This window comes from Bacillus sp. FSL K6-0138 (assembly GCF_037982765.1).
GTDB classification, from domain to species: Bacteria; Bacillota; Bacilli; order Bacillales; family Bacillaceae; genus Bacillus; species Bacillus glycinifermentans.
Genome location: NZ_CP150286.1, coordinates 3,344,053 through 3,401,723, shown reverse-complemented (window position 1 = coordinate 3,401,723; position 57,671 = coordinate 3,344,053). Strand labels below are relative to the sequence as shown.

Annotated in this window: 56 protein-coding genes (2 of these 56 only partly in view); 33 read left to right on the top strand and 23 right to left on the bottom strand. The window is 47.7% G+C overall.

Features of this window, described 5'->3' with window-relative positions; genetic code table 11:
* Positions 1–599 carry the 3' portion of a M42 family metallopeptidase gene (locus tag MHB78_RS18030; protein ID WP_046128897.1) on the top strand. It extends 442 nt beyond the left edge of the window, so the window shows 599 of its 1,041 coding nt (coding positions 443–1,041); its start codon lies beyond the left edge, outside the window; its stop codon occupies positions 597–599.
* Positions 600–692: 93 nt separating this feature from the next.
* Here MHB78_RS18030 and MHB78_RS18025 read toward each other — a convergent pair whose 3' ends face one another.
* From MHB78_RS18025 to yhfH, 3 genes are all read right to left on the bottom strand, one after another.
* A complete protein-coding gene (locus tag MHB78_RS18025) occupies positions 693–854 on the bottom strand; it encodes a hypothetical protein (RefSeq protein ID WP_164918139.1) in 162 nt (53 codons plus the stop codon).
* 166 nt (positions 855–1,020) lie between these two features.
* Positions 1,021–2,310: a cation:dicarboxylase symporter family transporter gene (locus tag MHB78_RS18020; protein ID WP_046128896.1), complete on the bottom strand. Its 1,290-nt coding sequence runs from the start codon at positions 2,308–2,310 to the stop codon at positions 1,021–1,023.
* 320 nt (positions 2,311–2,630) lie between these two features.
* Positions 2,631–2,765, bottom strand: a complete 135-nt coding sequence (gene yhfH / locus MHB78_RS18015) for a protein YhfH (protein ID WP_065894221.1) — start codon at positions 2,763–2,765, stop codon at positions 2,631–2,633.
* Positions 2,766–2,921: 156 nt separating this feature from the next.
* Here yhfH and MHB78_RS18010 point away from each other — a divergent pair, with 156 nt between their 5' ends.
* The 3 genes from MHB78_RS18010 to MHB78_RS18000 all read left to right on the top strand — a co-directional run bounded on the left by MHB78_RS18010 (position 2,922) and on the right by MHB78_RS18000 (position 6,370).
* Positions 2,922–3,656 carry an MBL fold metallo-hydrolase gene (locus MHB78_RS18010; protein WP_046128895.1) on the top strand — a complete coding sequence of 245 codons (735 nt, stop codon included), beginning with the start codon at positions 2,922–2,924 and terminating at the stop codon, positions 3,654–3,656.
* A 14-nt stretch (positions 3,657–3,670) separates the two neighbouring features.
* Positions 3,671–4,660: a lipoate--protein ligase LplJ gene (gene lplJ / locus MHB78_RS18005; protein ID WP_046128894.1), complete on the top strand. Its 990-nt coding sequence runs from the start codon at positions 3,671–3,673 to the stop codon at positions 4,658–4,660.
* A 168-nt stretch (positions 4,661–4,828) separates the two neighbouring features.
* Positions 4,829–6,370 carry a fatty acid--CoA ligase family protein gene (locus MHB78_RS18000; RefSeq protein WP_046128893.1) on the top strand — a complete coding sequence of 514 codons (1,542 nt, stop codon included), beginning with the start codon at positions 4,829–4,831 and terminating at the stop codon, positions 6,368–6,370.
* An 11-nt stretch (positions 6,371–6,381) separates the two neighbouring features.
* Here the strand turns inward: MHB78_RS18000 and MHB78_RS17995 are convergent, their stop codons facing one another.
* Positions 6,382–6,717, bottom strand: coding sequence for a hypothetical protein (locus MHB78_RS17995; protein ID WP_231947435.1), 336 nt, complete (start codon positions 6,715–6,717; stop codon positions 6,382–6,384).
* A 183-nt stretch (positions 6,718–6,900) separates the two neighbouring features.
* Here MHB78_RS17995 and MHB78_RS17990 point away from each other — a divergent pair, with 183 nt between their 5' ends.
* From MHB78_RS17990 to MHB78_RS17975, 4 genes are all read left to right on the top strand, one after another.
* Positions 6,901–7,452, top strand: a complete 552-nt coding sequence (locus MHB78_RS17990; protein WP_046128892.1) for an XRE family transcriptional regulator — start codon at positions 6,901–6,903, stop codon at positions 7,450–7,452.
* A gap of 11 nt (positions 7,453–7,463) precedes the next feature.
* Positions 7,464–8,180 carry an AzlC family ABC transporter permease gene (locus MHB78_RS17985; protein WP_046128891.1) on the top strand — a complete coding sequence of 239 codons (717 nt, stop codon included), beginning with the start codon at positions 7,464–7,466 and terminating at the stop codon, positions 8,178–8,180.
* Complete coding sequence (locus MHB78_RS17980) at positions 8,173–8,484, top strand: AzlD domain-containing protein (RefSeq protein ID WP_046128890.1); 312 nt, start codon at positions 8,173–8,175, stop codon at positions 8,482–8,484. The genes MHB78_RS17985 and MHB78_RS17980 overlap by 8 nt, the downstream gene beginning before the upstream one ends.
* 72 nt (positions 8,485–8,556) lie before the next feature.
* Positions 8,557–9,813 (top strand): M48 family metallopeptidase, encoded by a 1,257-nt coding sequence (locus MHB78_RS17975; RefSeq protein ID WP_046128889.1) that lies wholly within the window; start codon positions 8,557–8,559, stop codon positions 9,811–9,813.
* A gap of 59 nt (positions 9,814–9,872) precedes the next feature.
* Here MHB78_RS17975 and MHB78_RS17970 read toward each other — a convergent pair whose 3' ends face one another.
* Positions 9,873–11,009, bottom strand: a complete 1,137-nt coding sequence (locus MHB78_RS17970; protein WP_046128901.1) for a S8 family peptidase — start codon at positions 11,007–11,009, stop codon at positions 9,873–9,875.
* A gap of 672 nt (positions 11,010–11,681) precedes the next feature.
* On the opposite strand from MHB78_RS17970, the gene MHB78_RS17965 reads away from it, so the two are divergent.
* The 3 genes from MHB78_RS17965 (at position 11,682) to MHB78_RS17955 (ending at position 14,797) form a co-directional block, all read left to right on the top strand.
* The gene (locus MHB78_RS17965; RefSeq protein WP_046128888.1) at positions 11,682–12,644 is read left to right on the top strand and encodes an ABC transporter substrate-binding protein; all 963 of its coding nucleotides are present in this window, start codon (positions 11,682–11,684) and stop codon (positions 12,642–12,644) included.
* A gap of 135 nt (positions 12,645–12,779) precedes the next feature.
* Positions 12,780–13,778, top strand: coding sequence for an iron ABC transporter permease (locus MHB78_RS17960; RefSeq protein WP_046128887.1), 999 nt, complete (start codon positions 12,780–12,782; stop codon positions 13,776–13,778).
* The gene (locus MHB78_RS17955) at positions 13,775–14,797 is read left to right on the top strand and encodes an iron chelate uptake ABC transporter family permease subunit (RefSeq protein ID WP_046128886.1); all 1,023 of its coding nucleotides are present in this window, start codon (positions 13,775–13,777) and stop codon (positions 14,795–14,797) included. Before MHB78_RS17960 ends, MHB78_RS17955 begins: the two co-directional genes overlap by 4 nt.
* Before the next feature lie 36 nt (positions 14,798–14,833).
* Here MHB78_RS17955 and MHB78_RS17950 read toward each other — a convergent pair whose 3' ends face one another.
* From MHB78_RS17950 to MHB78_RS17940, 3 genes are all read right to left on the bottom strand, one after another.
* Positions 14,834–15,406, bottom strand: a complete 573-nt coding sequence (locus MHB78_RS17950; RefSeq protein WP_046128885.1) for a histidine phosphatase family protein — start codon at positions 15,404–15,406, stop codon at positions 14,834–14,836.
* A gap of 283 nt (positions 15,407–15,689) precedes the next feature.
* Complete coding sequence (locus MHB78_RS17945) at positions 15,690–16,982, bottom strand: globin-coupled sensor protein (protein WP_046128884.1); 1,293 nt, start codon at positions 16,980–16,982, stop codon at positions 15,690–15,692.
* 104 nt (positions 16,983–17,086) lie between these two features.
* Positions 17,087–18,616 carry an FAD-dependent oxidoreductase gene (locus tag MHB78_RS17940; protein ID WP_046128883.1) on the bottom strand — a complete coding sequence of 510 codons (1,530 nt, stop codon included), beginning with the start codon at positions 18,614–18,616 and terminating at the stop codon, positions 17,087–17,089.
* 135 nt (positions 18,617–18,751) lie between these two features.
* Between MHB78_RS17940 and MHB78_RS17935 the strand changes: the two genes are divergently transcribed.
* Entirely contained in the window at positions 18,752–19,609 is an 858-nt protein-coding gene (locus tag MHB78_RS17935) for an SDR family oxidoreductase (RefSeq protein WP_046128882.1), read from the top strand.
* 81 nt (positions 19,610–19,690) lie between these two features.
* Positions 19,691–21,246, top strand: a protein-coding gene (locus MHB78_RS17930; protein WP_231947364.1) for an IS3 family transposase whose coding sequence is annotated in 2 segments (ribosomal slippage) — positions 19,691–20,348 and positions 20,348–21,246 — 1,557 coding nt in all. Because the reading frame shifts where the segments join, the coding sequence is not laid out codon by codon here.
* A 102-nt stretch (positions 21,247–21,348) separates the two neighbouring features.
* Here the strand turns inward: MHB78_RS17930 and MHB78_RS17925 are convergent.
* Positions 21,349–21,582: an IDEAL domain-containing protein gene (locus MHB78_RS17925; protein ID WP_046131314.1), complete on the bottom strand. Its 234-nt coding sequence runs from the start codon at positions 21,580–21,582 to the stop codon at positions 21,349–21,351.
* Positions 21,583–21,852: 270 nt separating this feature from the next.
* Between MHB78_RS17925 and MHB78_RS17920 the strand changes: the two genes are divergently transcribed.
* The gene (locus MHB78_RS17920) at positions 21,853–22,434 is read left to right on the top strand and encodes a competence protein ComK (protein ID WP_046131313.1); all 582 of its coding nucleotides are present in this window, start codon (positions 21,853–21,855) and stop codon (positions 22,432–22,434) included.
* Here the strand turns inward: MHB78_RS17920 and MHB78_RS17915 are convergent.
* Positions 22,428–22,793: a hypothetical protein gene (locus MHB78_RS17915; protein ID WP_046131312.1), complete on the bottom strand. Its 366-nt coding sequence runs from the start codon at positions 22,791–22,793 to the stop codon at positions 22,428–22,430. The two genes, MHB78_RS17920 and MHB78_RS17915, sit on opposite strands and share 7 nt — an antisense overlap.
* 231 nt (positions 22,794–23,024) lie before the next feature.
* Here MHB78_RS17915 and MHB78_RS17910 point away from each other — a divergent pair, with 231 nt between their 5' ends.
* Together MHB78_RS17910 and lepB are read left to right on the top strand one after the other, a co-directional pair.
* Positions 23,025–23,636, top strand: coding sequence for a TVP38/TMEM64 family protein (locus tag MHB78_RS17910; protein WP_046131310.1), 612 nt, complete (start codon positions 23,025–23,027; stop codon positions 23,634–23,636).
* Between the two features lie 12 nt (positions 23,637–23,648).
* Positions 23,649–24,164 (top strand): signal peptidase I, encoded by a 516-nt coding sequence (gene lepB / locus MHB78_RS17905; RefSeq protein ID WP_046131309.1) that lies wholly within the window; start codon positions 23,649–23,651, stop codon positions 24,162–24,164.
* A 58-nt stretch (positions 24,165–24,222) separates the two neighbouring features.
* Here lepB and MHB78_RS17900 read toward each other — a convergent pair whose 3' ends face one another.
* On the bottom strand, positions 24,223–26,106 hold the full coding sequence (locus tag MHB78_RS17900; RefSeq protein WP_065894726.1) for a S8 family peptidase: 1,884 nt from the start codon (positions 26,104–26,106) through the stop codon (positions 24,223–24,225).
* Positions 26,107–26,473: 367 nt separating this feature from the next.
* Here MHB78_RS17900 and MHB78_RS17895 point away from each other — a divergent pair, with 367 nt between their 5' ends.
* From MHB78_RS17895 to MHB78_RS17865, 7 genes are all read left to right on the top strand, one after another.
* Positions 26,474–26,605 (top strand): hypothetical protein, encoded by a 132-nt coding sequence (locus MHB78_RS17895; RefSeq protein ID WP_269082044.1) that lies wholly within the window; start codon positions 26,474–26,476, stop codon positions 26,603–26,605.
* Positions 26,606–26,881: 276 nt separating this feature from the next.
* Positions 26,882–27,943, top strand: a complete 1,062-nt coding sequence (locus MHB78_RS17890) for a tetratricopeptide repeat protein (RefSeq protein ID WP_046131307.1) — start codon at positions 26,882–26,884, stop codon at positions 27,941–27,943.
* 165 nt (positions 27,944–28,108) lie between these two features.
* Positions 28,109–29,152 (top strand): LacI family DNA-binding transcriptional regulator, encoded by a 1,044-nt coding sequence (locus MHB78_RS17885; RefSeq protein WP_046131306.1) that lies wholly within the window; start codon positions 28,109–28,111, stop codon positions 29,150–29,152.
* Positions 29,153–29,257: 105 nt separating this feature from the next.
* On the top strand, positions 29,258–30,514 hold the full coding sequence (locus MHB78_RS17880; protein ID WP_046131305.1) for an ABC transporter substrate-binding protein: 1,257 nt from the start codon (positions 29,258–29,260) through the stop codon (positions 30,512–30,514).
* A 15-nt stretch (positions 30,515–30,529) separates the two neighbouring features.
* Positions 30,530–31,456, top strand: coding sequence for a sugar ABC transporter permease (locus MHB78_RS17875; protein WP_046131304.1), 927 nt, complete (start codon positions 30,530–30,532; stop codon positions 31,454–31,456).
* Positions 31,457–32,287, top strand: coding sequence for a carbohydrate ABC transporter permease (locus MHB78_RS17870; protein ID WP_046131303.1), 831 nt, complete (start codon positions 31,457–31,459; stop codon positions 32,285–32,287). It abuts the gene before it with no gap.
* A 30-nt stretch (positions 32,288–32,317) separates the two neighbouring features.
* Positions 32,318–33,616 carry an alpha-glucosidase/alpha-galactosidase gene (locus MHB78_RS17865; RefSeq protein ID WP_046131302.1) on the top strand — a complete coding sequence of 433 codons (1,299 nt, stop codon included), beginning with the start codon at positions 32,318–32,320 and terminating at the stop codon, positions 33,614–33,616.
* 25 nt (positions 33,617–33,641) lie between these two features.
* Here the strand turns inward: MHB78_RS17865 and MHB78_RS17860 are convergent, their stop codons facing one another.
* The gene (locus tag MHB78_RS17860) at positions 33,642–34,796 is read right to left on the bottom strand and encodes an AbrB family transcriptional regulator (protein ID WP_046131301.1); all 1,155 of its coding nucleotides are present in this window, start codon (positions 34,794–34,796) and stop codon (positions 33,642–33,644) included.
* Between the two features lie 224 nt (positions 34,797–35,020).
* On the opposite strand from MHB78_RS17860, the gene MHB78_RS17855 reads away from it, so the two are divergent.
* From MHB78_RS17855 to cotJC, 3 genes are read left to right on the top strand one after another with little or no spacing between them, the layout of a single operon-like run.
* Positions 35,021–35,263, top strand: a complete 243-nt coding sequence (locus MHB78_RS17855; protein ID WP_046131300.1) for a spore coat associated protein CotJA — start codon at positions 35,021–35,023, stop codon at positions 35,261–35,263.
* The gene (locus MHB78_RS17850) at positions 35,260–35,523 is read left to right on the top strand and encodes a spore coat protein CotJB (protein WP_340033077.1); all 264 of its coding nucleotides are present in this window, start codon (positions 35,260–35,262) and stop codon (positions 35,521–35,523) included. Before MHB78_RS17855 ends, MHB78_RS17850 begins: the two co-directional genes overlap by 4 nt.
* 21 nt (positions 35,524–35,544) lie before the next feature.
* Positions 35,545–36,114 carry a spore coat protein CotJC gene (gene cotJC, locus MHB78_RS17845; RefSeq protein WP_046131298.1) on the top strand — a complete coding sequence of 190 codons (570 nt, stop codon included), beginning with the start codon at positions 35,545–35,547 and terminating at the stop codon, positions 36,112–36,114.
* A gap of 70 nt (positions 36,115–36,184) precedes the next feature.
* Here cotJC and MHB78_RS17840 read toward each other — a convergent pair whose 3' ends face one another.
* The 3 genes from MHB78_RS17840 to MHB78_RS17830 form a co-directional block, all read right to left on the bottom strand.
* Entirely contained in the window at positions 36,185–37,801 is a 1,617-nt protein-coding gene (locus MHB78_RS17840) for an AMP-binding protein (protein WP_046131297.1), read from the bottom strand.
* The gene (locus tag MHB78_RS17835) at positions 37,789–38,148 is read right to left on the bottom strand and encodes a hypothetical protein (RefSeq protein ID WP_231592706.1); all 360 of its coding nucleotides are present in this window, start codon (positions 38,146–38,148) and stop codon (positions 37,789–37,791) included. The genes MHB78_RS17840 and MHB78_RS17835 overlap by 13 nt, the downstream gene beginning before the upstream one ends.
* Before the next feature lie 127 nt (positions 38,149–38,275).
* On the bottom strand, positions 38,276–38,644 hold the full coding sequence (locus MHB78_RS17830; protein ID WP_231592704.1) for a hypothetical protein: 369 nt from the start codon (positions 38,642–38,644) through the stop codon (positions 38,276–38,278).
* A 257-nt stretch (positions 38,645–38,901) separates the two neighbouring features.
* Between MHB78_RS17830 and MHB78_RS17825 the strand changes: the two genes are divergently transcribed.
* Entirely contained in the window at positions 38,902–39,813 is a 912-nt protein-coding gene (locus tag MHB78_RS17825; RefSeq protein WP_046131296.1) for a VanW family protein, read from the top strand.
* Between the two features lie 12 nt (positions 39,814–39,825).
* On the opposite strand, the gene MHB78_RS17820 is transcribed toward MHB78_RS17825, so the two are convergent.
* From MHB78_RS17820 to MHB78_RS17810, 3 genes are all read right to left on the bottom strand, one after another.
* Positions 39,826–41,196, bottom strand: coding sequence for a HAMP domain-containing sensor histidine kinase (locus MHB78_RS17820; protein WP_046131295.1), 1,371 nt, complete (start codon positions 41,194–41,196; stop codon positions 39,826–39,828).
* On the bottom strand, positions 41,177–41,869 hold the full coding sequence (locus MHB78_RS17815; RefSeq protein WP_082094113.1) for a response regulator transcription factor: 693 nt from the start codon (positions 41,867–41,869) through the stop codon (positions 41,177–41,179). The genes MHB78_RS17820 and MHB78_RS17815 overlap by 20 nt, the downstream gene beginning before the upstream one ends.
* Positions 41,870–41,953: 84 nt before the next feature.
* A complete protein-coding gene (locus MHB78_RS17810) occupies positions 41,954–42,406 on the bottom strand; it encodes a ferritin-like domain-containing protein (RefSeq protein ID WP_046131323.1) in 453 nt (150 codons plus the stop codon).
* A gap of 182 nt (positions 42,407–42,588) precedes the next feature.
* Between MHB78_RS17810 and modA the strand changes: the two genes are divergently transcribed.
* The 6 genes from modA to sbcC all read left to right on the top strand — a co-directional run bounded on the left by modA (position 42,589) and on the right by sbcC (position 55,974).
* Positions 42,589–43,380, top strand: coding sequence for a molybdate ABC transporter substrate-binding protein (modA, locus tag MHB78_RS17805; protein ID WP_046131294.1), 792 nt, complete (start codon positions 42,589–42,591; stop codon positions 43,378–43,380).
* 8 nt (positions 43,381–43,388) lie between these two features.
* Positions 43,389–44,045, top strand: a complete 657-nt coding sequence (gene modB, locus MHB78_RS17800) for a molybdate ABC transporter permease subunit (protein ID WP_046131293.1) — start codon at positions 43,389–43,391, stop codon at positions 44,043–44,045.
* 108 nt (positions 44,046–44,153) lie between these two features.
* Positions 44,154–47,654 carry a helicase-exonuclease AddAB subunit AddB gene (gene addB, locus MHB78_RS17795; protein WP_046131292.1) on the top strand — a complete coding sequence of 1,167 codons (3,501 nt, stop codon included), beginning with the start codon at positions 44,154–44,156 and terminating at the stop codon, positions 47,652–47,654.
* Positions 47,641–51,333 carry a helicase-exonuclease AddAB subunit AddA gene (gene addA / locus MHB78_RS17790; protein ID WP_046131291.1) on the top strand — a complete coding sequence of 1,231 codons (3,693 nt, stop codon included), beginning with the start codon at positions 47,641–47,643 and terminating at the stop codon, positions 51,331–51,333. The genes addB and addA overlap by 14 nt, the downstream gene beginning before the upstream one ends.
* Positions 51,334–51,400: 67 nt before the next feature.
* Entirely contained in the window at positions 51,401–52,585 is a 1,185-nt protein-coding gene (gene sbcD, locus MHB78_RS17785) for an exonuclease subunit SbcD (protein ID WP_046131290.1), read from the top strand.
* On the top strand, positions 52,582–55,974 hold the full coding sequence (gene sbcC, locus MHB78_RS17780) for an exonuclease subunit SbcC (protein ID WP_046131289.1): 3,393 nt from the start codon (positions 52,582–52,584) through the stop codon (positions 55,972–55,974). Before sbcD ends, sbcC begins: the two co-directional genes overlap by 4 nt.
* Before the next feature lie 58 nt (positions 55,975–56,032).
* Here sbcC and MHB78_RS17775 read toward each other — a convergent pair whose 3' ends face one another.
* The 5 genes in view from MHB78_RS17775 to MHB78_RS17755 are tightly spaced (at most 54 nt apart) and all read right to left on the bottom strand, a layout consistent with a single transcriptional unit that may run on beyond the window.
* On the bottom strand, positions 56,033–56,251 hold the full coding sequence (locus tag MHB78_RS17775; RefSeq protein ID WP_046131288.1) for a spore germination protein: 219 nt from the start codon (positions 56,249–56,251) through the stop codon (positions 56,033–56,035).
* A gap of 54 nt (positions 56,252–56,305) precedes the next feature.
* A complete protein-coding gene (locus MHB78_RS17770; protein ID WP_046131287.1) occupies positions 56,306–56,689 on the bottom strand; it encodes a spore germination protein GerPE in 384 nt (127 codons plus the stop codon).
* Complete coding sequence (locus tag MHB78_RS17765) at positions 56,689–56,865, bottom strand: spore gernimation protein GerPD (RefSeq protein ID WP_046131286.1); 177 nt, start codon at positions 56,863–56,865, stop codon at positions 56,689–56,691. The genes MHB78_RS17770 and MHB78_RS17765 overlap by 1 nt, the downstream gene beginning before the upstream one ends.
* Positions 56,862–57,476, bottom strand: a complete 615-nt coding sequence (gerPC, locus tag MHB78_RS17760; protein ID WP_046131285.1) for a spore germination protein GerPC — start codon at positions 57,474–57,476, stop codon at positions 56,862–56,864. The genes MHB78_RS17765 and gerPC overlap by 4 nt, the downstream gene beginning before the upstream one ends.
* Positions 57,473–57,671, bottom strand: the 3' portion of a protein-coding gene (locus MHB78_RS17755) for a spore germination protein GerPB (protein ID WP_046131284.1). 41 nt of this gene lie beyond the right edge of the window; 199 of the gene's 240 nt are visible here — the last part of the coding sequence; its start codon lies beyond the right edge, outside the window; its stop codon occupies positions 57,473–57,475. The genes gerPC and MHB78_RS17755 overlap by 4 nt, the downstream gene beginning before the upstream one ends.

Below are 57,671 nucleotides of genomic sequence, written 5' to 3'. Positions count from 1 at the left end.
TTCATCATGCAGAGGATACGAGGGCGCTCGGGATCAATGTCGGTGATTTCATTTCCTTTGATCCGCGGGTCGAAATTACGCCGAGCGGATTTATCAAATCGCGCCACCTTGATGATAAAGCAAGCGTAGCCCTTTTGCTCCAGCTGATCAAACAGATCAAAAGGGAAGAAATCAGACTTCCGTACACGACTCATTTTTTGATTTCCAATAATGAGGAAATCGGATACGGAGGCAATTCGAATATTCCGTCCGAAACCGTCGAATATTTGGCTGTTGACATGGGAGCGATTGGCGATGGGCAATCGTCTGATGAATATACGGTATCGATCTGTGTGAAAGATTCGAGCGGCCCTTATCATTACGGCCTCAGAAAACGGCTTGTCGAGCTTTGCGAAAAGCACGGCATCCGCTACAAGCTCGATATTTACCCGTATTACGGGTCTGACGCCTCGGCGGCCATAAAAGCGGGGCATGATATCGTCCACGGCTTGATCGGTCCGGGAATAGACGCTTCACACGCATTTGAAAGAACGCACCAATCATCATTGGAGCATACGGCCGAGCTTCTGTACCGATATGTCCGGTCTGATATGGCGTGACGCCGTGGCTCCGTATGAAAAAAACCCGAAAGGAACTGGAGTCCTTTCGGGCCAAGAAATGTGGAAGCTTTCATTTTTGAATGAATGTTCTATTTACCAATAATCATAATGTTTCTTGCAATCGTAGTAGTAATCATACTTTTTATGATCATAGTAATAATCATGCTTCTTATAGCAAGGATAGTAGTAGTAGTAATAGTAGTAGTATTTTTTGCAGTCATGATCTTTTTTGTGGTAATCATGGTAATAACACATAGAACTTCCCTCCTGTTTCTATCTTAATGTAGCTACGATATATCGTATGGCAGGCAGAGGGAGGTTGCTTGGACAGGTTGATTGATCAAACGGTATATTTTTATAAAAAACGCACGTTTTCCGCTAACGGACAACGTGCGTTTTTCTTTTATTTGCTGTTCGGCTGTCAGCCGGACATTTTCATATCGATCGGTTCGCGATTGTTCAATACGGCATCGCCTTTTTGCGCATCGTATTCGCCTTCCCATTTTGACATGACGACAGCCGCAAGGGCGTTTCCTGTCAGGTTGACGACTGTGCGGGCCATGTCCATAATCCGGTCGACCCCGGCGATGAAGGCTAGTCCTTCAGCAGGCACGCCGATCGTGCCCAATGTCGCAAGCAGCACGACAAACGATGTACCAGGAACCGCAGCCATTCCTTTTGAAGTTACCATCAGCACGAGCACCAGCGTAATCTGCTGGCCAATTGACAGATCGATTCCGGAGGCCTGAGCTAGAAACAGAGCGGCAATCGCCTGATACAGAACAGACCCGTCGAGGTTAAAGGTATAGCCGATCGGGATGACGAATGAGACAATGCCCTTTGGACAACCGATCTTTTCCATCTTCTCCATGACACGGGGAAGAACAGTTTCTGAGCTTGATGTACTATAAGCTAGCAATAATTCATCTTTCATATAGGCTAAAAATTTAAATATATTGATGCCGGCCATTTTTCCGACGATGCCGAAAACGATGATCAGGAAAACGGCAAGGGCGGCATAAACCAAAATGACAAGTTTTCCTAATGACACCAGTGAACCAAAACCAAATTTGGAAACGGTTACCCCGATCAAGGCAAAAACGCCGAACGGAGCGAATTTCATGACAAGGTTGACGACATGGAACATCGCCTGTGAAGTGGCTTCGAAAAACGCAAGCACAGGTTTCCCTTTTTCGCCAATCGCTGAAATTCCAAGTGCGAAAAATACGGTAAAGCAGATTATCGCAAGTAAATCGCCTTCAGCTAGAGATTGGAAAAAGTTTGTTGGCACAATATGAAGAAACGTTTCTGCGACCGTTTTGGTGCTGGCCTCTTTTTCGGTTTCGACATACTGGCTGATATCGGTTTTTTCGCCGCTGCTATAATGAACGCCGTGTCCGGGTTGGAAAACGTTCGCCAGAACAAGGCCGAGCAGAATCGCGAAAGTTGTAATAATCTCAAAATAGAGAATAGTCCGAAATCCAAGTCGGCCGACTTTTTTGCCGCTCCCCGCTCCTGCGACTCCGACAACTAGACTTGACACGACGATTGGAATCACAATCATTTTAATTAATCTTAGAAATAAATCCCCCACCGGCTTAAGATAGGTTTCTATGGCAGGATTGCCAAACCAGATGGCGCCGACTGCGACACCTAAAATGAGCCCGAGGAAAATTTGAGCTGCTAATCCGAATTTAAATTTCTTCTTCATAGATGCCCTCCCAACGTAAGTTTTTTCATTATATAAAAATATTAAATAATGACACGATTACATCCAGTATATCCGAAAAAAAAGGATCTCGTCTATAAAAAAAATTTGGTTTTCTTCTGTCTGAATTTTCAGATATAGTATATTGATCATGCTGACAGGGAGTTGGAAGTGCCGGGAACGGGGTTTTTATACCTATTTCGTCTAGATCATTATAATCAAAATTATCCTATGTGGCAAAAATGACTCTCTTTTTGCCTAACTTTTGTGACAAAAAAACGCTCCGGAGTTCAAATCTCCTCCGGAGCGTTTTTTTAAAAAATTTAAAGATCTTTCAGCTTTAGGCAATTGCAGCACGTATTTCCGTAGCATTCATGCTGTTCTTCGATTTCGCGGCCGCATTCCGTACATTTTTTGGCAGGCAGGTTCCTGAAAAATTCCGTGATTTTTCCGAGCATCGCGCATCCCCCATTCCTTTAATTGTTAACATTGTATTATAACAGATACGAAAAGGTCAATGTCTGTTTTATGACAAAAATATAAAACATGCAATTTTTAAGAAAAATGGGTATATTGTATAGGGGGACGATAGCCACACACATGAGGTGAAAACGATGAAGATTACTGTAATAGGCTGTTATGGCGGATTTCCGGCTGCGAATGAAGCGACGTCCGGATACCTGTTTCAATCCGGGGATTATTCGGTGCTTGTCGACTGCGGCAGCGCAGTTTTATCAAAACTCCAGCAGTTTTTGCCGGTTGAGAAGCTGAATGCCGTTGTTTTATCCCATTATCACCATGACCATATTGCGGATGTCGGCCCTTTGCAATTTGCCAAGCTTGTCGGTTCATATCTCGGAAAAGGGGCAGACGCGCTTCCGATTTATGGACATCCGTTTGATGAAGAACAATTTTCGAAGCTTACATATAAAACGCATACCGCGGGGTTCGCGTATGACCCGAAAGCGCCGCTTAAGCTCGGCCCGTTTACGTTCACTTTTTTAAAGACCATTCATCCGGTCGACTGTTTTGCGATGCGCATCACAGACGGCGAACATACAGCCGTTTATACGGCAGATTCAAGCTTTCAGGAATCGTTCATCCCTTTTTCAGAAGGCGCCGATTTGCTGATGAGCGAGTGCAATTTTTATGCAGGCCAAGACGGAGCGAAGGCAGGGCATATGAACAGCCATGAAGCGGGCAGAATCGCCGAAGAGTCCGGAGCAGGAAGGCTTCTTTTGACACACCTGCCGCACTTCGGGGATCATCAGCAATTGATAGAGGAAGCGAAAACCGTTTATAGCGGCCCGGTTGACCTGGCGGAGACGGGTTATGTGTGGGGAGACTAAAAGGAGGAACGAACATGCTGTTTATCGATAATCAAAACATTACAGATCCGAGGATCAACCTGGCGATCGAGGAGTACTGCTTGAAGCACCTTGATCCTGAACAGACGTATTTGCTGTTTTACATCAACCAGCCGTCGATCATCATCGGCAAAAACCAAAATACGATTGAAGAAATCAATACGAAATATGTCGATGAAAACGGAATCATTGTCGTCCGCCGGCTTTCCGGAGGCGGAGCCGTCTACCACGATCTCGGAAACTTGAATTTCAGCTTTATTACAAAAGATGACGGCAACAGTTTTCATAACTTTAAAAAGTTTACTGAACCCGTCGTTGCCGCGTTAAAGCGCCTCGGGATCGACGCCGAGCTGAGCGGGCGGAATGATCTGATGGCGAACGGCCGGAAAATTTCGGGGAACGCCCAGTTTTCGACAAGAGGGCGGATGTTCAGCCACGGCACGCTGCTGTTTGATTCTGAAATCGACCATGTCGTATCGGCATTGAAAGTAAAAAAAGATAAAATCGAATCAAAAGGGATTAAGTCCATTAGAAGCCGTGTGGCGAACATCAGCGAATTTCTCGATCAAAAAATGACGACCGGGGAATTCCGCAGCCTGCTTCTCAAATATATTTTCGATACCGAAGGAGACATTCCAGAATACAAGCTGACTGATGACGATTGGAAAATCATCAATCAAATCTCTAAAGAACGCTATCAAAACTGGGATTGGAATTACGGAAAGTCTCCGAAATTCAACCTCCAGCACTCAAAACGGTTTCCTGCCGGGTCAATCGATATTCGCCTTGAGGTTCATAAAGGCATCATTCAGGAATGCAAAATTTTCGGCGACTTTTTCGGCGTCGGCGATGTCAGCGACATCGAAGATAAGCTGTCAGGCGTCCAATATGAAAGAAAAGCGATTGAAGAGGCGCTCGAGGGCGTTGATATTCGGCATTATTTCGGAAACATTGAAAAAGAAGAGTTTTTTGATCTCGTTTACTAATAAAAGGGAGCCCCCATATTGGGCGGCTCTTTTTGATTGCTTATGAGAGGAATGGAAGATATTTTCCATCAGACCTTGAGTGTTTTCGATTCATTTACTATAATGGGGATAGATTTTTTATTATTCAAAAATGAATGGTTATTCATTCATTTTTCAAGGGGTGGGAGAATGAATTTAGTTTCCAAATTGGAGGAAACAGCAAAAGCAAAGCCTGATAGAATCGCTTATATTTTTGGGGAGCAGACGGAAACTTACGGGGGATTGCAGCAAAAAATCGATTGTTTTGCCGGAGGACTGCGCGAACTAGGGGTTGAAAAAGGAGATCATGTTGCATTGCTGCTCGGCAATACGCCGCATTTTGTCATTTCGTTTTTCGGAACGTTAAAAGCGGGAGCGGTCGCGATTCCGATTAATCCGGCCTACACGCCGACAGAAATCGGCTATATGCTGACGAATGGCGATGCCAAAGTCATTGTGGCCGACGGCCGGCTCCTGCCTTTATACGAAAAGATGCATGAATCACTTCCGAAGGTCGGGCATGTTGTATTCTGCGAAACGGGAGGGCCGCTCTACGAGCCGGAAGATCCGCATGTGAAAGTCAAATTGAAATCGTTTGCAATGGTGATGAAGCCGGCTGCTGCTCAGAGCTTTCCTGAGCTTAAAGAAGATGATACAGCAGCGATTCTTTATACGTCAGGAACGACGGGACAGCCGAAGGGCGCGATGCTGACACATCAAAATCTTTTTTCGAATGCGAATGATACGGCCGGCTATTTGACGATGAATGAAGCCGATCTTGTCGTCGCGGCCCTGCCGATGTTCCATGTGTTTTGCCTAACGGTCTGCATGAATGCTCCGCTGATGAACGGCGCCGCCATTTTAATCATCCCGAAATTCAGTCCTGCAAAGGTTTTTGAACTTGTGAAAAAGCATAAGGCGACGATTTTTGCCGGGGTACCGACGATGTACAATTACCTATACCAGCATGAGGCTGCCGATGAACAGGGGTTTGCTTCGATCCGTCTTTGTATATCAGGAGGCGCCGCGATGCCCGTTGCGCTGCTGAAAAAATTTGAGGAAAGATTCAATGTACTCGTGTTGGAAGGCTATGGCTTATCCGAAGCTTCTCCAGTCACGTGTTTTAACCCGTTCAGCACCGGCCGCAAACCGGGTTCCATCGGCACCGACATTCTCAATGTCAAAAACAAAGTCGTCAATGAGCTTGGAGAAGAACTGCCGGCCGGCCAGGTGGGGGAACTGATCGTAAAAGGGCCGAACGTTATGAAGGGGTACTATAAAATGCCCGAAGAAACCGCCCATACGATAAGAGACGGATGGCTCTATACAGGAGATCTTGCAAAGCGCGATGAAGACGGGTATTTTTATATCGTCGACAGAAAGAAAGACATGATCATTGTCGGCGGCTACAATGTTTATCCGCGGGAAGTCGAGGAAATTCTCTACAGGCATCCTGAGGTCGCCGAGGCGGTGGTGATCGGCGTTCCCGACCCGAATGCGGGAGAAGCTGTGCAATGCTATGTCGTTCCAAAGACGAAAACGCTGACAGAAGAGGACATCTCGTCGCATTGCAAACAGCACCTCGCCAAATATAAGCGCCCTTCATCGATCATTTTCCTTGAGGAGATCCCGAAAAACTCGACCGGAAAAATTTTGCGCAGGGCTTTGAAAGACATTTTGGCAAACACATGAAAGGGACGTGCTCACGTCCCTTTCTTTACATTTTCTAAAAACTCAGCTTTTTGTTTTTGATTCAGATGATAGTATGTTTTTTCCTCATTTTTTAAAATAACGGCTCCGTCCTTTTTCAGCCAGACGGTGAACGCCATGCGATCGGTGGGGCTCATTTTGATGCTCCCGCGATAATCGGGGGAAGCCAAATCATGCGCCTTGTTTTTCTTCAGTTTTGTTCCTTTATTGAAAGTATTGAGTATGCCGTCGATATATTGCTTTTTTTCGATTCTGATCAGCCTGCCGTTTTTTTCCGCCGGCCTTATTGTGATTTCTTCGGCATTTCTTGCATCAAAAGGATCGGCCATGAGATTGAATATATAAAAAAAGCTGAGTAATAAAATACCGAAAAAGAGTATGATGCCGATAATTTTTTTCAGAATAATCACCTCTTGTATGGAGTTTATCCCAACAAAGAGCTTTTCATCCGGAAAAAATATGCTATAATGTTCAATAAATTATACAAATGTTCAATTTGTTAGGAGGCAACGATGAATTCTATTGAACAGCAAGTCGCCGAAAATATGAAAAGACTCAGGAAAATCCGCAATTACAGCCTTGACCAGCTGTCAGCGTTGACGGGCGTGAGCAAGGGAATGCTGGCGCAAATCGAAAAAGGCGCTTCAAGCCCGACGATCACAACGCTTTGGAAAATCGCAAACGGGCTGCAAGTCTCATTTACATCGCTTGCTGAAAAGCCGGCAGGGGAGCCGACGGTCGTCAGAAAGAGTGAGAGGGCGCCCGTGACGGCCGGGGATGACCGATATGCAGCGTTTCCGCATTTTCCTTTCGACCAGAAAAAAAAGTTTGAAATTTTTTATATCGAACTGCTGCCGGGCTGTGTACACGAATCAGAACCCCATCACGGCGGCATTGAGGAATACGTGCTCGTCAGCAAAGGAACGGTGGCTGTCTCCTGCGGGGATTACAGCTGTGAATTGCGCGAAGGGGATGCGATGCACTTTACCGCAAATACCGTTCACAAGTATGAAAACAAAACGGAACAAACCGCAACAGGCTACACATTAATTTATTATCCGTAAGAGGTGTCACGATGGAAAATCAGCATCAGCTCACACTTTTGGACGGCTTTCGTTCGGGAATTCCGCTCGCAGCCGGATATATTCCCGTTGCTTTGACATTCGGGCTTTTGGCGAAAACGACAGGACTCTCGCTGTTTGAAACGTTCCTGATGAGCGCCCTCGTTTTCGGCGGGGCGTCCCAGTACATGTCTTTAAGCATGCTTGCCGTCCATACCGGCATCATCGAAATTATCATGACGACTTTTATCGTCAACATCAGGCATTTTTTATTTTCAGCTTCTTTAAATCAGCTTGTTGAACGCGATGTTCCTTGGAAAAAAGCATTTTATGCTTTTTTTGCCGTGACAGACGAGTCGTTTGCAGTCGCTGCTTTAAGAAAAGAAAAGCTGACGACGCGCTACATGATCGGGCTTGGGTCCACCGGTTATGCAAGCTGGGTTTTTTGGAGCGCCGCCGGTCATGTTGCAGGCGCCGGCATGCCGTCCGTTTTACAGGAAAGCATGAGCATCGCCCTTTATGCGATGTTTATCGGACTCCTCGTACCTGCCTTGAAAAAGCAGAGGAAAGTGCTGTTTCTGGCTGGAGCCGGAGCTTTGTTCAATACCGTTTTTCAAATGAGCGGCATGCTGTCTGCGGGCTGGGCGATCGTCATCGCTACGTTGTTATCGGCAGTCCTGATCGAACGGCTTTATCATCCCAAGTCGAAGGAGAAAAGAAAATATGTTTAGTCCCATTGTCTGGATGATCCTCGGAATGGCCGCTGTTACATACCTTCCGCGGGTAATTCCTTTGGTAGCTTTCGAAAGCCTTAAGCTTCCCCGATTTTTGGAGCGCGTTCTTAAAAATGTCCCATATGCAGTATTGGGCGCCTTGATCTTTCCCGGAGTTTTTTTGGTGCAAAGCGGTGCCTTTTACGGTCTCGCAGGCGCTGTAATCGCTTTTTTATTGTCGTACATGGGGATGAGCGTCATCATTGTCGTGTCCGGAACGATTGCGGCGCTGGCCGCGGCAGGTTTTATGCTTTCGCTATAGGGCTTGGTTCTAACTTTGCAGCAAAAAGCCTACAATAGAAATAACCGCTATTTGAGAAGGGGTGATTCGTCCATGCGGAAATGGATCGCGGGAGCCTGCCTGCTTTATGTGTTGTACGGACTTTTTTTCTACTGGTATCTCTTCAAGACCGGGGATTCTTCCGTTCCCGAGGCGCTGAAGGGGACAAGCGCAGATCCGGAGACATTCATGAACAAAAAAGAACTGATTCTCACAGAAGATTATTCGAAGATCAAAGATTTTATATTTTTTCTCAGGATTCCGCTTGAGTGGTTTCTGTTTTTTATTCTCTTGATCGCCGGTTTATCGCGAAAGATGACGCATTGGGCTGAGCAAACGTCAAGATTCAAGGCTGTTCAAATCGCTGCATACGTTTTCGTCCTCTTTCTGATCGTGACGGCCGCATCTTTGCCGCTCGACTGGATCAGTTATCAGTATTCGCTCGACTACGGAATTTCAACACAGTCGACTGCAAGCTGGATCAAAGACCAGGTCATCGATTTTTGGATCAGCTTTCCATTAACCGCAGCAGCTGTGATGGTGTTCTACTGGCTGATGAAAAGGAGCGAAAAACGCTGGTGGCTCTTTGCGTGGCTTTTGACCGTGCCGGTTACGCTGTTTTTATTCTTTCTGCAGCCTGTCGTCATCGATCCTTTGTACAACGATTTTTATCCGCTGAAAAACAAAAAGCTTGAACATGACATCCTTAAGCTGGCCGATCAGGCTGACATTCCCGCAAATCACGTCTATGAAGTGGATATGTCGAAAAAAACGAATGCGTTAAACGCATATGTGACAGGGATTGGCGCTAACAAACGGATCGTGCTTTGGGACACGACGCTGAACAAGCTCAATGAGCCGGAAATTTTATTCATCATGGCGCACGAAATGGGTCACTATGTCATGAAGCACGTATATAAAGGACTTGCCGGATATCTGCTTTTATCACTAGCCGGATTGTATGTCATTGCCAAGCTTTATAAATGGATCATCAGGCGCTATGGAAACAGTCTGCATATTAAAGGGAGCACAGACTTTGCCGCACTGCCGTTATTGCTGCTATTGACAGGGGTGCTCACCTTTACTGCCTCTCCGTTTACAAACGCGGTGTCAAGGCATCAGGAAAAAGCCGCAGACGAGTATGCCGTCGAATTGACGAAAAACAAAAAAGCCGCTGTGACCGCCTTTCAGGAGCTGTCAAAAGCGGGCTTAAGCGAGGCAAATCCGCCGTTTCTCGTCAAAATTTTTAAATACGGGCATCCGACCATCATGGAGCGGATTCAAAATGTCGAACAAAACGCTGACAAATGAAGAAAAAGCTAATGTTTAGAAAACACTAGCTTTTTCCATGGGTTATTTGTTAAAATATGTTACTGAGCGGCAGCTTCCACATTGATCAGCCCTTTGCCATAGTAGAAAGAATCTCCCAAATTAGTCGCGGTGCTTGAGAGGCGGTCGCGAACTTGGGAAGCTGAAAGCGTAGGGTATTTAGACAAGATCAAGGCTGCTGCTCCCGCTACATGAGGCGAAGCCATTGAAGTTCCGTTCAAAGTAGCGTAAGTGTTGGAAGGGTATGTGCTGTATATGCTGACGCCCGGAGCCACTACATCAAGCTCTGGACCGACGCTTGAAAACGAAGCTCTCTGGTTGCTGCTGTTAACTGCACCTACAGCAATGACAGAGTCGTATTTTGCAGGGTAGCCGATCGTACTAGAGCTGCCTGATGTTCCGCTGTTTCCCGCTGCCGCCACTACGACGACGCCGCTTGCGTATGCTTTGTCAACAGCCTGTTTCAGCGCAGTTGAGCCTGATGTTCCGCCAAGGCTCATATTGATGACATCCAAGTTGTTCGCCGTGGCCCACTCGATTCCGCTGACGATCGCGCTGTATGTTCCGCTTCCGCTTGAATTCAACACTTTAATAGCGTATAGGGAGACATTTGGCGCAACGCCCAAAACGCCAATTGAATTGTCAAGCGCCGCCACTGTTCCGGCAACATGCGTGCCGTGCCCGTTTCCGTCAGTATTGTAGCTTTCACCAGAGACAAAGCTTGCTCCGCCGACGACATTTAAGTCTGAATGAGAAGCAGCGATCCCCGTATCGATGACACCGACTTTCACATTAGCTCCTTTATATCCTTGAGCCTGTACTTTGTCAGCCTTGATTTGCGGAATGCCGTAAGGAACCGTTTGTGCCAGCGCATGAGCGACGTGATCCTCTTCCACGTAGGCAACGCTTGGATCATTTTTCAGCTCTTTTACCGCATCCTGATCGAGCGTCGCTTTTGCGGCGTTGATGATCTTGAATTGCTTGTCCACTTTTCCGCCGCTCTCTTTAATGACATCTTTTTTGACTGCTGCTGTTTTTACCGATGACTTAAATCCGACAATATAATCCTTTTCTACATCTTTCGCCGGCTGTTCAGCAGAAGCCGGATTGCTGAAAGCCATTGTAAAAACAAGCAAAAGGGCCGTCAGCACGCTAAGCCATAAACTCCTCTTTTTCACCACTAATCACTCTCCTCCATTTTTATTCAGAATAATTGAAATATGGTGATAATATCTTCTATTCCAATTATTCTGTTAATTTATTATATAGAAAAAATGAAATATATGGTAGACCTATTTTTTTGAAAAAATATATTTGATTTTTCGAGCTTCTTTTCCTATTTTAGAACAAATCTAAAGGTCTTAAGAATGAAACTAGCCGATTTTTTATACCGGCCGATCGTGTGAAAAAGGTCGTGATCCCCAATAGCTGCAAGGCGTCATGCATCCTCTCATTTTGTGAAAATATTAAATGCAAATATGCAGGCTTACTAAAGGAATGTTCATGGTGCTGATCGGTGCGCCTTTATGGGGTATCTCGGGAAGCTCTGCAACGTGGGGTTGGGCGGCCATTGTGTTTGTCGTTTTGTTCGGTACGGCTCTCGCGTTTGCTTTTACATAGGAAGCCTTTCATTCCTCTCGCCGAAAAAACAAGCTGTCCTAAGCTGGCTGCATGTTCCTTTCAATGTGGCGGGTACGGCGATGATCATCATAACGGTCATTTGACTTTCTCCCGGCTAGGAAAGAGGAGTTTGTTTTCTTTTTCTTCATAGTGATAATGATTATCATTGTCATTATGCTGTTCTGTTGCTATAATAATTTCAGTCTACATAAAGAAAAAAGGAGATACATATGAAGCTTAGATATTTTACGATTCTATCTTTTGTCTTTCTCATCACTGTTTTGTCTGCCTGCTCAGGTTCGGGAGGGAGCGCTTCAAATTCCGGCCGGGATACCGTAACGGTTAAACACGATCTGGGCGAAACGAAAGTGCCCAAACATCCGAAAAAGGTTGTCGTCCTTGAGCTCGGATTTATCGACGCCCTGTTGGATGCAGGCGTGAAACCGGTCGGCGTCGCAGATGACGGAAAGCCGAAGTTTATAAATGAACAAGTAAGAAAAGAAATCAAAGGCTATACATCAGTTGGGACACGGGCGCAGCCAAGCTTTGAAAAAATCGCGGCATTAAAGCCCGATCTGATTATCGCGGATTCAAGCAGACACAGCGGTGTATATGACAAGCTGTCGAAAATCGCGCCGACGATTGCTCTGAAAAATTTAAATGCCGACTACCAGGATACGATTGATGCTTCCCTTACGATTGCAAAAGCGGTGGGAAAGGAAAGCGAAATGGAGAAAAAAATCACCGAACATAAAAAAAAGCTGGGACAGCTGAAAGAGAAGCTCTCTGACAAAAAACAAAGCGTTCTTCTGCTCGGCAATACGAATGAAGCTGTCACAGTCCGTGACCAAAACTTCTTCACCTCCCAGCTGTTGACATATATCGGCTATACATACGCGGTAGGCGACAGCAAAAAAAGCAATGCTGAAAACGGCGAGTCCGTCAACATTAAAATGACCGTCGAACAGCTTCTCGAGAAAGACCCGGACGTCATCATTTTAATGTCGGGAGAAAAGGATAAAGTTGATCAAAACGGAAAACGGCCGCTTGAAAATGATCCGCTTTGGAACAAGCTGAGCGCCGTCAAGCATCACAAAGTGTATAAAGTCGACAGGTTCGCATGGTCGCTTCGCCGCAGCATTGACGGAGCAAATGCCGTGATCGATCAAATCGAAAATGATATTCTGAAATGAATTTTTGATGTTAGGATGTTAGGCGCCGACCCCGGTGCCTATCGATACATGACCGGCTGTTTTTAATGCGGTTTCTGTGCATGCTTTTTCAACAAAGCATGCGCTTGTTTTTTACGAGGAAGGTGATCTGTTTTCATGAAAAAGGTGCTTTTGACCCGCATCGCTCTCATTATTCTTTTATTCGTATGTTTTACGCTTTCCGTTTCGGTCGGTTCTGCCAATATTGCGCTTTCTGATATATGGTCGGCCATCTTTTCATACGGCGATTCAAAATTGGATTCTATCATTTTATCCATTCGGATCCCGCGCGCTTTGGAAGCTGCTTTGATCGGCGCGAACCTTGGAGCTGCGAGCGCGCTCATGCAGGCGGTTACGAGAAATTCCCTCGCGTCACCAAGCATTTTTGGCATTAATGCCGGGGCCTCGGCGGCTGTCGTTTTTTTGACGGTCGTGTTTCCGGCTGCCGCCGTCCCGATGATGACGATGGGGACGGCGTTTATAGGAGGAGCCGTTGCCGCCGTTACCGTTTATGCGATCGCTTCTGTTTTCAGCGAAAATCAGCGGGATATCAGCTTTGCGTTAGTCGGTGTCGTCATTCAGGCGATCCTTGCGTCCGTTACGCAGATGCTCCTCATTTTTCATGAGGAGTCGACGGAGACGATTTTGTTTTGGCTTTCGGGGTCATTAGCAGGGAGTTCGTGGGAAAAGCTTGGGTTTTTGATTCCTGTCAGCTTTCTTGGATTGCTGATTGCGATTGCCTTAGGAAGAACGGCCTCCGTTCTTAGCCTGGGCGATGACATATCTCAAGGGCTGGGGCAAAAAGTGTGGATCAGTAGGATGCTGATCGCCGTCACCGTCATCGCGCTTGCCGGGGTTTCCGTAGCGGCAGCAGGCCCGATCGGGTTCATCGGTTTGATGGTTCCTCATATGATCCGCTATATGATGGGGGCTGATTATCGGACGGTTATTCCATATTCGGCGATCTGTGGCGCGTTGCTGCTTCTTGCGGCGGATCTTGCTTCACGCTTTGTTTATTATCCGTATCAGACGCCGGTCGGCGTCGTCACGGCATTCATCGGAACGCCCTTTTTTATTTATTTGGCGCGGAGACGAAAAGAGGGATCGGCATCATGAACAGCAAAACAGACATAACAAAAAGGCAACGCAGAAAGCCGGCAGCCGTACTTGTCATTCTTCCGGTTTTCCTGCTGCTTTTGGTAGCGGCCAATTTAATGATCGGCGATGAGAAGTTTCCGCTCGGAGATGTGATCAAATCTTTGGCGGGGCAGGGCGATCCGGGAATTCGGTTTATGGTGATGGAGTTCAGAATGCCGCGGGTCATCCTGGCCGTGCTTGCAGGCAGCGCCCTCGCTGTTGCGGGTGTTGTCGCCCAGTCGCTGATGAGAAATCCGCTCGCCGCCCCTGACACGCTCGGGATAACGGGGGGAGCGGGGCTCGGCGCGGTCATTGTCACTGTGCTGTTTTCAGAGCATTGTTCCATCTTATTTACGGGAGCTGCTTTTTCCGGGAGCATCGTTGCGGCCGTTTTTGTTTATGTGTTGGCTTATCGAAACGGCATCTCACCGTTGCGGCTGGCACTAGTCGGGATTGCCGTCAACGCTTTCTGCCATTCAGGGATTCAGCTTTTGATTTCAGGGGGAAGTCCGAATGTTAACAGCGCTTTAATCTGGCTGAACGGAAGCTTATGGGGAAGAAGCTGGACTGATGTGCTTTCTCTGTTCATCTGGTGCTGTCTGCTCATTCCGCCCGTGTGGCTTGCGGCAAAGCCGCTTGATATCATCAAATCCGGGGACGCGATTGCCACAAGCGTTGGCGTCCGGCTTGAAAGGACGCGGTTTTTGCTGCTTGCCGCGGCTGTCATTTTGACGGCTGCTTCCGTAACCGCTGTAGGGACGATCGGTTTTATCGGGCTGATGGCGCCGCATATTGCGAAAAGGCTGGCAGGCGTTGAATCCCGCATCCTGATCCCCGTCTCAGGAATGGTCGGCGCCATTATCCTGCTTCTGGCAGATGCGGCGGGGAGAGGGCTGATCCCGCCCGTTGAAGTCCCGGCCGGTTTGATTGCAGCCGTGATCGGAGGCCCTTATTTTATTTATTTGCTGCGGCGTGAAGCGAAGCGCAGCAAAACGTAACATGCGGACGGCAGCCGAATCTGCCGTCCGCATGTGTTAATCGGATAGATGCTCTGAAAGGTTATAGTCTTGGACATGCCATTTATCTTCCTGGAAATGGATATTGCTCAGGCAGGCGTTGACGAGTTTCGTGTTGTCAAGGTTGACGTCCCCGTTTGAAATCCTGGACAAGAGCGCGTGAATCGCCGCTCCGTGGGCGACGATCAGCACTTTTCGATTCCGGTATTGCCCGCTGACCTTTTGAATGCCGGCCATCATCCGTTCTGTCAACGCCTCTTTTGATTCCTGGTTCGGATAATTTTTATCTGGGTACAGCTTCATTCTTTCCTCAAACGGCATACCCTCTGCATCCCCGTAATTTCGTTCGATGAAATCATCCATTTCGACAATATCAAGCCCGAGGTACTGGTTGATGATGTCTGCCGTTTCCCTGGCTCTTTTTAACGGGCTGGAAATGATGACGTCCCAGGATGTGTTTTTTAAATATTCTCCGGTTTTTTTTGCCTGTCTTCTTCCGGTTTCATTCAAAGGGATATCGGTTCTTCCCTGAAGTTTTCCTAAAGCGTTCCAGTCGGTTTCTCCGTGCCGGATTAAGCAAATCGCAGTCATTAAAAAAGATCTCCTTTTCAAACACGAGTGCACGTTTTTTATATGATACAACCATTATACTAAAATTCAAAACGGGTACTCACTAATTTGGCCGGCATTCCCAAGCCGCGGTCTCAAGATGTTCCCTGATCGCCAAAGTTCCTCTTTAGATTCAGTTTATGATAAAAAAACCCAAGTTCTTGGGCGAACGCCGCAATTTTTCCAGCAAACGGACCCGTGCCAGGATTACGGTTCAGTGTCAAATAAATCCACAGATAAGGGTGATCTGTGGATTGTTTCAAGCTTATTTTTCTGTCAGTTCGACAAGCGAATCGACAGAAGCAGCGACTTGTGATACCGCTCCGTTTACCTCTTGAAGGCCGCTTAAAAAGGATTTCAGATCCTCTTCGATCTTGCCGCTTTGATTTTTGCTGAGCTTCATGCTGCCGACGATGTCATCGAATAAATGATTGATCTCTGCCATTTTTTCTTTGCTTTTGACCACAAGCTGATTTACCCCTGTAATGTGTCTGGTCACGATTCCGATCTGCGCGTTTGTGTTATCGACAAGCTCTGAGACCGTTGAGACGGTTTTTTTCGTATCGTCGGAAAGCTTTCTGACTTCATTGGCGACAACGGCGAAGCCTTTTCCGTGTTCCCCGGCCCTCGCCGATTCAATCGAAGCGTTGAGCGACAGCAGGTTCGTCTGCTCGGCGATGCCCGTTACGATGCCGAAAATCTTTTCGATTTGGCCTGCGATTTCTTCCAGCTTTTTAATTTCCTGCTCGATCTCGGTCATGCTGCTTCCCATCTTGTTCAGCTGCTGTTCCTGTTCCTCGAGTTCCTTTTTGCCGCCGATTGATTTTTCTTCGACAGAACTCGCCGTCTTCGTTCCAGCTCTCGATCTTTTGGTGATGTCTGCCGATTTGTCGACCAGCTCCTGAACAGCGCCCGTCGTTTCTGCAAACAATGCGGCAAGCGAGCCTGACGTATCCTTGATTTGCCTGTGAAGTTCGGCTTTCCGCTCTTCTTCAAGCGTACGGATTCTAGCATGCTCTTCTTCATAGGCTTCCAAAACGATCTGCTGTTCAATGTTGAGGATTTTCGTGACCGCTTTGACGGCCCGCATGTATTCACCGGCGGTTAAGGCGCTTTCAAATAATGCCAGGAATGATAGAAGAAGGTCTTGAAAGCCGCACAAGTACCACTTTGGCAGAAGCCCGATCTTCAAATGAACGTGGGCGATCCGGATTCTTTTTTCTAAAAACGCTTCATCGATGATTCCGGAAAACATTTCGCTTATATGGATGGAGAGCGTCTTTTTCAAGCGGTCGACCGTACTGTTGTCATGGATGATGTCCATCAGCGAGCTTTCATGCTCAAGGTTTTGATAAAACCGGGCGACGATGGTCTCGATATGCTCTGAAACCAAAGGCTTCAGCTTGCTCAACACCCAGAGGTCTTCATTCGTCAAACCGACCATGGCGAGCTGCTTTTGAAATTCTGGATGATCCGAAAGCCTGATTCTGTTTGTTTTGTCATTGCCCCTTTCAGCCAATAGCGAGCGTTCTGTCTTTCTATCCTTTTTGAATAACACAATCCGTATCCCCCTGTAAACGATAATAAAAATGCCGGATTTTAAAATTTTCCAGCATTTATCTTTTTTATCGGCTGTTCTTTTCTTTTTTTTAGCGGGGGATGCTAGCTTTTGGGATCATTTAACGGTGCGACCGCAGGACCTTCCACCACTTCGCCGTCGATTGAAAATCTCGAACCGTGGCATGGGCAGTCCCATGTCTTTTCTCCGTCATTCCATTCGACCTCGCAGCCCATATGGGTGCATGTCGTATCGACGGTATGGAGCCGCCCGTTTTCATCGCGGTATGCCCCGGCCCGTTTTCCTCCGATTGAAACGACCGATCCCTCTCCTGGGGCAAGCTCATCAGGGGTGCGGAGCGGCTGTTCAAGCTTTCCTTCAACAAGGTGTCGGGCGACGTCTGTATTAAAGGAAATCGCTTTTTTGATGCTCGGATCAGGATGAAAGCGGGAAGGGTCGAAGATTTCCTTATACGGATTGCTTTCGTTTGTAATATGGTCGGTCATGATTTGAGCGGCGAGCGTGCTCGACGTCATGCCCCATTTTCGGAATCCGGTCGCGACAAGGATCCTTTTTTCTTTCGGATAAATCGGTCCGATATAAGGGATTTTATCAAGGGTGATTAAATCCTGCGTCGACCAGCGATAGAGGATGTCTTCGATGCCGAGTACACTTTCTGCGAACGACTTAAGGGCTCTGTAATACTCTATCGTATCTTTTCCCTGGCCGGTTTTATGGCTTTCCCCGCCGACAATCACCATGTTTTCGCCGCCGATCGTGACCGAACGCAGCGACCGGGAAGGCTGGTCAATGCTTAAATACATGCCGCCCGGGTAAGGGTTTTTTGGCTTGACGGCAAGTACGTAAGACCGGCTCGGTTCAAGCCTTGCAAAGTAAAAGCCTTTTTTATCATGAAACGGAAAGTGCGTACAGCACACCACATAATCGCTGATGATCATATGCCCGTTTGTCGTCAGCACCTTCGGATGATCTCCTTCTTTGATTTCCTTGGCGGCCGTGTTTTCGAACAGTTTTCCGCCCGCTTTTTGAACGGCGCCGGCAAGATGTTTCAAGTAATGGAGCGGATGAAACTGCGCCTGATTTTTCATTATGAGGCCGGCTTTAATATCGATCGGGACGGGAAGGTCCTTGATGAACTCCCTTTCAATCCCGAGCTTCTGATAGGCTTCATGCTCTTTTCTGATCTTTTGGACCGATTTTTCTTCCGTTGTATAAATACAGGCGTCCTGTTCTTGAAAATCGCAGGAGATGTTTTGTTCATGAACGAGATTTCTGATGAATGAAAGAGCCTGGAGATTCGCTTCATAATAAGCCCGCGCTTTAGACATTCCGATATGGTTGATCAGTTCATCATAAATCAAGTCATGCTGGGCGGTAATTTTTGCGGTCGTATGCCCCGTCGTTCCGTTCAGAATGCGTCCTGCTTCAATCAAAACGACGCGATATCCTTTTTGCGTCAACATGTATGCCGTCGTAATCCCGGTCATGCCGCCTCCGATGATCGCGACATCCGTCTTCACATCCTCCGTAAGCTCCTGAAATGAAGGAAGGTCAGTGCTGTCTCTCCAATACGATTCAGGCGAGTCAGGCAGTTTTTGCTCATGGTGTGTCACAATGTTCCCTCCAAATGTGTTTTGTTCTTACATTTTCCAATGTAGAAATATTCATGCGCGGGAAACGGCTTGTCATAAAAATTTGATTTATCCATAAAATAGTAAGGTTTAATTGATGTGAAGGAGGAAATCACTTTGAGTAAACAGCCGAAAAAAATACTGCCTCCCCAGCACCAGAACCAGCAGCCCGGATTGGAGTATGTGATGAACCCCCGTCCCGTTTTTGACAGGCCGAAAAAGGCGAAAAAACTGGCCGGGAAAACAGCGATTATTACAGGGGGAGACAGCGGGATCGGCCGGGCGGTGTCCGTTTTGTTTGCGAAGGAGGGGGCAAACGTCGTCATCGTTTATTTGAATGAGCACCGCGATGCGGAAGAAACGAAGGCTTATGTCGAAAAAGAAGGCGTAAGCTGCATGCTGATCGCCGGAGACATCGGGGATGAAGCGTTTTGCAATGAGGCGATCCGCCGGGCGAATGAAGCATTTCCGACGATTGATATCCTTGTCAATAATGCAGCTGAACAGCATCCGCAGAAAGGAATCGAAAAGATCACGAGCCATCAGCTGCTCAGGATGTTTCAAACCAACATTTTTTCGATGTTTTACTTAACAAAAGCAGTTCTGCCCCATATGAAAAAAGGCAGCTCGATTATTAATACGACGTCGATTACGGCGTATGCCGGCAATGAAAGGCTGATCGATTATTCATCGACGAAGGGAGCGATTACGTCGTTTACGCGATCGCTTGCTTTATCGCTCGTTGATCAGGGTATCCGCGTCAACGGCGTGGCGCCGGGACCGATTTGGACGCCGCTGATCCCGTCGACGTTTACCGAAAGGGAAGTCGAGGTGTTCGGCTCGACGACGCCGATGGGGCGTCCGGGACAGCCTGTCGAAGTAGCGCCGAGCTATTTGTTTCTGGCGAGCGACGATTCCTCTTACATGACCGGGCAGGTGCTCCATGTCAACGGGGGAACGATCATAAACGGATAAAAAGGACAGGCGGTATGATATGCTCCCCTAAAGGTAGACAGATGAAATAAAAAAATCTGTTTGCCTTGGGGGAGTTTTTTCATGGCTGGAAAATGGTTTTCAAAAGAAGAAAAATTGAATATTCTATCAGAATGTGATCAGGGCAATAATTCGGTGAAGGAGATCGCAGAAAAATATGGCATTCATGCCGAAACGATTCGTGAATGGAGAACATCGCATGATATGGCGGGTGTGGAGAGTTTGGAACGTTCAAAGCGCCATAAGTTCTATCCCGCAGAATTAAAATACAATGCCGTGAAAGACTTCTTATCCGGACGCTACTCTCAAAGAGAAATCTCGAGAAAATATAAGATTTCCAGTAAATCCGTACTCATGAAGTGGGTTGAGCTTTATAATGGTCATAAAACGTTAAAAGACAGCGGGAGAGGAAGGAATCGTTTGATGACCAAACGGAAGAACGTTTCATTGGAAGAACGGATTGAGATTGCGAAGGATTGTCTAGCTCATGGAAAGGACTACGCCAGATCAATGGAGATTCATCAAGTCTCCTACCAACAGGTGTATCAATGGGTGAAAAAGTATCAAGAAGGCGGAGAAGAGGCCTTAAAAGACAACCGAGGGAAACGCAAAACCGAAGAAGAATTGACACCTGAAGAAAAAATTCAACGGGAAAACAAACGGCTGGAACAGGAAAATGAGCGTTTGCGCGCAGAGAATGCGTTCTTAAAAAAGTTGGAAGAGATCAAAAGGAGGCGGTTCTAAGTCAGGTTCGGTACGAAGATCGATATCTCGCCATTTTAGAGCTGAATCGAAAAGAAGGCTTTTCTGTCCAAATGTTATGTGAGATTGCCGAAGTTTCGCGCCAGGGGTATTACAAATGGAGGAGCCGAGTACCTTCAGCGAGAGAAAAACAGAATGAAAAGATTATCGCCAAAATGGCGCTACTTCACGAACAAATTGGCGGTATCTACGGATACCGCAGAATGACCTTAAACATGAACCGCCGCTTTAAAGAGCGCCTCAATCATAAGCGCATCTATCGGCTGATGAAAATTGCCAAGCTGGAGTGTGTCATTCGGCGGAAGAAAAAACGTTACGGCAAAGCGACGCCTCAACATGTGTCCGAAAATATCCTGAATCGAGAGTTTAAAGCGGACAAACCAAATCAAAAATGGGTGACTGATGTGACAGAGCTAAAATACGGCCATCGGAAAGCGTACCTCAGTGCCATTTTAGATCTTCATGAGGGAATGGTCGTGTCTTATGTGCTGGGGAAATCCAATAATAACGCCCTTGTGTTTAAAACCTTGAACCAAGCGCTTGAGGCAGCCCCAAACGCACGTCCTCTCCTTCACAGCGACAGAGGTTTTCAATACACGTCCCACCAGTTTAGAAGGATGATTGAAAACGCAAATATGACACAGAGTATGTCCCGCGTCGGCCGCTGTATTGATAACGGCCCCATTGAGTCGTTTTGGGGGAAATTAAAATGCGAGAAATACAGACGGAATTCGTACGAGACATTTGAGGCACTTCAAAGCGCAATTGATGAATATATCCACTTTTACAACCACGATCGTCTACAAGAAAAACTAAACGGCCTCAGCCCAGTGGAATACAGGGCTAAAGCCGTCTAGTGTGTTTTAGTTATTTCCACTGTCTACTTGACAGGGTGCAGATCAGTAAGCGCTTGGCCTTTTTGAGTATAAAAAAGCCAATCCTTTCCTGGGGATTGGCTGTTATGCGTGCAATTTCAACGCGGTATATTCTCTTGAAAGCTCAAGGAAAGATTGTTTATCTCCTTTGTCCAATGCCTCATTAATTTTCTCATACAGCAAGTTCAAGCGCCGTTTAAACAACGACTCATCAAGGACCATTTGAATGTAGATGTCCGTGATGGTTACATCAAGTTCTTTTACCTTTTGGTTATTGCGGGACTTCATGAGCTCAGCGTACGACTTTTTCTCTTTCATAAAGATTCCCCCTGATGCCTTTTTTATAGTATATGGATTGCAAATAAAAAAATCAATAAGTATTTAAAATTTTTAGATAATTATTCGAAAAAGCGTCTTTATAAGAAGAAAAGGGTATAGATTAGGACGGAAAACTTGATTTTTTCGGATTAAAACATAAAAATGGCATTTTAAAAACATATTTTCAAATTAATTGAAAAAATCCTGTCGTTTCTAGTAGGATAATGTTAGATTAATAGTATAAATTGACTAATGGTTGGGAGGATCATGATGAGCAATACTGAAGATTTGACAAGAGATTCTTATGAAGTAAACAGTTCGACAATGGCAGTTCTGCCTCTTGATGATGGAAAAACGCCCGCCTCAAAAGTGCTTGAAACCGACAGGACATTTCGGGTCAATATGAGACCTTTTCAAATCATAGAGAGAAGCTGCCGCTATTTCGGTTCAAGCTATGCGGGGAGAAAGGCCGGCACGTACGAAGTCATTAAAGTTTCCCATAAGCCGCCGATCATGGTGGATCATTCAAACAATATTTTTCTTTTTCCCACATTCTCCTCTACAAGGCCTCAATGCGGGTGGCTTTCCCATGCGCATGTTCATGAATTCCGTGCGGCTAAGTATGACAATACATTCGTTACGTTCGTAAACGGTGAATCGCTGGAGCTGCCGGTGTCCAGAGCATCTTTCGAAAATCAGGTTTACCGCACGGCATGGCTGAGAACGAAATTTCTCGACCGGATTGAAGGGAACGCCGCGCCGAAAAAACAGGAATTTATGCTGTATCCGAAGGAGGATCGGAACCAGCTGATCTATGAATTCATCCTCAGGGAGCTGAGAAAGCGCTATTGACCGGGCTCTGCCGCGAATAAATAATGCTCCAAAAGAGCGGAGACCTGGTTGCGGATACGGGGGTTGAAGTAATTGTGCTCTTCCTCGTATCCTTCGTAAATGAAGCAATACATCGTAAACGCTTCGTCCCGGGACACTTCGTGAATTTTGACTTTCCGTCTGCGCAAATCGTTTTTTACATCGTGTAAATCGCGCTGCGCCAGCTTCAGCGCCTGCTCGATCAGGCGCAGATAAGGATCTTTAAGCTTAAACGGGCTCTGCTGAACGATGGCGATATCCCTGTTTAAGATGCTGATGGTCATTGGAAGATAAATAGCCTTTTCAATCGTGTCCCTGACATCGGAGGGAATTCTCGTCATGGCTTTTCTCCTCTTTTCATTTCTGTTTAGGAACGTTTGTTCTGTTTTTATTGTACACGAAAGTCCTTTCTTTTTTCAAGAACGGGAAAAAAAGACTAAAATGCGCCGGTTGTTTCAGACTAATAAAGAATCCGCGGCCGGACGTTTCTTTAAAAACCTCCGGAGCCCGATCATTTAAAGTTTCGGCTTTAACGTGTAGAATAGAAGTAGACAACTGTATGAGGAGAATAAATGTTGGAGCAATTGTTCAGTTATTTTACAGAAGAGAATCTAACACAATTTTTTCAAAGCTATCGGGCTTTTGGTCCGTTTGCCGCCATCTTGCTGCCGTTCATAGAAGCGATTCTTCCGTTTTTGCCCCTCATCGTATTTATCGTCGCAAATGTGAATTCGTTCGGCTTGTGGGAGGGGTTTATTTTGACGTGGATCGGCGCTTCAGCAGGCTCAATTGCGGTCTTTCTGTTTATCCGCCATTTCGGCCAGCAAAAGGCGCTTGGTTTTATACGGAGGCATCAGTCGGTGAAAAAGCTGATGACCTGGCTGGAAAAGCGCGGCTTCGGCCCGTTGTTCCTGCTGCTTTGCTTTCCATTCACGCCTTCGGCAGCGGTAAATGTTGTGGCGGGGCTTTCAAGGATCAGCCCTGTGCCTTTTTCGCTTGCGGTGCTTTGCGGAAAGTTTGTGATGATTTTTATTGTCAGCTTTATCGGCCATGACCTGAAGGCGCTGTTTACGCAGCCTTTGCGAACAGCTGCTGCCATCATCGTCATTATGATTTTATGGTACGCCGGAAAGCGGCTCGAACATCGCTTGAACGTGAAATTCAGCCAGAGAGAGAATGACTAGGGGGACATAAATGTGAAAAAGCGCTTTTTGGTCATCGCCGCGGCACTGTTAATCGTCCTTGGTATTCAGGTGAAAAACGCCGTTTTCATCGAATATAAAGTAGAAGGGGTCAGCATGAATCCGACCTATCAGGAGGGCAACACGCTTCTTATCAACCGCTTTGCCCATCATTTTCAAACGATCCACCGCTTTGACATCCTTCTGTTTAAAGGACCTGAGAAAGATGTGTTCATTAAGCGGGTCATCGGTCTTCCGGGCGAAACGCTTAAATATGTGGATGACCAGCTGTACATTAATAACAAACCGGTGAAAGAGCCTTATTTGGATGATTTAAAGGAGGTTACCGCAGGGGGCGATCTGACCGGGGATTTTACTCTGGAAGAGGTAACGGGAGAGAAAAGGGTTCCCCAGAACCATTATTTTGTCCTTGGAGACAACCGGATTCACAGCTATGACAGCCGCCATTTCGGTTTTGTCTCAGACAAGGAGATTGTCGGCATCGTCGCTGAACGGATTGATAAAAAGTAATGGCCGGAAAAAAACCTTTAAGCCTGACATGATCATGGCTTAAAGGTTTTTTTGTGCGTTACTTTACTTTAATCGCATTCAGCCGTTTCATCAGCTTCGTTTTTGCAGAAGATGCTTTCAGCTGTTTAACCGCGGATTGTGCGGAGGCTTTTGCCTTTTTTGTTTTGCTTTTCTCGGCCGCTTTTACTTTTGCTTCAGCGCTTTTTACTTTTTTGCTGTAAGATGCGGCTGCCTTCTTTTTTGCAGCGTCAAGCTTTTTTTGCAGGCTTGTCTTGTCTTTTCCCGAATCGAGTTCATTGACGGCTTTTTGAGCTTTGGCGATATTTGAGTCATTTGCTGCTTTTTCGGCCGAAGATACAGCCTGTTTTGCTGTTTTGATGAGGCTTGTTCTGACCGCATTGAGCCGTTTTTGCAGCTTCGTTTTCGCAGAACCGCTTGGCAGCTGGCTGACCGCTTTCTCAGCGTCTTTTAGATTTGTTTTATTTTTCTTCTTTTCAGCCTTAGTTACTTTTTCCGCCGCTTTGTCAATCGCTTTTGCCATATACCTCTTTACATTGTCCAGCCGCTTCTGAAGATTCGTTTTTGCGATTCCGCCCGGCAGCTTGTTAATGGCCGATTGTGCTTCGCCAACGCTTTTTTCGGTTTTGTACTTTTCCGCAAGGCTGACTTTGCGTTTTGCATCCGCAAGGTTTCGCTCTGACTGAACATTGTCCAGCCGTTTTTGCAGCTCATTTTTCTCTGATGTATCGGGAAGCTTGCCGACGAGCTTGCGTGCGGCGTCAATATCAGATTGCAGCTTTGTTTTTTCAGCGTTTTCAACGGCTTTTCTTGCCGCTGCAAGCGCTGCTGACTGTGTTTCTTTGTATTGGATGAGACCGTAGCCAAACAGCTGGTCGCGGCCGGCATCTCCTAAATCGTTGACATTTTGCTGCAATTGCTGCCTGAGCCCGGCGCTTGTTTCATTTGGATACAGTTGTTTTAAAAGCGCAAGCATGCCGGTTACGTGCGGCGTGGCTTGAGATGTGCCGCTTCCTGCAGCAAATTGCTGGTGTAAATACGTACTGATGATTGACGTGCCGGGAGCGGAAAATTCAACATCTGCTCCGGTGTTGGAAAAACCGGCAATCCCGTTTTCTTCATCAGTTGCGGAAACAGCGATGACGCTGCTGTAGGCGGCCGGATAATCGACAGGATGTCCGTTTCCGTCGTTTCCGCTTGCCGCAACCAGTAAGATCCCTTTTTGATAGGCTTTATCGACGGCATCATGAAGGATTTGGCTGTCGGTAGACGTGCCAAGGCTCATATTGATGACATTGACGCCATGTTCGATTGACCAGTCGATTCCTTTGAGAATGCTTTCAAGATCGCCCGTTCCGTTTTGATCGAGTGCTTTGATTGCATACAGTTGGACACCCGGAGCAATCCCGTCGATTCCATAGTCATTATGCTTGGCTCCGATAATCCCGGCGACATGCGTTCCGTGGCCGTTATCATCGCTGTATGAGGACGTATAACTGACCGTTGACGTGCCGCCTGAAACGGTAAGCTCATCATGGGCGGAGATTCCGGTGTCGATTACCGCGACTTTCACATTTTTCCCCGTAAGTCCGGCACTCCAGGCTTTTTCAGCCTGAATCGGCTTCAAATTCCATTGTTCAAATGAATCTGAATCTTCACCGGTTTCATCTGATAATACTTTGAATTCGGTGCTGTCGGCTGCCGTAAATGAGACGTTTTTTTCAACGTATAGAATATCGGGATCATCTTTTAAGTCCTGTACTGTCTCTTTGTCAGCCGTAACGGCGACGGCGGGAATATGTTTGTATTGATGATCGACGGATTCGCTTTTCTCCAGCGCCGTTTCTTGTCCGCTTTTGTTTTTGTAAACGACGATGACCCCGCTTCCGTGCTGCTGGCCTTCAGCATGAACGCGGGAGGACATGGCGAAAACTCCTAAAAACAGCATGACAGAAGCAGCGGTTTTCCATAACTTTGTCATAAAGCTCTCCTCCTTTTTCATTTTACGGCGTTCGCTCTATATATCGGTAAAAAGACCTTCGTTTCAAAGAGAAAAGAGGATTGAAAATTCGAAGAATAAAACGGTTGTAAATTTTCAGATATAAAATATGATCAATTTCGCACCAGGATTTACAAAGTTTTTGCAGCGGTGACCCCGTTCATATTATTGGCATGAAGCGGAGAAGGAAGTGAGGTCTGGCCGGCTATGCTGTGCAGCATATGTTTGATTGGTCAGTTGTTTTTAAGATGAATGGGCCGGCAAGAACCATACGTACATCAGGAAAAGGCCTATGTATAATGACTTGATTCAAGCGGCTCAGGCGAAAGCGGCGGGCGGACTGATAGATATACAATTCGGGATCGCGGAATTAAGATTCCAGCAGCGTCTGTCAAACGGCATTGGCTGCAATCATGCTGGATAAATGGGTGCCGACCGTCTGGAGGAAAATGCATTTGTGAAACAAAACACCGGCTAAAAAAGAACTGAGCTGCAGCTCTTCGGGCGGAAACGGGAAAGTTCTGCCTGACCGGGCATCCTGCTATTACACCGATGTTTACGGCCTCGATCGGAAACGTCCCTGCTGTAAAAGGACGTTTTTTTGTGGCAATGAGAAAATAGACCTAGTTCTATAGGTGTAATAAAAGGTAAGATATAGTATGATATAAAAATATAGCATTCAGGAAGAAAGGAGTTCTCCATGAATAAGATTCCCGCGGAGGAAGCAGCCAACATTCTGAACTCATGGTACCGGGCCATCGAGGAAAACGATACAGAACAGTCGGTACGATTATTTAAACAAGCCAAGCCATTAATAAAGGAAATGGAAGAAAGCGAAGCGTTCCTCACCTATTACGCACTTCTAGAAGAAATGCATAACGGCATGCCGGACGACAATAGAGGGGAAGGATATGGCGACTCACACTTGATTTCGTATTATTTTCACCTTTTTTCCGGAGCATACGAAAGCTATAAGAAAAATGATCAGCAGGCGATCGGCTTTTACAAAACGGCCGAAAAAAAACTTGCCCATGTGGACGATCCGATAGAAGCCGCGCGATTTCACGAAAAAATCGGCAAATTGTATTATGACTTAGGAGAAAACTTGATGTCGCTGAGCCACACAAGACAAGCGATGGAGATTTTCCAGGATCATGGCGGTTACGCTATGAATCTTGTCTCGGTCTACATGACGATGGCGGACAATTATACTGAGATGGGAAAATATAAAGAAGCGGAACAATTTTTGGCTGAAGCAGTCAAAACAGCGAGGGCTGCAGGTGACCATGTCAAGGAGGCGCACGCCTTCCATCACTACGGCCTTCTTTATTCGGCCATGGACAAGCCGGAAGAGAGCATTACATATTTGGAAAAAGCCTTGAAAGATAAAGCATACGCCGCATCAGACCACTACTTTCAATCCGTTTATTTATTGATAAAGGAGCTTTTCAAAACCGGCGGGCACGACCGGGCGATCGTTTACTATACGGAAGGGAAAGAAAGGTCACGAGAGGCTTGTAATGACATATTTGACGCGAAAGTCGATGTCCTATACTCCGTCTATCATGAAAAAGCGTTTGACGATTGCAAAAAAAGCCTTGCCGCCTTATTGAAACGAAAGCAATATGACAGCGTGCGGGAACTTTCGCTCATAGCGGCCAATGTCTACAGCAAAAAGGCGCTTTATAAAGAAGCCGCGCATTTTTTCCTTGAAGCGATTCAGACGGAGGAGATGATGAAAAAAGCGGCGGTAATGCAATGAAAAGCTGCTACTTCGGATCAGCGGCAAAAAAGCATTTGGATTTGACCAAATGCTTTTTTATTTAAATCGAAATATTTTTAATATTGAAAACATTCTTTCTGTTTGTTAAGATGTCTTTAGTAAACATTTAGTGAAATTGGATGAAGTCTGCATTGGGGGGTTAAAATGGCAACCATAAAAGATATCGCGATGGAAGCGAAGGTTTCTGCAACGACGGTTTCAAGAGTGCTCAACCACGATCAGTCTTTATCAGTTACACCTGAAACAAGGCAGCGGATCCTGGATATTGCAGAGCGGTTCGGCTATAAAAACAACCGCAGGCGCCGCAATGAACATGAGTATGCAGGAAGCGGGGAAAGCCCGCGGATCGGCATTGTCGTCTGTCAGTCGCAGGAAGAGGAATTGAATGATCCGTACTTTTATTCGATCAGACAGGGAATTGAAAGCGAGTGTTTTGAAAAAGGGGTCTTTATCACGAAATTTATTCAATTAAGCAGCATCCGCTTCAATCAGCCTGTGTCGGACGTCGACGGTTTGATCGTGATCGGGAGAATCAATATTGCCGGTTTGAAGCACAGCATCGGCGATTTAAAAAACATTGTATACATCAACCATAAAGACGGCGAAGAGCAGTACGATTCCGTTGTCGTCGATTTTCAAAAAGCCACGGGACGGGCAATCAATCATCTGATATCGCTCGGCTATTCAAACATCGGATATATCGGAGGCCGGGAGAAAGAGCATTTTCGGGCAAGCGACCGCAAAACGGAAGCGGTTGAAATTGAAGATAAGCGGCTGACAACGTTTATGCAGTTGACCGGTACGGAAAGCTCCGACAATATCTATGTCGGCGAGTATTCGATGCAGGAGGGCTATGAACTGATGAAACAGGCGATTGCGAAAAAGCGAGTGCCTGATGCTTTTTTCATTGCCAGTGATTCAATGGCGATCGGCGCTTTGCGGGCTTTGCGCGAATCGGGATTCAAGGTTCCCGACGATGTGGCGATTGTCAGCTTCAACGGCATTGAAGCGGCCAAATATGCGAATCCTGCTTTAACGACTGTAAAAGTGCCCACAGAGGAAATGGGGCGGACGGGCGTCAAATTGCTGCTCGACCGTATGAGAGGAAGAAACCTTCCGTTGCAAGTCACTGTTCCCTCGGAGCTCATCATTAGAGAAAGCTGCGGGTTTCACAGGCGGCAATGCTGAAATCCTCAGGCCGCAGTTATGAAGGAGGTGATTACTAAATTTCAGTAAACCAAAAATGAAAGCGCTTTTTTGGAATCTGAATCATAAGGAATGAGGTGAAGCTTGATGAAAAAATTAATGTTTTCTTTTATTTTCCTCGTTTTGCTGGCCGGTACGGCAGCAGGCTGCTCGGGAAGAAGCGCAGGACAGCAGAATGGCGGGGTCACGCTGACGCTGTTTTCAACAATGACCAATGACAATGAAAAAAAAGCGCTCAGAAGCGTGGCCGATGATTTTGAAAAAGAAAATGAAGGCATCAAGATCGATATCAACTTTCCCGGCGCAGACTATGAAAATATGCTTCGCGTAAAGATGGCGGCAAACGATATGCCTGATTTATTCGATACTCACGGCTGGGCGAAAATCCGCTACGGAGAATATGCTGCCGATTTGAAGGATATGAATTGGACGAAACATCTTGACCCCGGCCTGAAACCGATTTTGAAAGATGAAACGGGGAAAGTATACGCATATCCGTTCAACCAGGCAAAGGACGGAATCACCTACAACGCCGGCCTCTTAAAGAAATATCATATCAAGCCGCCCGAGACGCTGGACGAACTGATGAAGGCGCTTGTGACGATCAAAGAAAAAAGCAGCGGCAGCGTGATCCCGTTTTGGTTTGCCGGTTCAGACAAGGGTTCACTGGCACAGTTTTATGATCAGCTTGCCACCCCTCTTCTAATCACAGATGAAAAGCACAATGAAAAAGAAGCGCTTGTGAAAGGGACATTTGATTGGTCCGAATATGCGCGTTTGGCCAAGGTCTTTAAAGAAATGCAGGAGAAACAACTCATTAACGAAGATATTTTGACGGCGAAACCCTCCCAGCTTGTCGAATTAATGGCTCAAGGGAAAATCGGCTTTACCCTCTCGACTACCTCGATCGGCCCTGATACGAAAGAAGTCAATCCGGATATACAGCTTGGCATCATTCCGACACCCGCCATTCATAAAGGAGACAAACCGAGCTGGATTGGAGGAGAGCGTCATACAATCGCTGTCTGGAAAGATTCAGAACACTTGAAGGAAGCAAAACGGTTTATCGAATTTGCCGCACAGCCAAAAAATGCGAAAAAGATCGCTGAAGCCACTTCATTTCCTCAAGCATTGACCAACACCAAGGCTGACAACTACTATTCTAAGTTTTACGAACAATATCGGGATATGAAAATCGAGCCCTACTTTGACCGCGTTTATTTGCCGAGCGGGATGTGGGACGTCATGGGGACGACAGGGCAGGAGCTGCTTGCCGGCACACTAACGCCGAAGCAGGTTTCAGAAAAAATAAAAGACGAATACATCAGGCTGAAAGGCCAATAAAAAGAAGGTGAAGAGATGAGCGAATTAGCAAAAGAAAGAAGCCTTGCCGTTCTAAGAAAAAGCAGAAGGCCGTCATGGAAGAAAAGCGCCTCGCTCTGGTGGATGTATCTTCCGGCTCTTTTCCTTGTCTCAGTGTTTATCATCTATCCGTTCGCAAACGGGATCAAAATCACGTTTACGAATTGGAACGGCTTTTCCCAATCGCACGAATGGGTGGGGGTTAGCCAATATAAACGGATGCTCGCCGATCCGGCTACATGGCTTGTTGTCAAAAACACCCTCTTGTACGGGCTGGGCAGTACGATTTTGCAAAATATGGTCGGGCTTCTTTATGCCCTGCTGCTGTTTCAAAGCGTCAAAATGAAAGCTGTAATGAGAACGGTCGTCTACTTGCCGGTAATTATCAGCCCGCTCATTATGGGATATATCTGGTATTTTTTCTTTTCTTATGAAGGCGGCGCATTGAATGATGTGATGAAGCTGTTTGGCGCCGGCCCGGTAAACGTGTTAAGCAGCCCGGAAATCAACCCGTGGATTATCGTTTTCGTTAATTCGTATCAATTCGTGGGCATTGCAATGGTGATCTATTTGGCAGGACTGGGAAGCATTCCGCAAGACTTTTACGAAGCAGCTGAAATCGACGGGGCCAGCGCTTTTCAGCAGTTTTGGAAGATTACGCTTCCGCTTTTGATGCCCTCGGTGACGATCAACATGGTGATCAATATCATCGGCGGATTAAAGCTGTTCGATGTCATTCTGGCGCTGACGGGCGGCGGTCCGGGCAATGCTTCACAATCAATGTCGACGTTTATGTATGATTTGTATTTTAAGAGGCAGGATGCGGGATATGCGGCGACACAGGGCGTCTTCATGGCGGTAATGATCCTTGTGATCAGCTTTTCGGCTCTCATCTATTTTAAACGCAAGGAGGTGGAAGCGTAGATGAAACGTATGCAAAAAAAGAAACGCATCCTATTGACAGGGCTGGCTTTATCTATTGCAGTCCTGCACCTTGTTCCGTTCTACATTTTGCTTACGACGGCGCTGAAACAAAAGGGGGATTTCAGCTCGAAGTGGAAGCTCCCCGAAGAATTCAGTATCGCCAATTTTACGGAAGCGTGGGATAAAGCCGGTTTAACAAACTCATTTATCAATACTGCGATCATTACGTTCGTTTCCGCTCTGCTGCTCATTTTCATCGGCTCACTGGCCGCATATCCGCTTGCCCGGCGCCGGACAAAGCTGAATCAGGCCGTCTATTTTTTGTTTATCGCCATCATGATCATCCCGCCGCTATCGTCGATGGTTCCTTTATACAAAATGGTGGTGGAGCTCGGGATGATGAATACGCATGCGGTAGCGATTCTGAACAATACAGCGGCTTATATGCCTCTCGCGATTTTTTTATATGCCGGTTTTATCCGTTCGACCATTCCGAAAGAACTGGAGGAAGCTGCCAGGATGGACGGGGCGGGTACGATGGGGATTTTCTTTAACATCGTTTTCCCGTTGCTGAAACCGGTAACAGCGACTGTTTGCATTATTGCCTGCGTCTTCATTTGGAATGACTATCAATTTTCGATCTTTTTCCTGCAGGATAAAGAAGTGCAGACCCTCACCGTTGCGATTGCCGGCTTTTTCGGCCAAAACGCGAACAACCTGCATCTGGTGGCTGCCGCCTCGCTGATGGCGATGCTGCCGATGACGATTTTGTTTTTATTCCTGCAAAAGTACTTTATCAAAGGATTGTCATCAGGAGCACTTAAAGGATGAATCACAAATTGATCAACAGGGGGAAAATGAATGTCTAAAATAGCTTTTATCGGAGCGGGAAGCACGATCTTTGCGAAAAACGTATTGGGAGACTGCCTGATGGTTCCTGCCCTCGACGGGTTTGAATTTGCTTTGTACGACATCGATCCACGGCGCTTGAAAGAGTCAAAGGATATGCTTGAACATTTAAGGAACCGCTACAATGAAACGATTTCGATTCGCGCCTACGATGATCGGAAGGAAGCGCTGGCCGGGGCGAAATATATCATCAATGCGATTCAGGTCGGCGGCTATAAACCGAGCACCGTCATCGATTTTGAGATTCCGAAAAAATACGGGCTGAAACAGACGATTGCAGATACGGTCGGAATCGGCGGGGTTTTCAGGGCGCTCAGGACGATCCCCGTTTTATTGGAGATGGCGAAGGATATCGAAAGCGTCGCTCCAGACGCGTGGTTTTTGAATTATACAAATCCTATGGCTTCCCTGACCGGCGCGATGCTTCGCTATACAGATGTGAAAACGGTCGGCCTGTGCCACAGCGTTCAAGTATGTACAAAAGATCTGTTTGAGTCGCTCGGCATGGAGCATGACGGAATCGAAGAAAAAATCGCCGGCATCAATCACATGGCATGGCTGCTCGAAGTCAAAAAAGACGGCGAGGACTTATATCCGGAGATCAAAAAAAGAGCGAAGGAAAAGCAGAAAACAAAGCACGGCGATATGGTCAGATTTGAGCTGATGGATAAATTCGGCTACTATGTGACAGAATCATCCGAACATAATGCCGAATACCATCCTTATTTTATCAAAAGCAAATATCCGGATCTCATTGAAGCGCTCAACATCCCGATTGACGAGTATTTGAGGAGATGCCAAGAACAGATCAAACGCTGGGAAGAGATGCGCGGCGAGATCGTCGGCAATCAGAATTTGACGCACGAGCGGTCGAAGGAGTACAGTTCAAGAATAATCGAAGCGATGGAAACGAATCGTCCGTTCACATTCGGCGGGAACGTATTGAATAAAGGGCTGATTACAAACCTTCCGGAAAAGGCAGTCGTCGAAGTGACCTGTGTGGCGGAGAAAAACCGGATTACCCCGTGCATCGCAGGCGAGCTGCCTGAGCAGCTTGCGGCTTTAAACCGCACAAATATTAACACACAGCTCTTGACGATAGAAGCTGCAATGACGAAAAAGAAAGAGCACATCTATCAGGCTGCATTGCTCGATCCTCACACGGCGTCGGAACTGTCGATCGATGATATCGTCAATATGTGTGACGAGCTGATCGAGGCTCATGGCGACTGGCTGCCGGCGTTTCGATAGGCATAAAAAAACCGGAACGAAAGGGTTATCCCTCAGTTCCGGCTTTTTTTATATGCGGGTGCGCCGTTTTTTCCGATCTGTGATGCAGCAGCCGAAAGAAAGGCGGCATCATGGCAATGACGAGCACGACCCTTAACACTTGCACAGCGACAACAAATGTCGAATCGGCATGAAGGGTAACGGATGTTGTCGCCATTTCTGCAATTCCTCCTGGTGAAAAAGCCAATATGGCCGTCGTCAACGAAATGCCGGCCACATGGGCAGTCACGACGGCGCTCGCGATCATTGCGATGATCAGGCCGACGGAGCCGAGGAAGGCGACGGTAAGCGTTTTGCTTACGCCGATGAACATTTCCTTATGAATTTTCGAGCCGATCGTTGCGCCGAGGCAGATTTGCGACAGAACCGAAAACCCGTGGGGCCACCATGCGGTCAGGCTGTAGCCGGCCAGGGAGCTCCCGGCGATTTGAACGGCGGCGACGCCTATCATGCTTCCGAGCAGCCATGGCGCGGGAAATTTTAACCGTTTCGCCGCTTTACAGGCAAAAAAAGCGGCGAGTGTAAAGACGGCTGTCCACATCACGTATTCTGCTCCGAATTCGGATGTACCGGCGGCAAGCATCTGGTGTGTGACAGCATGCGAATCCGGATATTTAGAATGAATGAAAAAGACGAAAAAAGGAATCGTCATGACAACCAAAAGCACCCGGATCGTCTGCACAAGGCTGACGATAGCCGTGTTGGCTCCCACTTCCTGTGCAATGCCGGGCATGGCGGAAAGTCCGCCGGGCGCAGTCCCTACAAAACTCGTCATCATATCCGCATTGCTGAACCGCCATAATACAAATCCGGAGAGCATTGCGAAAATGACGGAAAGGATCAGCATCACCCCGACAAAGAGCCAGTTTTCTTTGAAAATTAAAATCACGGACATATTCATTTTCTGGCCGAGCTCAATGCCCAATAACATTTGCCCGAAACTGAGCCACCCTTTATGAATGCCGTGTTGGCTGACCGCTTCTTTCAGCGGAGCCGGCCGAAACAATGACAGACAGGCGGCAGCCGTCATTGTGCCGACCATCCACCCGATCGTCATCCCCGTTAATGAGAGCAGAAACCCCCCGAGGCTGCTGATGAATATCATTATGATATCCCGAAGGAAATCATTTTTTATTCTCAATGAAAACCCTTCTTCCTATATACTACGATAGCCTTTTTGTTCACTTGGTAAAGTATTTATCTATTTATAACTATAATATAATTTTAACGATTGGTAAAATACGAATTTATTTAAAAGATTAATAAGAAAAACTGATCAAAGGAAAAAGAATCGTTCAGGAACATATCAGGAAGAATGTGTGAATACAATAGATTAGATTCGATCACAAACTAGAGGTGAATTCATTGAAACACGCCCAGGAATCATTCACCAGAGTTAAATCGTACCGTCCTTTCCACAGCGCTTTTGATCCGTGCCCCCCAATCGGCAAAAGATATTACCGGACCCCGCCGAATTTGTATTTAGGCTTTCAGCCCCGCGGTCTTCCGCAGTTTTCTCCGATGGAGGCGCTGCAAAAAGGGACGCTTTGGCCCGTGTTTTACGACCCTTATGAAAATCCTTATGAGATAGGAGGTAAGGGAGGATGACACACACTTTGCCGCAAGACTATTATCAAAGGCTTCATGAGATTCAGGCGGTTGATTTTTTCATTGTCGAGCTCATGCTGTACCTTGATACACATCCGGATGATATGGATGCAATTAAACAATACAATCAGTATGCGGCATATTCCAAAAAGCTGAAAGCAAAGTTCGTATCAAAATACGGCCCTCTCACGCAGGGGGACCCCGATCATACGACATCGTACTGGAGCTGGAAACAAAGTCCTTGGCCATGGCAAGTTTAAAGAAGGAAGGGAGTCAGGTTCATGTGGCTGTATGAGAAAAAACTGCAGTACCCCGTGAAAGTGAGGGAATGCAATCCGCGGCTGGCCAAATATTTAATCGAACAGTACGGCGGAGCGGACGGCGAATTGGCGGCTGCGCTCCGCTATTTGAATCAGCGCTACAGCATTCCTGATAAGGTTGTCGGCCTTCTGACAGACATCGGCACAGAAGAATTCGCCCATTTGGAAATGATTGCGACGATGGTATACAAATTAACGAAAGACGCGACGCCTGAGCAGCTGAGGGACGCGGGCCTCGGCGATCATTACGCAGATCATGACAAAGCCCTGTTTTATCATAATGCGGCAGGTGTTCCGTTCACAGCTACATATATTCAGGCAAAAGGCGACCCGATTGCAGATTTATATGAAGACATTGCGGCTGAAGAAAAAGCGAGAGCGACCTACCAATGGCTGATTGACATGTCGGATGATCCTGATTTAAATGACGGGCTGGCTTTTTTAAGAGAGCGGGAAATCGTTCATTCCCAGCGGTTCCGCGAAGCCGTCGAAATCTTAAAGGAAGAGCGCGACCGAAAAAAAGTGTTTTAGCTCATGCATTAAAGCCGAAAATACCATGTAAGGCTTTTGTTCATGGTATTTTCGGCTTTTTTCAATTCAACTATTTCACCGCGTGCAACGCCTCTTTTGCCCAATCTCTCAAAATGTACTTTTGCACTTTGCCGGAGGCGGTCAGCGGATATTCATCGAGATGAAATACATATTCAGGAATCTTATAATAGGAAAGCTGGCCTTTGCAAAATGCCCTGACATCTTCAAGCGTCAGCTTTTTGCCAGGTTTGCATTTAATGAAAGCGGCTGTTTTTTCCCCGTATTTCTCATCCGGAACGCCGACGATCTGTACATCGACAATATCTTCGTGCTCGTAAAGGAATTCTTCAATTTCCCTCGGGTAAATGTTTTCCCCGCCGCGGACGATCATATCTTTCAGACGTCCTGTAATTCTGACGTAACCGTCCTCATCCATTTCCGCGAGATCGCCTGTATGGAGCCAGCCGTCTTTATCGATGGCCTTTTTCGTGGCTTCCTCCATTTTGTAATATCCCTTCATGACGAGATATCCTCTTGTACACAGTTCACCCTGCTCATCGGGGCCGAGCGTTTCGCCCGTTTCAGGGTCGACGATTTTGATTTCTACATGGGGGTGCACTTTGCCGACTGTTTCGACGCGGCGCTCAATCGTATCAGTAATCGTCGTCTGAGTAATGACGGGAGAAGACTCTGTCTGTCCGTATGCGATTGTGATATCCGTCAGATTCATCTGTTTCATGACTTTTTTCATGACTTCTTTCGGACACGGAGACCCTGCCATGATCCCGGTCCGCAATGAAGTAAGGTCATAGTCGGAAAAATTAGGGTGCGAAAGCTCGGCGATAAACATTGTCGGCACGCCTTGCAGACCTGTGCACCTTTCTTTTTCGACCGTTTGCAGCACCGTTTCCGGCTTGAACTCGATGATCGGCAGCATAGCCGCGCCGACCGACACACAGGCAAGCGTACTTAACACACAGCCGAAGCAATGGAAAAGCGGGACCGGGATGCATAATCTATCCTCGCTCCCCAGCCCCATCCTGGCAGCGACGATCGCGGCATTGTTGACGATATTATTGTGCGTCAGCATCACGCCTTTCGGAAATCCGGTCGTTCCAGACGTATACTGCATATTAATGACGTCTTCGTGTGATAAAGACCACTCTCTTTCAAAAAGGGCGTCATCAGAGATCAGGCTGCCTTTTTTGGTAACGTCTGCAAATGAGATCATCTTTTCCGGTGCGTCCCCGCGTCCAAGATAGACGAGGCGTTCGAGCTTTGGCAGGTTTTTCGGATCTTTCGTAATCGATTGAATCATATCAATGTAGGAAGTGCCTTTATAGCCGTCCATCAAAAAGAGGGTGGTCGAATCCGAATGTTCCAGCAAATATTCAAGCTCTCTTGCCTGATAGCTCGTGTTGACGGTGACGAGCACGGCGCCGATTCTCGCGGTTGCAAACTGCAGGAGAATCCATTCCGGAATATTCGATGCCCAGATGGCGACATGCTCTCCTTTTTGGATGCCGAGCGCCATCAAACCTTTTGCAATTTTCCCCGTTTCTTCATAGAGCTCCTGATACGAATATCGCAAATCCAACTCGGAATAGACGACTGCTTCATGATGCGGAAACCGGTCTGCGGCTGACTTCAGCAGGCTTCCGATCGTTTGTTTTTTTAATGTATCCATAATGCCTCCTCATGTTCAAGAAGAATAATGATTTTATTATAGCACTTTGTTCTAGTACCAGGTACTATAAAGGCTGATTTTCTCCTTTTATTCAGATGCTCAATCGCGAAGCATTGGGCGATCCCTTCCGGAGCGACAACCGCACCTGCAGACAGGAAGAGAACGGCGCCTCCGAAGCCGATGGAGACCAATACGCCCAAATAAGGCCCGATTGCCCGGGAAATATCCCAATGCAGCCCGTAAAATGCAAAATACCTGCTGAGCATTTGATGAGGTGCGATCCTTGAGACGAACGTTTGAATGTGATTGAGCAGCAGGCTTTCCCCGGCGGTAAAAAGGATGATCATCAAACAGCCAGAAGGAAGAAAAAGCAAAGCCTACGACGAAATCGCATAGAAGCCGTAAGAAAACATAAAAATCGCTTTCATATCCAGCTTTTTCGTCCATTTCACGAGCGGGAATTGCAGGATGATGCTAAGCAGGGCGTGGCAGACTGGGAAAGCAGCCAGAATAAATATCTTTAAAAAGATCATTCAAATAAAGGCGGTAGTTTGTTTCAAGCTGTGCATAAAGCAGGCTGACAGGAATCGGTAACAGCATCAGAAGCAGGACGGGGCGGTGCTGGATGTACCTGCCCTGAACGGAAACCGGTTTTTCTTGTCGAAAAATCTCTTTTTTGCTTTTTGACGGATAAGCTTCCGGCAGCCTAAAATAAACGGCAAGCCAATAAAGAAAAAGTGTGCATGCCTGAAAACCGAAGATCACGACGGACTGATACGAATAGACGGCAAGCAGCCTTCTAGAATGCGCAGCACGGCAAACACCTCCCCCCGCTTTCCGCATCCTTCTGAGCCTGAAACGAAATGCCGTTTTATAAAAGGTATGGCCGGTCTTAAGTGAAGAACGGGCTGTTCATTTTCTTTTTCAAAAATACAGGAAATAGGCGGTCCTGGGAAAGCAATTTTCGCCGCAAATGATAAACGTGCCCGGAATCCGTCATGCGTCCAGCGGCGTTAACCCGGCAGCATGTTGATTCGGGTCTGACATACATTAAAGAATGACCTCCTGTTTATACTAAATCTCGGGAGGTAAACCGACTTATGATGAATATTTGGATAACTGGACTTTTATTATTGGCTCAGCCTGCAGAGTCTTCAGACAGCTTAACGATCACACAGCGAGGGCAGACGATTGAAAATGTTAACCGCGAGGACTTTACATTACCACTTCCCGGCACTCCAATTATCGACGGGGGAAAATACCGTTCATTCATTGATAAGCTTGATCGAAAAATTTACCGGGCTCCTGTAAACGCCGTCATCAATGATTATGGAAAAATCGTCCCCGGTAAAGTAGGCTACAGACTTTATCGACATGCGTTTAAGGAACAGTTTTATTCCTATTTCTTCGGCAATGGCCCTTCGAAAGTAGAAGTGCCTGAATTGAACATTTACCCGAAGGTTGACAGCGAGCTGCTTGCCCATATCCGGGTGCAGCAGATCGGTCAATACGTGACTTATTTTAATTCCGGCAATAAAAGCCGTTCACACAATATTTCTCTTGCTGCCAAAGCGATTGACAACCACGTTGTTTTTCCAAATGAGACGTTCTCATTTAACGAGGTTGTCGGGCAGAGGACTAAGAACAAGGGATACATGAGCGCTCCAATTATCGTCAGAGGTGAATTGTCTGAAGGAATCGGCGGAGGAATCTGCCAAGTATCATCAACGCTGTATAATGCCGTCGACCGCGCGGGGCTAAAAATCGTCCAGCGCTATTCCCACAGCAGGCGCGTTCCTTATGTTCCGCGCGGACGCGATGCCACGGTAAGCTGGAACGGACCCGACTTCCGCTTTCAAAACAAATATAACCAGCCGGTCTTGATCAGGGCGAAACGATATGGAGGGAGCATGGTTGTCACGCTTTATTCTTCAGATGTGATCAATAACGAAATTCGAAACGTTCCAAAGGCCCCGTCCCGGCTGCCAAAAGAAATTAATACAGAACAGTAAACGGCCCCCTTTTCACTTGTCCTTCGCGGGCAGTGTGATGACAAATTCGCTTCCTTTCGGATATCTGCCTTTCACCGTTATTGTGCCGCCATGATGTTCGACGATTTCCTTTACGATGGCAAGTCCCATTCCGGTTCCGCCGGTTTGTCTAGATCTTGATTTATCGATGCGGTAAAACCGTTCAAAAATAAGCCCGCGCTCTTCTTCGGGAATTCCACAGCCCTCGTCGGCCACCGTTATGATGATGTTACCTTTCGATTTTAAGGCTGTAACGGCGACTTTCGTATCAGGCTCGGCATAATGCCGGGCGTTATTCAGCAGATTTGTGATCACTTGGGAGAAGCGCTTTTCGTCAAGCGATGCATATAAATCCTTCGGGGCGTAGAAGGAAAGGCTGATACGTTTTTCGGAATAGGCGATTTGCGACTTCTGTACTTCCTTTGCTATAAACGTGTGCAGGTGAACCGGCTCCTTTCTGATCGTAAAGCTCGGCTGCTTCATCTTCGTCAGCAAAAAGACATCATCGACAAGGCGGGCAAGATTATCCGTCTCTTCTTTAATAATGGACAAATATTTATTTCTGGATTTTTCGTCAAGCCCATTCCTCATTGAAATATCAGCATAGCCTTTTATATATGTGATCGGTGTCCTCAATTCGTGGGCTACGCCGGATAAAAAGTCGTTCCGTTCCTTTTGCAGCCGGTTCAGGCCGGAGGAGAGGTTTTCGATCGATGCGGCGAGTTCTCCAAGCTCATCAGTCCTTTTCATATCGAGTGAAATATCGTTTCTGCCGTTGATGATGTTTTCGGTCGTTTTTTTCAGCTTGATGATCGGCTTTGTCAAAAAACGGCTGAATAAAAAAATCGCGATTAGCGTAAAAATGCCGGTTAAGCCAAAGCTGATGATAAAACGCTCAGTAATGCTCTGTACCAAAGCTTGGATGGAGGAAGTCTCCAAAAACATAAACACATAGCCGGACGTTTTTTCGCCTTTCATGATGGGGCTGATGGTACAGATATATTTCGATGTATTTAAATGGTTCGACAGGGCGATGCCGGCTCTTGGTATGTTTTTTTGTTCAACATGAAGGTGCTCTTTTATGTCGCCGGGGACGGACTGTGCGAGCACGCGCCTGTTTTTGTCGGTGATGATGACGTTCGTCTCAGCTTCGGTTTCCATAAGGGCGACGTGTTCAATCGTCCTTTGATCAAAGTGCTTTTCCAAGACGTCCCTGTGGCTGTTTCCCCTTTTTTGAAGGGCCTGAACTTCTTCGTTGATTCTTGTATCGACAATCGATGAATACAACGTGACAAACAGGACGGATTCGATGATGAGGGTGAATATGAAAAATGCCCCTGCGAGTTTAAATGAAATGCTTTTCATCATGCCTGATTCCTTTGCTTGTCCATTTATAGCCGACACCGTACACGGTCTGAAGGTAATCGTGCACGGGGAAGCCGGCTTTTTTCAAACGGTTTCGCAAGTTTTTCATATGTGAATCGATTGTCCGTGTATCAATATCGGCGTTAAACCCCCAGATTTTTTCGATCAATTGGTCTCGTGCGAGCACCTGGTCCTGATGGTTCAGCAGGACGCCGAGCAGTTCGAATTCGCTCGGCGTGATCTCTGTTTCCCGGTTACTGACGCGGAGCGTATGCTTTTCTTTATTCCAAATTAAATTAAGAAAACGAATTTCGGTCTGTCTCTTCGTTCGCCTTAAGACTGCTTCTATTCTGGCAAGCAGCACTTTTTCGCTGAACGGCTTTGTTAAATAATCGTCGGCGCCGCCGGTCAACCCCCTGACGATGTCTTCCTGTCCGCTTTTTGCGGTGAGCATGATAATCGGTACATTTGTGAGTTTTCTGATTGCCGCGCAGGTTGTCCAGCCGTCCATTTCAGGCATCATCACGTCAAGGATGACCAGGTCAAATGCACGCTGTTCGATCAAAGCGAGCGCTTCTTTTCCGGAGGATGCTTTCGAACATGTGTAGTTTTCCAAATACAGCTCAAGCAAATCAAGCATCCGGATTTCGTCATCTATCAATAAGACATTCAATGCTTTAGCACCTCTTTGCTAGCTTTAGTGAAAATAAGACTGCTACATTTTAAAAATATACCCTATAAGGGTATATTGATCAAGTTATTGAAAAGGGTCGCGGGCGGGCTGTTTTGTCAGAAAATACAAAAACCAGACCGCATGGTTTTGCTCATCGGCGGCTGCCCGTTTGAAAGCCTGTTTTACCGTTTTGTCCCGGGTATAGTCGGCAATGTTCAAATAGAAATCGACCGTTTCCTGTTCGTCTTTAAATGCGAATTCCAAGCCCGTTTTGTATTGATCAGGGCATGGCTCCGTTATTTTGATATCCGGTTTTCTGCCGGCTATGGACATGAAAAGATTGATAAATGTATTGAAATGGCGGATTTCGTCCTGCCTGATCTCCAATATCTGCTTTTTTATATCGGGAGTTGCCGCCATTTGCGCGAGTTTTTGATAACAAATAACTGCGCTGTGCTCTCCGTTTACCGCCTTTTCGATATCCTTGATCAGCCTGTCGTGCTGTCTGACGGGATAAAACGTCTGAACGTGCCACATCATGCTCACCTCGCTTTTTTTTAGCGTCTTGCCTTGCCAGTATATGAGCGGAAACCGCTGCACGTGTTTGCCGAAAAAAGTGTCAATTATGTCACATCTCCCGAATCTATTTTAAAAACATGGAGTTTGACGTAAAATGGTTGTTAGCGCCAAAGTACATACCTCAAATTGGAGTGAAATTGATGAAAAAGACGCTTTTACTGGTAATGACGATGCTTTTGGCATTTGCGCTTTTCGGCTGTCAGGCCGGAAAGGATGCTTCAGGGAAAGATCAGTCTGAAGACGTTCAGCTGACCGTTTCCGCGGCTGCGAGCCTGAAAGACGTATTGACGGAGCTTTCGTCTGAATATAAGAAGGATCATCCGAATGTCACCGTCAAGTTTAACTTCGGTTCATCAGGGGCCCTTCAGCAACAGATCGAACAGGGAGCTCCGGCCGACTTGTTTTTTTCGGCTGCACAAGACAAATTTGATAGATTGGTTGAACAAGGATTGATTTCAAAAAGCGATTCAGTCAACTTGCTTGAAAATTCGCTGGTGCTGATCGTTCCGAAAGAGAAAGCCAAGCAGGTCAAAAGCTTTGAAGACCTGACGAAAAGCGGCGTCGATAAGCTTGCGGTCGGGAAGCCTGAATCCGTTCCCGCCGGAAAATATGCAAAGGAGACGCTGACAAGCCTTCATTTGTGGTCTAAGGTTCAATCTAAAATCGTTTACGGAAAAGATGTCAGACAAGTGCTTTCCTATGTTGAAACTGGCAATGCGGATGCAGGCGCCGTCTACCGGACGGATGCTCTTACCTCCGATCAGGTGAAGGCAGTAGAAACCGCCGCTTCTGATCTTCACACTCCGATCGTTTATCCGCTCGGAATCGTAAAAAATACGAAGCATAGAGAGCAGGCTGAGCAGTTCTACAAATTTTTGCAAAGCGACGAGTCCGTTAAAAAAATGGAAAAGTACGGGTTTAAGAAAGGCTGATCGCCGGGATGCTTGAGGAATTTCTTTCCCCGATCAAGATTTCTGTCCAAGTGACGATTGCGGCTGGGATCATCGCCGTCCTGTTTGGCACTGCTGCGGCAAGATTAATGGCGCGTAAGCGATTTAAAGGCAAATCCGTCGTCGAGACGGTCTTGATGCTGCCGCTTGTCCTTCCGCCGACTGTCGTCGGATTCTTTTTAATCGTCATATTCGGAAGACAGAGCGTGATCGGCCGCCTGATTGAACACGTGTTCCATGCGCCTGTTATATTTACCTGGTGGGCGGCGGTGATCGCGGCGGCTGTCGTTGCTTTTCCGCTAATGTACCAGTCGGCGAAGGCGGGCTTTTTGGGTGTTGACCGGGAGATCGAAGATGCCGCAAGAGTTGACGGTGCAAAAGAATGGCAGGTGTTTTTATTCGTCACCCTTCCAATGGCGTCAAATGCAGTGATGACAGGGAGCGTTCTCAGCTTTGCCAGGGCGCTCGGCGAATTTGGCGCGACGCTGATGTTTGCCGGGATTATTCCGGGTGTGACGGAGACGGTTCCAACGGCGATCTATTTGTCGATTGATTCGGGGAATATGACGCTGGCGTGGCTGTGGGTCGCCTCGATTGCGGTTATCTCGTTCTTCATGCTGTTTTTTGTGCAGTTTAAGCAAAAATAGCCGTATGGGACAGTTCTCATACGGTTTTTTCCAGTTTTGCAGAATGGTTATTTTGGCGATGATTCGATAGAATAGAAAGGAAATGAACAAAGAAAGGAGACGGACGTAATGGGAGCAGTCTTTTTATCAGGCAGGTCCGGGAGTGGGAAAACGACCTTCATCTTGGATGACATCAGAGAAAAGCTTCGCCATGACCCGCTCGGGAAACCGATCATTTTTCTAGTCCCGGATCAGATGACGTTTTTAATGGAATATGAGCTTAGTAAAACTCCCGATTTGGGCGGGACGATCCGCGCCCAGGTTTACAGTTTTTCAAGGCTTGCCTGGCGAATCCTCCAGCATACGGGAGGGATGAATCGTCCGTTTCTGACGGGGACGGGCATTCAAATGCTTCTTCGCAAATTGATCGAAGAGCATAAGAGCGAGTTTAAAGTTTACCAGAATGCAAGCGATAAAAGCGGATTTACGGAGCAGGTCGAACGGATGCTGACCGAGTTTAAACGGCACTGCCTGCCGCCTGAGGGCATTCGCGAGATCATGCAGGGAAGCGGGGCATCGGAATATGAGGAGGAACGGATTCTTTCCGACAAGCTCCATGACCTCTACATTTTATACAGCAGGATGGAAGAAGCTCTCGAGCATCAATACGTTCAGTCAGAAGATTATTTGACGCTTTTGGCGGAGCAGATTCCGCACGCCGCAGAGATCAGGGACGCTTCGATTTATGTGGACGGTTTTCATCAATTCACCCCGCAGGAGATGCGCGTTCTTGAACAGCTGATGGCGCATGCCCGGGAGATTACGTTTTCTTTGACTGTGGACGAGCCTTTCGCCCACCATGCACCGCATGATCTGCATCTGTTCCGGATGACGGGAAAGGCGTATTTCGATCTTTGCCAAAAGGCGCGGGAGCTCGGCCTCGACTTGTCAGAGGTCCGGATGGAAGGGGCGAAACGGCACAGCCATGCCCCTGAACTTGAACACTTGGAACGGCAGTTTGATGAACGGCCGGCAAAACCGTATACGGGAACATCGGAGTCTTTTTGCCTCATGCAGGCGGCAAACCGGAGAACCGAAATCGAAGGGATCGCGAGGGAAATTCATTCCCTGGTGCATAGCGGCAGATTCAGGCTGAAAGATATCGCGGTCATCGCCCGCAATCTCGAAGATTATAAAGATACGATAAAAGAAGTGTTTACGGATTACGAACTTTCTTTTTTCATAGACGGAAAAGAGTCCATGCAGAATCATCCGCTGATCGAACTGATCCGTTCAACCCTTGATATCATCAAAAGCAACTGGCGATATGAAGCGGTGTTCCGCTGCATCAAAACAGAGCTTTTATTCCCGATGGATGAGCCGAGGGAGCGGGTGCGGGATCAGATCGACCAGCTCGAAAACTATTGCATTGCCTATGGGATTAAAGGCGAGAGATGGACGAGCAAAGACCCGTTTACATACCGCAGATACGCCTCATTGGATGACGACTTTGCCAAGACCGACCGGGAGATTGAGACAGAAAATATGCTCAATGACTTAAGGAGCTGGATCGTACCGCCAGTCCACCGGCTGCAAAAACGCTTGAAAAAAGCGGGATCAGTCAGGGAAATGGCTGAAGCCGTTTATCTTTATCTGGAAGAAGCGGACGTTCCGATGAAGCTGGAACAGGAACGGCAGCTTGCCGAAGAAAGCGGCCGGATCGCGGAATCAAGACAGCATGATCAAGTATGGGACGCAGTTATTCAATTGCTGGACGAGTTTGTGGAAATGATGGGAGACGAGCGCATATCGTTTTCCTTGTTTCAGCAAATGGTCGAAACCGGTTTGGAGTCTTTAACATTCTCGCTGATTCCGCCCGCTCTTGATCAAGTATTTATCGGGAATATGGATTTATCTAGAATGTACGGGACGAAATGCACGTTCCTCATCGGGGTGAACGACGGCATTCTTCCCGCAAGGCCGGCAGATGACGGGGTTTTGACAGATGACGACAGAGAGTGGCTGAGACGAAACGGTGTCCAGCTTGCAGCAACGGGCAGAGAGCAGCTGCTTGACGAGCATTTTCTGATCTATATGGCGCTCTCAAGCCCGTCAGACAAGCTTTATGTTTCATATCCGATCGCGGATGCCGAAGGAAAGACGCTGCTTCCTTCAACTGTTGTGAAACGATTGGACGAGCTGTTTCCAAGTAGCGGAGAAAAGGTGCTTGTCAATGAACCGGAACAGCTTGACGATGAAGAACAGCTCGAATTTCTCGTCAATAAAAGCACGGCGTTAAGCTATTTGACAGGACAGCTTGGTATATGGGCGAGGCAGTATGCAATCAGTGATGTCTGGTGGAGCACATACAACTTTTTGATGGATGAGCCGGACCGCGGCTTTTCGAAAAATATTCTGTCCAGCTTGTTTTTCCGGAACAAGGTGCACAGGCTCACCGAGCGCGTGAGCCGGGATTTGTACGGAGAGAACATCCAGGGGAGCGTGTCGCGGATGGAGACGTATAAAGCCTGTCCGTTCTCCCATTTTGCTTCCCACGGCTTAAAGCTGAAGGAACGCCAATTTTTCAAGCTTGAAGCGCCTGATATCGGCCAGCTGTTTCATTCCGCGCTGAAGCTGATTTCAGACCGACTTCATGAACTGAAGCTTGATTGGCGGGATCTGACGAAGGAGCAATGCGATACATTGTCGAGCGATGCCGTGGAGCGGCTTGCGCCAAGGCTGCAAAAAGAGATATTGCTCAGTTCGAACCGCCACCACTATGTCAAGCAAAAGCTGCAAAAAATCATTGCAAGGGTGTCCGGCATTTTAAGCGAGCATGCAAAAGCGAGCGGATTTGCTCCCGTCGGGCTGGAGCTGGGATTCGGCGGCAACGGACCGCTTCCTCCGATGCGGTTCACCCTTAAGAACGGGTGCACAATGGAGCTTGTCGGCCGGATTGACAGGGTCGATAAAGCCGAAAGCTCAAAAGGTCTGCTGCTTCGAATCGTCGATTACAAATCGAGCGATAAAGGCCTCGACTTAGCCGAAGTGTACTACGGCCTAGCCCTGCAGATGCTGACATACCTCGATTTGTCGATCACGTATTCGGCCGAATGGCTCGGGATGAAGGCATCGCCGGCCGGGGTTCTTTATTTTCACGTGCACGACCCGATGATTCAGGCCTCCGTGCCGCTCAGCCTTGATGAGATCGAAAAGGAAATATTCAAGAAGTTTAAGATGAAAGGGCTCCTGTTAGGGGACCGGGAAGCGATCAAGCTGATGGACACCGCCCTTGAACAGGGCAGGTCCGACATCATCAGCGCCGGCTTGAAGAAGGACGGTTCTCTGCGTTCGGATTCGGATGTTGTCACGGAAGATGACTTTCATTTGTTAAGGCGCCACGTCCGCCGGACGTTTCAAAAAGCAGGCGAGGAGATTACAGACGGCAATGTGTCGATCGAGCCTTATAAATTAAAGGACAGAACCCCTTGCACATACTGCGCTTTCAAATCTTTCTGCCAGTTTGACGAATCGCTTGAAGAGAATGAATATCGCGTATTGAAGCCGGAAAAAGACAATGTCATATTGGAATGGCTGAAAAAGGAGGATGAGGCAGATGGAAACGGCTAAGCCGAAAAACAGCACATGGACGGACGACCAATGGAAAGCGATCGTCTCATCCGGCCGGGATATTTTGGTCGCCGCTGCGGCGGGCTCCGGAAAAACGGCCGTCCTTGTCGAGCGGATCATCCGAAAGATTACGGCAGAGGAAAATCCGATCGATGTCGACCGGCTGCTCGTCGTCACCTTTACGAATGCATCGGCGGCGGAGATGAAACACCGGATCGGTGAAGCGCTTGAGAAAAAGCTCGCCGAAAACCCCGGCTCCCTTCATTTGCGCAGGCAGCTTTCCTTGCTGAACAGGGCGAGCATTTCGACATTGCATTCTTTTTGTCTTCAGGTCGTCCGCAAGTATTATTATATGATCGACGTTGATCCGGCTTTTCGGATCGCCGATCAGACAGAAGGCGAGCTGCTCGGCGATGAGGTCCTTGACGAGCTGTTTGAAGAAGAATATCAAAAAGGCGACCCGGCTTTTTTTGAGCTGGTGGACAGATATACGACAGACCGCCACGATCTCGATTTGCAGTACCTTATCAAACGGGTTTACGAGTTTTCCCGCTCACATCCCGACCCGGAAGCGTGGCTTGAAAAATTTATGAACCTGTACGACGCAGATCCCGGCGCGAAGATCGAGTCGCTGCCGTTTTATTCCTACATCAGGGAAGATATCGCGCTTGTGTTGAACAGTGTGCGGGAAAAGCTGACCCGCGCGCTTGAGCTGACAAAACGGCCGGGGGGGCCGGCTCCGCGCGCTGAAAACTTTCTCGACGATTTGGCGCAGATCGACAAGCTGCTTGAGCATCAGGATGATTTTGAGGCCCTTTATGAGCTTGTGCCGGCTGTTTCGTTTCAGCGGGCCAAACCGTGCAAAGGGGATGATTTCGATCCGTCTTTAATCGACGAAGCGACAGACCTTCGGAACAGTGCAAAAAAAATGCTTGAAAAGCTGAAAGGCGACTATTTCACCCGAACGCCGGAGCAGCATTTGGAGAGTTTGAAGGAGATGAAGCCCGTCATCAGGACGCTTGTCCAGCTCGTCGCAGAGTTCGGCAGACGCTATAGAGCGGCGAAGAAAGAAAAAGCCATCGTCGACTTCTCCGATCTTGAGCACGACTGCCTGGCGATTTTGACAAAGAAAAACGAAGGCGGGACAACGGAGCCGAGCGAAGCTGCGGCCTATTACCGGCACTTGTTCCACGAAGTGCTCGTCGATGAGTATCAGGATACAAACCTTGTACAGGAGGCGATTTTAAAGCTTGTCGCCAAGGAGGAGCACGAAGGAAACCTTTTTATGGTGGGCGATGTCAAGCAGTCGATCTACCGTTTCCGGCTGGCTGAGCCGCTTTTGTTTCTTTCGAAATACAAGCGGTTCACAGATGACGGTTCAGGCGCCGGACAGAAAATCGATTTGAACAAAAACTTCAGAAGCCGGTCCGACATTTTGGATAGCACCAATTTTTTGTTTAAACAGCTGATGGGGGAGAAGGTCGGCGAGGTTGTCTATGACGAACAAGCCGAATTAAAGCTCGGCGCATCGTATCCTCCCAATGAGAGCACAAAAACAGAGGTGCTGATCATTGAAAATGGGGAAGATGCGGCTGATGAAGAGGCAGAAGAGCTTGAAACGGTTCAGCTTGAGGCAAGGGCTGTCGCCGGACGGGTCAGAGAGCTGATTTCCGGCAAATTTCAAGTGTATGACGGCAAAACGAAAACGACAAGAAACATCCAGTACCGCGACATCGTGATTTTGCTGCGCTCCATGCCGTGGGCGCCGCAATTCATGGACGAGTTCAAGCAGCAGGGGATTCCGGTATACGCGAATCTGTCAACCGGATATTTCGAAGCGACAGAAGTAGCCGTTACGCTTTCACTGCTTAAAGTCATCGACAATGCCTACCAGGATATTCCGCTTGCATCCGTCCTCAGGTCACCGATTGTCGGCCTTGATGAAAACGAACTGTCCCTGATCAGAATCCGGGATAAAAAAGCGCCGTTCTATGAAGCGCTGAAGGCGTATATGGCGTCAGCGGACAGGGATGATCCGCTTTATGAAAAGCTTGCCCGCTTTGACGGGTTCCTGAAGAAGTGGAGGGCATACGCAAAAAACCATTCCGTGGCAGAGCTGATATGGGAAGTTTACCGCGATACGAAATATATCGATTATGTCGGCGGAATGCCGGGCGGAAAGCAGCGGCAAGCCAATTTGCGCGCGCTCTATGACAGGGCGAGATCGTACGAATCGACCTCCTTCCGCGGATTGTTCCGCTTTTTGCGATTTATTGAACGGATGCAGGAGCGGGGCGATGACCTCGGAACGGCGCGGGCTTTGAGCGAACAGGAAGACGTCGTCCGCCTGATGACGATCCATTCGAGCAAAGGCCTTGAATTTCCCGTCGTATTCACGGCGGGCCTCGGCCGGAATTTCAATATGATGGATCTCAACAAATCGTATCTGCTTGATAAAGAGCTCGGGTTCGGGACGAAATTTATCCATCCGAAATGGCGCATCAGCTATCCGACGCTGCCGCTTGTGGCGATGAAGAAAAAAATGCGGCGCGAGCTTTTATCAGAAGAGCTCCGCGTCTTGTATGTCGCTCTCACCCGTGCAAAGGAAAAACTCTTTTTGGTCGGAACGGCGAAAGACAAGGACAAGCTTTTGGCAAAATGGCGGACCTCCGCCTCCCATGCCGAATGGCTGCTTCCTGATTTCGAACGCTTTCAGGCGAAATCGTATCTCGATTTTATCGGCCCAGCTTTAATGCGGCACAGGGATATGGCAGACGGTGATCTGAATTTGCCGAATGATGACATCCGTCAGCATCCGTCCCGTTTTACGATCAGCTGGATATCAGCAGGAGAGCTGCAGGCCGAAGATAGAGCGCAGACTGAAGAAGAAAAACACGAACGGCTGTCACTGGTAAAAAAAGGGCTGCCGATCGATGGGGCTTTCGATTATGAAAAAGAAGTCCGCGAACGGCTGACATGGTCGTATCCTTTCCGGGATGCGTCACAGGTCCGCACAAAACAGTCTGTCTCCGAAATCAAGAGACAGAAGGAGTACGAGGATGAGTACGGCGACCGTTCATTGATTCGTCCGGCAAATGAAACTTTGCTGTTCAGAAGACCCTCTTTCATGATGGCAAAAGGGCTGACCGCCGCTGAGCGGGGAACGGCAATGCATACAGTCATGCAGCATCTTCCGCTCACTCGCGTCCCCGAAAAGGATGAGCTCGGCCGTCTGCTGGACATGCTTATCGAAAAAGAGCTTCTAACGGAAGAGCAACGCGCAGCTATCGAAGAAGATGACATTCTCGCGTTTTTTGATACGGATATAGGCGGAAAACTGCTTGGCGCCCGCCGGGTTGAGCGGGAAGTGCCCTTCAACATGACGCTGCCTGCACGAGAGGTTTATCCAGGCTTCAAGACTGCCGATGACCCCGTCTTAATTCAAGGGATTATCGACTGCTTGTTCGAAACCGATGACGGCTTTTATTTGCTTGACTACAAAACCGACCGGATACACGGCAAATTTCAAAACGGCTTTGAAGGAGCGGAGCCGATTTTACGAAAACGCTACGAGACGCAGATCAACCTTTACGCCCGGGCTGTCGAAACGATGCTTAAGACGCCTCTGAGAGGAAAGGCTCTTTACTTTTTCGACGGCGGGCACGTGATCCTGTTTTGATGAATGGTTACCTTCCCCCAGCTTTCCGAGCGGGGGAAGTTTTGATAAAAAGAGAGGTGACAGAGATTTGAGAATTTTACATACGGCTGACTGGCATTTGGGAAAAACGCTTGAAGGAAGAAGCCGATTGAAGGAGCAGGAGGATTTTCTAGATGAGCTCGCCCGGATCGTAAAAGACGAGAATATCGATGCCGTTGTCATGGCGGGAGACGCTTTTGACACTGTAAACCCGCCGGCTCTTGCCGAACAGCTTTTTTATGAAAGCCTCTCCGCCTTGTCTGATAAAGGAACGCGCCCGGTGGTCGTGATCGCAGGAAACCATGACAATCCCGACCGCCTTTCGGCCGCGTCACCGTTAACGACTGACCACGGCATCTATCTGATCGGATATCCAAAAGCCGAGCCCATTGACATAGAAGTCCCTTCTTCAGGAGAAATCCTTTCCATTGCGGCGCTTGCCTATCCATCAGAATCAAGGCTGAATGAAGTGCTGTCTGATACGTTTGATGAAAAGCTGCTCCGCGATCGGTATGACGAAAAAATTAAACAGACCTTTCAGCATATGAGCCGAAAGTTTAAAAAAGGCGCCGTTCAGATCGCGGCGAGCCACATTTATGTGGCAGGCGGCAGCCAGACTGATTCAGAGCGGCCGATCGAAGTCGGCGGCGCGTATACGGTGGCGGCGGAAAGCCTGCCTGAAGGCGCCGCATATGTGGCACTCGGCCATCTCCACCGTCCGCAAACGATAAAACGTGCCCGCACACTTGCAAGATATTCCGGTTCACCGCTCGCCTACAGCTTTTCAGAAGCAAGCTATGCCAAATCGGTCACGGTTGTGGAAGCTGCTCCTGGCGGGCCGGCGGCAGCCAATGAGATTTTCCTGTCGAGCGGAAAGCCGCTTGTGAAATGGAAGGCAACGGAAGGCATCTCACAGGTGTACAGCTGGCTTGAAGAAGAGCGCGACAAAAACGCGTGGATCGATCTCGAAATCCATTTGACAGACCAGCTCTCCATTGAAGAGATTCACCGTTTGAGAAAAGCGCATCAGGGAATCATCCACATCCGGCCGGTGTTTCAAGACATTCCGCCGTCTGCCGACCAAACGGTTCAGTCGCGGCAGGTCCCGATTGAAGAAAGGTTTATCGCGTTTTACGAAAGGCAGACCGGCGGAGCGGTTCCGGATGAAGAAACCGTAAAATTGTTTTTAGAGCTTGCATCAACAGCGAAACTGGAAGAGGGGGATGACTCATGAAGCCGATTTCCCTGTCCATCAAGGGGCTGCACAGCTTCAGGGAAGAACAGGTCATTGATTTTGAAAGCCTGTGCGATTCCGGCGTATTCGGCATATTCGGGCCGACCGGGAGCGGAAAATCGTCGATTTTGGACGCCATGACGCTGGCGCTTTACGGAAAAGTGGAGCGGGCCTCGAACAATACACACGGCATTTTAAACCATGCTGAGGATGAGCTTGCCGTGTCTTTCACGTTTAAGCTGCAAACCGGCCATGAGACGGCATATAAGGTGGAGCGGGTGTTTAAACGAACGGATGACGTGAAAGTGAAAACGTCCATATGCCGCTTTATCGAAATGAAAGAAGAACAAACCGTTTTGGCTGATAAAGCAAGTGAAGTCAACCGCAAAGTCGAAGAGCTGCTCGGCTTAACGATCGATGATTTTACGAGGGCGGTCGTGTTGCCGCAAGGGAAATTCGCCGAGTTCCTTTCTTTAAAAGGAGCGGACAGGAGGCAAATGCTTCAGCGCCTCTTCAATCTTGAGCAGTACGGCGACCGGCTCGTGAAAAAGCTCAAAAAACAGGCGCAGGCGGCGTATGCGAAAAAGAATGAAATGCTCGCCGAGCAAGCCGGACTCGGAGATGCCGATAAAGAGGCGTTAAAACGCGCGGAAAAGCATCTCGGGGAAGCCGAGCAAACGTTAGAGAAAAAACGCATCGAACGGGACAGCAGCGCCCGGCATTTTACCGAATGCCAGGAGATTTGGAATCTGCAAAAGGAAAAAGAAGGCTATCTCAGAGAAGAAGAAGAGCTCCTTGCACACAAGGACGCGATTGCCGAAAAGGAAAGACGCCTCACGCTCGCCGAAACGGCAAACACGCTAAAACCGTACGCGGATGCGTATCTTGATGCCAAAGAAGACGCAGCGCGCGCCGAAGAGGAGGAAAAACAGGCGCGCAAAGAGCTGCAAACGTATGAAGCCCTCTATGAGAAAGCGCAGCACGAATACGAAAACTTCAGAAACGGCAAAAAAGAAAAAGAGCCGGAGCTGTTGAAGCAGGAAGAGCAGCTCACAGCCCTGAAGGAAATCGAAAAAAAACGGCTTGCCGTCCAACGGGAGGCCGATCGGAAACTGAGCGAGAAGGCCTTAAAGGAAGACGAAATCAAGCGTGCGACAGATGAGCTTCAAAAGGTAAAAAGCCTGCTGGAGCGGGGGATGACGAGGCAAAATCAGCTAAAAGCGGAACTGAAAGCCGTTCAGGTGTCAAGCGTTGAACGAAAAAACTGTCAAACCGCCAATCAGCTTGCATTTCAAATTAAACAGCGGAAACAGGAAACCGAAAGAGAACAGGAGCGTCTGTACAAGCAGAAGGACGTGCTCAGCCGGCTTCATAAAGAAGAGGAGCAAATCAAGCGCAGCATCAAGGCCGAAGAAGAGCATATTCAGGCTGGCTTTTCCGCGGTCGAACGGGCTTATGCAATGGTCTGCGATGCCGAACGCGCCCTCTCTGAAACCGTCAATCTCGCCGCCAAAAAGAGGGATGAACTATCGGCGAAACGGGAGGCTGCAAAAACGGAAGAGCTGACAAAGGAATTGGCAAAGCAGCTCAAAAAAGGAGAGCCCTGCCCGGTCTGCGGGTCCATCCTGCATGAAAAACCCGCCCATTTCAATGGAGAGAGCGTGTCTTTCAAAGAAACGGAAGAAGCGTTGCGGGAAGCTGAAAACATCATCCAAGAAGCTGCCGAACTGGCTCAGGAGTTTCTTTCTGCTAAAGTGGCGCTTGAACAGCAGTCAGACCATCTTATCAATGAATGCCCGTTTTTAACGAAAAACGAACCTCAATTGCCGGAAACTGCCGCTTCATTAGAAGAATCGTCTACACCTGAGCGCTTCCGCCGAATCGGTTTTGAGTGGAGGGGGATCAGGCAGGATCTGACAGACATTAAAAGCCGCATGCCAAAGCTTCTTAGCGCATACAAGGAAACCGCCAAAAAACGCGAACAAATTCGCGAGCGGATCGGCTACGAAGAAAAAGAGAAGGAACGCCTGGAAACGGGCGTCAAGGAGCTCAGCGCTTCATTGAGCGAAATGGAAACAAGTTTCGGCGAACAATTTGACGGCCTCTCGTATGAGCAGGCCGAAACATGGCAAAAATCGATCGAAGAAAAAGATCTTGCGGCCGAAGATTACGAAAAAAGGATCGAAAAGAGCGTCGGTTTTCTCAAAGAGCAGGAACAGCAAAAAGGGGAACTGACAGAGCGCTTGTTTACCCTCGATAAAGAGCAGCTCGACCTCCATTATGTGATCGAAGGGCTGAAAAAGGAAATCGGCGAATACGAAAAAGAGCTCAAAGATTACCCTCACGCAGCTGCCATCGATGAACATCTTGAGGACGTGAAGACGCAATTGAAAGAGCTGAATGAGCGGGAACAGGTTCTTTATGAGCATCTGAAGGAAACGGATTCGCGCGTCAACAGATGGCGAGCCCGGACAAACGCGTGTGAGCTCGCAGTCCGCGAAGCGGCGGCAAGGCTCGCAAAAGCATCTGGCATCTGGACGGAGAAAGCGGAAGGCACAATGTTTGAAGATGCCGCAGATGTGAAGAAGCACCTCATCGGGCAGGAAGAGCTTGAACGTTTGAAAAAAGACATCCAATCGTATTGGGATCATACAAAGCAATTCAAATCAAATATGAAACGGATTGAGGAAAAGCTCGGAGGCAGGTCGCTTACCGCGGAGGAATGGGAAAAGGCGGAAAAGAGAAAAGTTGAGGCCGAAGAAGCATTCGGCAGAGCGCTGGAGGAAAGAGGGGCAGCGGTAAAAGCGCTCCATGTCATGCGCGAGAACCATAACAGATTCAAGGAGCTTGAAGCCTCCTTGAAAGAATGGCAGACCTATATCGATCGCCTTGATAAACTTCAGGCTGTATTTAAAGGAAACAGCTTTGTTGAATATTTGGCGGAAGAACAGCTGGAAAGCGTCACAAGGGACGCATCGGCAAGGCTTGGCGGACTGACAAGGCAAAGATATGCGATTGAGGTCGATTCAGAGGGCGGTTTTGTTATGAGGGATGATGCCAACGGCGGAGTCAGGCGTCCCGTCACAAGCCTGTCCGGCGGTGAGACGTTTTTGACATCGCTTGCGCTGGCACTTGCTTTATCCGCGCAAATCCAGCTTCGCGGAAAGTACCCGCTCCAATTCTTTTTCTTGGACGAGGGCTTTGGAACGCTTGATCAGGATTTGCTGGATACGGTGATTACGGCATTGGAAAAACTCCAATCCGACAATTTGTCGGTCGGTGTCATCAGCCATGTTCAGGAGCTAAGGGCAAGGCTTCCGAAAAAGCTGATCGTCCGCCCGGCAGAGCCGAGCGGCAGGGGAACCGCCGTATCACTCGAAATGATCTGACGCGCCCGGTTATAAAACACAAACCAAAAGCAGCCTCCTTCTGTACGAATGGGGCTCTTTATGCATTTCCGACAACATCCTGGTCGCTGACATCGGGGTCTATATAATTCGTAGCGTTTAAACCATTGTTAACAAGCAGGAAGTCTCCTGTATTACCAGCACCTGAACCAAGTGCGGATTTTGAAGAGCTTTTTGGAGAAAGGTAAAAGGAATCACCGAAGTTTACGACTCCGCCTGAGATAGAGTTGATCTTGATAGGTCCGACAATTGCTGGCATGATAGATCGACACCCTTTATAGAAGTCTCGAAACAGTATATGCCGGACGTTTACCTATTGTGAATTGACCGGAGGCAGGTTTCGAATGTGCTTGATTCTCGTTTCGGTGTCGATGCGGCCGGTCGAGCCGATATGGGCAATTGCAGAAGAAGATATACTTTGCACTTTAATCGCCCTGACACGGATGACCGGGTTTTCATGATAAAATGCGGAGTATACCCCGGTTTCCGGCAGAAGCCGGGGAACCGGTTCCCGGAAAAGTTGAAAATCTTCCTGCTTAAATGAGCCTTCATTGCCGAAATAGTTGGGAAGATACCGCTGAACGGCGAGTACCTTTTCCCTGGCAAAGAACTCCTGTGTATCACCGATTTGAAGCGTGCTGCCGGTTCCAATAAATTGCACTTTTAAAAACTTGACTTTTGACGTTCTGTTCAGCATTATTCCGGCTGCAGAGGCGTAATCGGCCCGACGATGAGAGATTCCGGCGGCGTGTCAAAAATCGATGACAATGATATGGACTCGGTATCCCCGATTAAAAAAACAGATGAACTTGAAACCCCGGTAATTTTAATGTTGCCTACGTCCAAACAACGGTTTACAACAGTAAAATTCATTCGTTTTCATTTCCTTTCATTTCATCTGGTATCGCTTGTAGAAAGTGTTCAATCGCCCGGATGATATCCCGTTTTACGTGTTCGGCCAGCTTTTCTGCATGCTCTCTCGGATTACCGAACTCTCCGGGTTTTAAATGTTTGGCATAATAGCGGAGACGGCTGTCGATCTGTTTTCGGATGTCTTCGATGATATGATGCCGGTTTGTTTCATCCAATTTGCTGTCATAACGGCTCTCCAGCTGTTCAAGGTGATGCGGAATTTCTTCATTTAAGTAAGCATCAACGAGGAGTCTTGCGTGCTGCAAGAGCTGGCCGTCCATTTCCTGCTGGAGCATCCCGATTTCCGGCGGCTGCTGACCGATTTGAAAGTTCTCCACCTGCTCCTGTTCTGCCGGATTGAGCCCGATGTTGAGCGTTCCTTCCAACCGTTCGATTTTTAATTGATCAAATTTGTATTCAACCCGGTCGATCCTTGTTCCCGGATTTTCCTTCATTCTGTTGAGCTCTGTCTGAATGGCAATCATTTGCCTTTCAAGCTGCTGAATTTGTGCGGCCTGCTGCTGCAGAACTCCATACGCGTTTTGCGAATAAGAAGGATTCATTTGATTCATGAGTCTGCACCTCCGCGTACTACCCCTGCGCCTGTAGGAGCCACAAGAGGGGTAAGGATTGGCTGAGGAACCTCTCCGGTTACAGGCGGAGCAGCCTCAGTATAGCTGCCGGTATTGTACAAATTGGAAAGCGTTTTAACAGAACCGGCGCTCCCGATCTGCAAGACGGAAGAGTTGCTGATCCCTTCTATTCGC

Bases quoted from the DNA above. Each gene is read 5' to 3' on its own strand.
- MHB78_RS17810 (WP_046131323.1), bottom strand. From the start codon at position 42,406: ATGTGGCACGTTCAGACGTTTTATCCCGTCAGACAGCACGACAGGCTG.
- MHB78_RS17840 (WP_046131297.1), bottom strand. From the start codon at position 37,801: ATGGATACATTAAAAAAACAAACGATCGGAAGCCTGCTGAAGTCAGCC.
- MHB78_RS18010 (WP_046128895.1), top strand. From the start codon at position 2,922: ATGAAGATTACTGTAATAGGCTGTTATGGCGGATTTCCGGCTGCGAAT.
- MHB78_RS17875 (WP_046131304.1), top strand. From the start codon at position 30,530: ATGAGCGAATTAGCAAAAGAAAGAAGCCTTGCCGTTCTAAGAAAAAGC.
- MHB78_RS17835 (WP_231592706.1), bottom strand. From the start codon at position 38,148: ATGATCATCCTTTTTACCGCCGGGGAAAGCCTGCTGCTCAATCACATT.
- MHB78_RS17825 (WP_046131296.1), top strand. From the start codon at position 38,902: ATGATGAATATTTGGATAACTGGACTTTTATTATTGGCTCAGCCTGCA.
- MHB78_RS17770 (WP_046131287.1), bottom strand. From the start codon at position 56,689: ATGCTGAACAGAACGTCAAAAGTCAAGTTTTTAAAAGTGCAATTTATT.
- MHB78_RS18025 (WP_164918139.1), bottom strand. From the start codon at position 854: ATGTGTTATTACCATGATTACCACAAAAAAGATCATGACTGCAAAAAA.
- lplJ (WP_046128894.1), top strand. From the start codon at position 3,671: ATGCTGTTTATCGATAATCAAAACATTACAGATCCGAGGATCAACCTG.
- MHB78_RS18000 (WP_046128893.1), top strand. From the start codon at position 4,829: ATGAATTTAGTTTCCAAATTGGAGGAAACAGCAAAAGCAAAGCCTGAT.
- MHB78_RS17920 (WP_046131313.1), top strand. From the start codon at position 21,853: ATGAGCAATACTGAAGATTTGACAAGAGATTCTTATGAAGTAAACAGT.
- gerPC (WP_046131285.1), bottom strand. From the start codon at position 57,476: ATGAATCAAATGAATCCTTCTTATTCGCAAAACGCGTATGGAGTTCTG.
- addA (WP_046131291.1), top strand. From the start codon at position 47,641: ATGGAAACGGCTAAGCCGAAAAACAGCACATGGACGGACGACCAATGG.
- MHB78_RS17890 (WP_046131307.1), top strand. From the start codon at position 26,882: ATGAATAAGATTCCCGCGGAGGAAGCAGCCAACATTCTGAACTCATGG.
- MHB78_RS17820 (WP_046131295.1), bottom strand. From the start codon at position 41,196: ATGAAAAGCATTTCATTTAAACTCGCAGGGGCATTTTTCATATTCACC.
- MHB78_RS17995 (WP_231947435.1), bottom strand. From the start codon at position 6,717: ATGGCCGATCCTTTTGATGCAAGAAATGCCGAAGAAATCACAATAAGG.
- cotJC (WP_046131298.1), top strand. From the start codon at position 35,545: ATGTGGCTGTATGAGAAAAAACTGCAGTACCCCGTGAAAGTGAGGGAA.
- MHB78_RS17985 (WP_046128891.1), top strand. From the start codon at position 7,464: ATGGAAAATCAGCATCAGCTCACACTTTTGGACGGCTTTCGTTCGGGA.
- MHB78_RS17915 (WP_046131312.1), bottom strand. From the start codon at position 22,793: ATGACGAGAATTCCCTCCGATGTCAGGGACACGATTGAAAAGGCTATT.
- MHB78_RS17965 (WP_046128888.1), top strand. From the start codon at position 11,682: ATGAAGCTTAGATATTTTACGATTCTATCTTTTGTCTTTCTCATCACT.
- MHB78_RS17765 (WP_046131286.1), bottom strand. From the start codon at position 56,865: ATGAATTTTACTGTTGTAAACCGTTGTTTGGACGTAGGCAACATTAAA.
- MHB78_RS17980 (WP_046128890.1), top strand. From the start codon at position 8,173: ATGTTTAGTCCCATTGTCTGGATGATCCTCGGAATGGCCGCTGTTACA.
- MHB78_RS17990 (WP_046128892.1), top strand. From the start codon at position 6,901: ATGAATTCTATTGAACAGCAAGTCGCCGAAAATATGAAAAGACTCAGG.
- MHB78_RS17895 (WP_269082044.1), top strand. From the start codon at position 26,474: ATGTATAATGACTTGATTCAAGCGGCTCAGGCGAAAGCGGCGGGCGGA.
- MHB78_RS17880 (WP_046131305.1), top strand. From the start codon at position 29,258: ATGAAAAAATTAATGTTTTCTTTTATTTTCCTCGTTTTGCTGGCCGGT.
- MHB78_RS17925 (WP_046131314.1), bottom strand. From the start codon at position 21,582: ATGAAAGAGAAAAAGTCGTACGCTGAGCTCATGAAGTCCCGCAATAAC.
- MHB78_RS17830 (WP_231592704.1), bottom strand. From the start codon at position 38,644: ATGCGGAAAGCGGGGGGAGGTGTTTGCCGTGCTGCGCATTCTAGAAGG.
- sbcC (WP_046131289.1), top strand. From the start codon at position 52,582: ATGAAGCCGATTTCCCTGTCCATCAAGGGGCTGCACAGCTTCAGGGAA.
- MHB78_RS18020 (WP_046128896.1), bottom strand. From the start codon at position 2,310: ATGAAGAAGAAATTTAAATTCGGATTAGCAGCTCAAATTTTCCTCGGG.
- MHB78_RS17775 (WP_046131288.1), bottom strand. From the start codon at position 56,251: ATGCCAGCAATTGTCGGACCTATCAAGATCAACTCTATCTCAGGCGGA.
- MHB78_RS17955 (WP_046128886.1), top strand. From the start codon at position 13,775: ATGAACAGCAAAACAGACATAACAAAAAGGCAACGCAGAAAGCCGGCA.
- modB (WP_046131293.1), top strand. From the start codon at position 43,389: ATGCTTGAGGAATTTCTTTCCCCGATCAAGATTTCTGTCCAAGTGACG.
- MHB78_RS17975 (WP_046128889.1), top strand. From the start codon at position 8,557: ATGCGGAAATGGATCGCGGGAGCCTGCCTGCTTTATGTGTTGTACGGA.
- MHB78_RS17950 (WP_046128885.1), bottom strand. From the start codon at position 15,406: ATGACTGCGATTTGCTTAATCCGGCACGGAGAAACCGACTGGAACGCT.
- yhfH (WP_065894221.1), bottom strand. From the start codon at position 2,765: ATGCTCGGAAAAATCACGGAATTTTTCAGGAACCTGCCTGCCAAAAAA.
- MHB78_RS17865 (WP_046131302.1), top strand. From the start codon at position 32,318: ATGTCTAAAATAGCTTTTATCGGAGCGGGAAGCACGATCTTTGCGAAA.
- MHB78_RS17870 (WP_046131303.1), top strand. From the start codon at position 31,457: ATGAAACGTATGCAAAAAAAGAAACGCATCCTATTGACAGGGCTGGCT.
- MHB78_RS17960 (WP_046128887.1), top strand. From the start codon at position 12,780: ATGAAAAAGGTGCTTTTGACCCGCATCGCTCTCATTATTCTTTTATTC.
- MHB78_RS17885 (WP_046131306.1), top strand. From the start codon at position 28,109: ATGGCAACCATAAAAGATATCGCGATGGAAGCGAAGGTTTCTGCAACG.
- MHB78_RS17910 (WP_046131310.1), top strand. From the start codon at position 23,025: ATGTTGGAGCAATTGTTCAGTTATTTTACAGAAGAGAATCTAACACAA.
- MHB78_RS17850 (WP_340033077.1), top strand. From the start codon at position 35,260: ATGACACACACTTTGCCGCAAGACTATTATCAAAGGCTTCATGAGATT.
- MHB78_RS17900 (WP_065894726.1), bottom strand. From the start codon at position 26,106: ATGTCCTCCCGCGTTCATGCTGAAGGCCAGCAGCACGGAAGCGGGGTC.
- modA (WP_046131294.1), top strand. From the start codon at position 42,589: ATGAAAAAGACGCTTTTACTGGTAATGACGATGCTTTTGGCATTTGCG.
- addB (WP_046131292.1), top strand. From the start codon at position 44,154: ATGGGAGCAGTCTTTTTATCAGGCAGGTCCGGGAGTGGGAAAACGACC.